This window comes from Streptomyces sp. NPDC002446 (assembly GCF_053595675.1).
This window is the reverse complement of the sequence record NZ_JBSFYC010000050.1, coordinates 1-57,459: the sequence shown is the minus strand read 5'-3', so window position 1 is coordinate 57,459 and position 57,459 is coordinate 1. Positions and strand designations below refer to the sequence as shown.

Below are 57,459 nucleotides of genomic sequence, written 5' to 3'. Positions count from 1 at the left end.
CGACTTCCCGGTCAGCTACGGCACCCCGGTCCTGGCCGCCACCGACGGCAGCGTTCGCACGCAGTGGAACTCCGCCTACGGGAACATGGCGATCGTGACGGCGTCCGACGGCACGGAGACGTGGTACTGCCATCTGAGCAGCACCAGGATTCGCTCCGGGACGGTCAAGGCCGGTGACACGATTGCCTATTCGGGCAACTCGGGGAACTCCACCGGTCCGCATCTGCACTTCGAGGTGCGCCCCGGCGGCGAATCGGCCATAGACCCGCTGCCCTGGCTGCGCAGCCACGGGCTCGACCCGAACTGAGCCCGCCTGGGGGCTGAGCCCGCCCGGGGGTTCGATCCCGGGATTTCGAAGTGCGTCCGACGGGATCCCCCTGGGCTTGGATGGGGCTACCGCGTCCCCGGCGTCCCGGCGTTCCAATCTCCTGCTGCAGCGTTTCAATCTCCCGCTGCGCTGGTCGCTCCGCCCCCGCCCCCGCGCCATCGGTCCGGCTGCCCCTGCGCCCCGCCGCTGCCTCCTCCTTATACTCCGGCAACGATTACGGAGTGTAATTGATTCCCGTTGATTGTTGCACTCTGTGATGGGAGGTGGCAAGGGCGAGTGGCTGACTGGGGCTAGAGCTTTTCTACGGGGGCGTAGCGCAGGAGGAGGCGCTTGGGCTTTTCGCTGCCGAAGTCGATGGTGGCCTCGGCGTTGTCGCCGCTGCCCTTGACGCCGACGACCGTGCCGAGGCCGAAGCTGTCGTGGGTGACGCGGTCGCCGACGGCCAGGGAGACCACCTCGCGGTCCTTGGCGCGTCGGGTGGCGAAGCCGCTCGGGCCCTTGGCGCGGGCCGAGGAGAGCGTGGCGCCGACGCCCCCGCCGAAGCCGCCACCGCTGCCGCTGCCGCTGCCGCTCCGCGAGGAGAGGCCGCCCATGGACGCCGACGGTGTCGCGGGACCGGTGCGCCGCCACTGGACGTGGTCGTCCGGGATCTCCTCCAGGAAGCGCGAGGGCGGGTTGTACGACGGCTGGCCCCAGGCGCTGCGCATCGTCGAGCGGGTGACGTAGAGCCGCTCGCGGGCGCGGGTGATGCCGACGTAGGCCAGCCGGCGTTCCTCCTCCAGCTCCTTGGTCTGGCCCAGTGCGCGCATGTGCGGGAAGACGCCGTCCTCCATGCCGGTCAGGAACACGACGGGGAATTCCAGGCCCTTGGCGGTGTGCAGCGTCATGAGGGTGATCACGCCGCTGCCCTCCTCGTCCTCGTCGGGGATCTGGTCGGAGTCGGCGACCAGCGCGACCTGTTCGAGGAAGTCGGAGAGGGTGCCTCCCGTGGCCGTTCCCGGGCCTGCTTCCGGGGCCGTTCCCGGGGCCGTTTCCGGTGCCGCGGCGGCCTCGCCGCGGTCCTGCTCGAATTCCAGGGCCACGGCGGCGAGTTCCTGGAGGTTCTCGATCCGGGTCTCGTCCTGGGGGTCGGTGGAGGCCTGGAGTTCGGCGAGGTAGCCCGTGCGCTCCAGGACGGCTTCGAGGATCGTGGCGGGTCCGGCGCCGGACTCGACGATCGTGCGCAGCTCCTCCATCAGGACGTTGAAGCGCTTGACGGCGTTGGCGGAGCGGGCCGCCATGCCGTACGCCTCATCGACCCGGCGCAGCGCCTGCGGGAAGGTGATCTTCTCGCGTGCCGACAGGGCGTCGATCATCGCCTCGGCGCGCTCGCCGATGCCGCGCTTGGGGACGTTCAGGATGCGGCGCAGCGGGACGGTGTCTTCGGGGTTGGCGAGCACCCGCAGGTAGGCGAGGATGTCGCGGACCTCTTTGCGCTCGTAGAAGCGCACGCCGCCGACGACCTTGTAGGGCAGTCCGACCCGGATGAAGATCTCTTCGAAGACACGGGACTGGGCGTTGGTGCGGTAGAAGACGGCGACGTCGCCGGCCTTGGCGTCGCCGGCGTCGGTCAGGCGGTCGATCTCGTCGGAGACGAACTGCGCCTCGTCGTGCTCGGTGTCGGCGACATAGCCGGTGATCTTGGGGCCGGCGCCGGCGTCCGTCCAGAGGTTCTTGGGGCGGCGGTTCTCGTTGCGCTCGATGACGGCGTTGGCGGCGGACAGGATCGTCTGGCTGGAGCGGTAGTTCTGCTCCAGGAGGATCGTCGTGGCGTCCGGGTAGTCCTCCTCGAACTGGAGGATGTTGCGGATCGTGGCGCCGCGGAAGGCGTAGATGGACTGGTCGGCGTCGCCGACGACGCACAGCTCGGCGGCAGGGATGTCGGCGGTTCCCTGGCCGACCAGTTCGCGTACGAGGGTGTACTGGGCGTGGTTGGTGTCCTGGTACTCGTCGACGAGGACGTGGCGGAAGCGGCGGCGGTAGTGCTCGGCGACGTCGGGGAAGGCCTGGAGCAGGTTGACCGTCGTCATGATGATGTCGTCGAAGTCCAGGGCGTTGGCCTCGCGCAGCCGTGCCTGGTACATCGCGTACGCCTCGGCCAGCGTCTTCTCGAAGCCGTCGGCTGCCGTCCCGGCGAAGGTCTCCTCGTCGATGAGCTCGTTCTTGAGGTTGGAGATCTTCGCGCTGAAGGACTTGGGCGGGAAGCGCTTGGGGTCCAGGTCGAGGTCGCGGCAGACCAGGGCCATCAGGCGCTTGGAGTCGGCAGCGTCGTAGATCGAGAAGGAGGAGGTGAAGCCGAGCCTCTTGGATTCGCGGCGCAGGATGCGCACGCAGGCGCTGTGGAAGGTCGAGACCCACATGGCGTTGGCGCGCGGGCCGACCAGTTCCTCGACGCGCTCCTTCATCTCACCGGCGGCCTTGTTGGTGAACGTGATCGCGAGGATCTGGCCGGGGTGGACGTGGCGCTCGGCGAGGAGATGGGCGATGCGGTGGGTGAGCACCCTGGTCTTGCCGGAGCCGGCGCCGGCGACGATCAGCAGCGGGCTGCCCGCATGCACCACGGCGGCTTTCTGCTCGTCGTTGAGCCCTTCCAGCAGCGCCGCGGGGTCGATGGCCGGGCGGGCGGCGCCGTCGCGGTAGTACGCCTCCCTGTGCACGGGCGCGTCGAACTTCCCGTCGAAGAGGTCGGCGGGGATCTCCTCCGGGGCGGGCTCGTGCTCGTCCTCGGGGGGCGGCGGGGGTTCCTCCTCGCCCTTGTGGCCGAGGTCCGCCAGGAAGCTGTCGTCAAAGAGGCTGCTCATCGCCCACCGAGTCTAGGCCGCCGCACTGACAACGCGCCGGGGAGTGGGTGATTGCCCGTCTCGGGGGGAGCGGGGACTGCCTCGCAGGGCGGCGGGCGGGGGCGGGAACGGCCCTCTCTGGTCCTCTCCGGTCCGGAGAGGGCCGGTCCGGTTCCGCTCTGGCCCTCTCCGCTCCGGTCCACTCCGGCCCGCTCGTCCACTCCGGCCCCACCCCGTTCGGCGCGCCTACCCGAAACAGACATCTGCCGCAACACTCCCCGCGCCGCATTCAGGTCACGAAAAGGTTTCGGGCATATCGAACATCAGCCTTCACAGAAGCCACACGAGTTGGCTAACGTCCTCGCTCAGGCAGCCCGCAACCCCGCGGTCGACAGCGTCCGCACGGGCAGCCCGCGCCGAGTCCGGCCCTGCCGCCAGGCACCCGGAGCCGGGGACCCACCAGCACCACCGGGGTGAATCGATCCTGCGCCCGTCACCGACGGACGCGCGGACCGTAGGGCAAGCCTTCCGTCTGCGACACCGCCCGAACCCGACAGCTAACCCGGTAGGCGGTCCACGGAAGGAGTTGCCGGCCTTGGCGTCCCATCGCAAGCCGCGCACCAGCGTTCTCATCTCGCCCGGGAGCCGGCGTACGGCGGCCGGGCTCACCACCGCCGCACTCGCCTCGGTCACCCTGCTCTCGCAGTCCGCCGACGCGGCCCCCAGAGCGCCCAGGCCCACCATCGAAGAGGTCAAGCAGAAGGTCGACGGCCTCTACCGCCAGGCCGAGGTGGCCACCCAGAAGTACAACGCCGCCAAGGAGCGCGCCGACCGCCAGAGCGCCACCGTCAACGATCTGCTCGACGCCGCCGCCAAGCGCGCGCAGAAGATGAACGACTCCCGGCGCGAACTGGGCACCTTCGCCTCGGCGCAGTACCGCACGGGCGGTATGAACCCGACGGCGCAGCTGATGCTCGCCGAGGATCCGCAGCAGTTCTTCGACCGCAGCCACCTGATGGAGCGGCTGACCAGTCGGCAGAAGCAGGCGGTCACCGACTATCAGGAGCAGGCGGCGGCAGCGGCGCACCAGCGGGCCGAGGCGAGCCGCAGTCTGGAGCGGCTGCAGAAGTCGCAGGCCTCCCTGAAGGAGTCGAAGGCGTCGGTCCAGGGGAAGCTGGCCGAGGCCCGGCAGCTGCTGTCGCGGCTGACCGCCCAGGAGAAGGCGCGGCTGGCGGAGCTGGAGCGCCGGCGGGAGGCGGAGGCCCAGCGCAAGGCCGAGGAGGAGGCGCGCAAGCAGCGGGAGCGGGAGCGTCAGCGGCAGGAGGACGGTGGCGGCTCGGCCGGTGGTGAGACCGGCGGCGAGACCGGTGGTGGCACCAGCGACGGCGGCTCCACCGGGGACTCGTACGCCGCGAAGGCCGAGAAGGCCCTTGCGTTCGCCCGCGCGCAGATGGGAAAGCCGTACGTCTGGGGCGCGACGGGCCCCAACTCCTATGACTGCTCGGGGCTGACGCAGGCGGCGTGGAAGGCGGCGGGGGTCGAGCTGCCGCGGACGACCTGGGACCAGGTCAAGGTCGGCGAGCGGGTGGCGACCAAGGATCTGCAGCCCGGTGACCTGGTGTTCTTCTACGACGACATCAGCCATGTCGGCATGTACATAGGCGGCGGCAAGATGATCCACGCTCCGAAGCCGGGTGCCAACGTCCGGGAGGAGTCGATCTACTACATGCCGATCTACGGGAGCGTCCGCCCGGCCTGAGCCCCCCCCACGGGCCCACCCCCCACACGCCACCGCGCGGCCACCGGTTCCGGTTCTCCGGAGCACGGTGACCGCGCGGTGTGCCGTCGTGGTGCGCGGCGTGTGCCTGGTGGGGCGCACGGTGTGCCGTCGTGGTGCGCGGCGTGTGCCTCGTGGGGCGCACGGTGTGCCGTCGTGGTGCGCGCCGTCGTCAGGTCCAGAGCACGGCGATGAAGATGTTGGCGACGGTGAGCGCGCCGACCGCGCCGAACAGCGGCTTGTCGACCGTCTCGTCGTCCCGCTTGACGTAGACCAGCGCCAGGATCACCACCAGCAGGGCCATCTTGATGCCGATCTTGATGTTGTTGACCGGGTCGTCCTGGGCCTGGTTGAGGCCGACCAGCACGATGCCGGTGACGAGCATCGTCAGCGCGCCGTGCAGCATGGCCGGCACGAAGCGGGCGGTGCCCGCGCTCATCGCCTTCATCTGGGTCAGGAAGCCGCCCAGCAGGGAGGCGATGCCGATGATGTGCAGGCCGACGAAGACATTGATTACTACGTCCATAGTGCTGGATCGTAGCCGCCGTATAGCACGGCCTTTGCGGCAGGGCGTCCACAATCGCCGCTTCGGTCACGGCAGACCCGTCCCGGCGTGCAGGCGGCGGCGCGGTGGTCAGCGGCGCACCGGCCGCGGTCGGATGCGAACAATGCCGGCCAAGCGGACTCACCCCCGTGACGTCCAGGTTTAGCGTCCTCCTCCAGGCGGCCGACAGCCCGCCGACGCCCGGCCTGGCCGGGTGTTCTGTCGGCCGCCCCGCCGGGAGGTACGGCGGCGGCCGGCTCGCTGGGAGCGGACCGCCGCCGGGCCCGCGGCCCGAAGGGAAGGAAGTGACGGCCACCGTGGCCTCGCACCGCAAGCCCAGGCAGCATCCGCTCGCCTTGCTCACCGGCGGCGGCTCGCGCAGTGCGCGCACCGCCCGTACGGCGGCCACCCTCGCCCTCGCGGGCGCCGCCACCGCCACCGCCTTCGAGGGCACCGGCCAGGCGGCACCCCCGCCCACCCCCGCCCAGGTCAAGGACCGGGTCGACGCGCTGTACCAGGAGGCAGAGGTGGCCACACAGAACTACAACGGCGCCAGGGAAGCCGCCGACACCGCACGCGAGGAGCTGAGCAGACTGCAGGACGAGGCCGCCCGCCGGGCCCAGGAGCTGAACGCCGCCCGCGCCGAGCTGGGGACCCTGGCGGCGTCCCAGTACCGCGCCGGCGGCGTGGACCCGGCGGTGGGGCTGCTGCTCTCCGCGGATCCGCAGCGCTATCTGGACGGCGCCGCGGTGCTGGAGCGTGCGGGCAGCCACCAGGCGAGTGCGGTGGCCGGTTACGCGCGCCGGCTCGGCAGCGTACGGCAGGTCCGGCAGCGGGCCGAGGACACCGCGGAGCGGCTGGCGTCCACCGAGTCCCGGCTGAGGAAGCACCGGGTGACCATCGTCCGCAAGCTGGACGCCGCCGAGCAGCTGCTGGACCGGCTGACGGTGGAGCAGCGGCGCCTGGTGGCGGGCGGGAGCGGCTCCGGCGGCGGCCGCGCGGACCGGGGGGCGGGCCGTGGTGACGGTCTCCTCGGCGGGATCCCCGCCGGCTCCGGAGCGGCCGCTGCCGCGGCGGCGTCGGCGCTGGCCCCCAACTCCCGTGCCGCCCAGGCGGTGTCGTTCGCCTACTCCGCCCTCGGCAAGCCGTACGTGTGGGGCGCGACCGGCCCGTCCGCCTACGACTGCTCGGGCCTGACGCAGGCGGCGTGGAAGTCCGGCGGTGTCGTGCTGCCCCGCACCACCTACACGCAGATCAACTCGGGGCCCCGTATCGACAGATCCCAGCTCGCCCCCGGCGACCTGGTGTTCTTCTACACCGGCATCAGCCATGTGGGCCTCTACATCGGCGACGGCAAGATGATCCACGCCCCCCATCCGGGCGCGCCGGTGCGCATCGCTCCGATCGACCAGATGCCCTTCGTGGGGGCTACGCGGCCGGCGTAGAGCCTCGGGCGTAGGGCCTCGGCGTCGGGCTTCGGCGTAGGGCCTCGGTGTCGGGCCTCGGCGTCGGGCCTCGGTGTCCGGCCTCGGTGTCCGGCCTCCCCCGCCGGGCGGTCAGGCCGTCATGGCTTCAGCTGCGTCCCCAGCCAGCGGAAGATCTCCGGGACCTGCTGGAGCCAGACCGCGGTGGTGTGGCCGCCCGCGTTCGCCGCGATCTGCCGTACGGTCACGGTGGTCGGCTGCTTCGCCAGCTGGCGCAGGCCGAGGCCCGCCTGGTAGCCGTCGCCCGCGGCGCCGGAGACGTACAGGGCGGTGCGGGGCGGCTTGCCGGCGGCGTTGGCGGACTTCAGGATGTGCAGCGGATTCGACGCGATGCGCAGCTGGGGGTCCTTGCCGGCGAGGGAGTCCCGCTCGAGGGCCGGGTCGTTGTAGCCGGACATGGCGACCGCGGCGCGGTAGCGGTCCGGGTGGGACAGGGCGAGCTTGGCGGCGCAGTGGGCGCCCGCCGAGTAGCCGGCCAGGGCCCAGGAGTCGGGCTTGTCGCCGGCCCGGAAGTTGTCGATGACCATCTTGCGTACGTCGACGGTCAGCCAGCTGTCGGCGTTGACCTTGCCGGGGATGTTGACGCAGCCGGTGTCGGCGCCGGTGAGGATGTTGGTGCGCGGCGCCACCAGGATGAACGGCTTGACCTCGCCGCGCTGCATCAGCGGCCTGAGCTGCTCGGCCACGTGCAGGGACCCGAACCAGGCCTTGGACGAGCCGGGGTAGCCGGGCAGCAGCTCGACCACCGGGAACGTGGTGTTCTTGTAGGCGGGGTCGTTGTACTGCGGCGGCAGCCATACGTACACCTCGCCCATCACGCCCGAGATGCGGCCCTGGAGGTCGGTCATCTGGACGCCGGTGCCCATCCGGGGGTCGCCCGCCGGGCGGAACTTCTGGATCTGCTTAGGCTCGTTCTTGATCTGCCGGCCGCCCATGCCGTCGGGGCCGAGGTCCTTGGCGGCCGCGACATGGCTGTCGGTGCCGAGCAGATCGCCCCAGGTGTCGTAGAGGTTGTTGGCGTTGTTGACCAGGACGAAGACCAGGGTGATGGCCGTGACCTGGGCGAACAGCAGCATCAGGAGCCGGGCGAGGCCGCGCACCAGGCGCGGCCCGGCTATCCGGCTCCACAGGGCGAGCGGCAGCACCACGGCGACGATCAGCAGCGCGACCGAGGTGAGGAAGAAGGGCGTGCCCGTCAGGCTCATCGGGATCTCGCTTCCAGGACAACTACGCGAAGGACGTGGGGGTGGTTCCGGCCCCGCCTCCGGCAGTGAGCCTCTCCGCGCCCTTAGATGGCGATCCGCGTGGTCCTGGTTGCCCGGCTTCGGTCCTTCTTTGCCCCTTCCCGCCCGTACTCGTCCTTTTCCCGCCCGTACTCGTCCTTCGCCGTCACACCGTCGTCCGTCGCCGGGCGGCGGTAGGCGGCTCCCGGGCCTTTCCGGCCCTGACCCATCGGACCGGCCCTGGTCCGGCCGCAGGTCGGGACGTCAGACCAGGCGGCGGGCCGCGGCCCAGCGCGTCAGCTCGTGGCGGTTGGACAGCTGGAGTTTCCTCAGGACCGCCGAGACATGGGATTCGACCGTCTTGACGGAGATGAAGAGCTGCTTGCCGACCTCCTTGTACGCGTAGCCGCGGGCGATCAGCCGCAGGACCTCGCGCTCGCGCTGGGTGAGGCGGTCCAGGTCCTCGTCGATCGGCGGGGCGTCGGAGTTGGCGAAGGCGTCCAGGACGAAGCCGGCCAGCCGCGGGGAGAACACCGCGTCGCCGTCGGCGACCCGGAAGATCGCGTTGACCAGGTCCGTACCGGTGATCGTCTTGGTGACATAGCCGCGGGCGCCGCCGCGGATGACGCCGATGACGTCCTCGGCGGCGTCGGAGACGGAGAGCGCGAGGAAGCGGACCGGGCGCTCGGCGTCGGCCATCATTTCGGCGCTGCGGCGCAGCACCTCGACGCCGCCGCCACCGGGGAGGTGGACGTCCAGGAGGACGACCTCGGGGCGGGTGGCGGTGATGACCGTGACCGCCTGGTCGACGTCGGCGGCCTCGCCGACCACCTCGACGCCGGTGCTCTCGGTCTGGCCGATCTCGGCCTGGACGCCCGTACGGAACATCCGGTGGTCGTCGACCAGCACGACCCGTACGGTCCGGCCGCCGGCCGCCGCGTCGTCTGTTCCGTCCTGCTGTGCGTCCTCGCTGCTCATGTCCTTTGCCCGTCCTTCGCTGTCTGCCCGGTCTTCGGTGTGTGCCTGGCCTTCGGTGTCTGCCAGGCCTTCCATGTCTGCCCGGTCATCATTCCGTTCCCCGGCCGGGGCTGCCGCCGGCTGCGGCCTCCCGGGCCCCGTCATAGGTCACGCTCCGTCTCGGCGCGCTCCATCTCCAGCTCGACGACCGTGCCGCCCTCGGGGGCGGAGCGCAGCCGGGCCGTGCCGCCGTTGCGTTCCATCCGGCCGATGATGGACTCGCGTACGCCCATGCGGTCGGCGGGGACCGCGTCCAGGTCGAACCCGGGGCCGCGGTCGCGCACCGAGACGAAGACCGTACGGCCCTCGACCTCGGCGAACACCTGCACCGCGCCGCCGTCGCCACCGTACTTGGCGGCGTTGACCATCGCCTCGCGTGCGGCCTGCAGCTGGGCGTCCAGCGGCTCGTCCAGGGGGCAGTCGCCGACGACCACGACCTCGATGGGGACGCCGTGGTCGTCCTCCACTTCGGCGGCGGCCTTGCGGACCGCCTCGGCGAGGGTGGCCGGCTCCTCGTCCTCCTCCTTGCCGCGGCCCTCGGGCTTGTAGAGCCAGGCGCGCAGCTCGCGCTCCTGGGCGCGGGCCAGGCGCGCCACCTCTCTGGGGTCGTCGGCGTTGCGCTGGATCAGGGTGAGGGTGTGCAGCACGGAGTCGTGGACATGGGCGGCCACCTCGGCGCGTTCCTGGGCGCGGATACGCATCAGCCGCTCCTCGGAGAGGTCCTGCATCATCCGTACGAGGTAGGGGCCGGCGAGCAGCGCTATGCCGACGACGACGGCGAGCGCGGCCTGCAGGACCGAGCCCAGCAGCCGCACCGAGCCCTGCAGCACGACGATGCCGGTGACGCCGACGCAGACCAGCAGCACTCCGGCCGCGCCGCGCAGCACGGGCAGCAGGGCTTTGCGGCGGCCGAGCTCCAGCCACTGGGCGCGGCGGGAGTTGTCCGCCTGGCGCCACACCAGGGCGACGCCGGCGCCGATCAGCAGCACCGGCCACAGATAGCCGTCGGCCTGGCCCAGCTGGAATCTGGAGGCGATGACGGCGGCGCCGATCAGCAGCGCGATCAGCGCGAAGACCTGGCCCTTGTCAGGCTTGTGCCGCAGCAGCCGCCGCTTGTCGTCGCCCGGGGCGTGCGGGCGGTGTTCCACGCCGCCGACGCCGAGCGGGACGAAGAACCAGAACGCGGCATAGAGCAGGGCGCCCATGCCGTCGGCCATGAAGAGGGCCACGAAGACGACACGCACCCAGGAGACGGGCAGCCCGAGATGGCCTGCGAGTCCGCGCGCGACGCCGCCGAGCAGCCGCCCGTCGGCGCTGCGGTAGAGCTTGCGCACGGGCGGGTCGTCGGGGTCAGGCACCGGGGCGTAGGCCGTGTCGGGGCGGGGTGGCGCGGTGGTCATGCTTCTGATGGTCACACGCCGCGGGAGCCCGGACATCAGGGTCAACCCTGATCGAACCCTGGCTCACGGCGGATTCCTCAAACCGCACATTCCCTACCGGTGACTGACACTACTTGTGGCTGAAGCCATCGCACACCGCATTGAATACCGGCTTGTACTGCGGCCACAGGGCATCGGGCGCGGACAGATAAATCGCGTACTCGTTGTCGCCCTCGCGCCCGAATCCCAGATCCGTGGCACGGTACATGCGGGCCGACCCCTGAAACAGGTACTCCCAGATGGCCGCCGGCTGACCCCGGTAAGTGCTGCCCTGCAACCGCAGCCGCGAGTAGCTGTGGCCTTCCCTGGCCTGCTGCGTCTTCACCTGCTGCTCGACCTGCTCAAAGTGCCGGACCGGGTCCGCGCTCGCAAAGCTCAGCACGCTGATCTTCAGGTTGACCTTCCGGGTGGGGTCGATGTAGTTGACCTCGTTGAGCTGCGGCTTGTAGAGACGTGTCCACCCGTCGGGAACCGGAAAGGAAATGCCGAACTCCTTTTCCGTGACCCGGTGATATCCGTCCGGAGTGGGCGGCAGTTTGGTCGGGCTCGGCTTCGGCTTCGGCTTTGCGGCGGGCGGCTTGGCCTTCGCATCTCCCGGTCCCTGGTTCGTCGAAGGACCGAGATATCCGGCCGTGTACAGCACGCCGCCGGCGATGGCCATGGCGGCGAGGGCGCCCGCGACACCCCATACGACGGCACGGCGGCGGCCCCCGGAAGCGGGCCGGGGAACGGCCTCGGTTGGGGATTCGGGTACGGGCTCCGTCCCTTGGCCCGTCGTGGGCTCGGGGGACGAGGACCACGGCGCCTGACGGGTGGACAGCCCCGTCCCGTCGCCTGCGGTCGGCTCTCCGCCGCCCGCCCCACCACCGGAGTACAGCGGCGCACCGTGCCCCAGCACGGCCGTCTCCACATCCGCTTCCGCCGCCCGCAGCGCCCGCTCGACGACCTCGGCCGTCGGCCGGTCAGCCGGCTCCTTGGCGAGCAGCGCCTCGATCAGCGGGGTCAGCGGCCCGGCGTTGCGCGGCGGCTCGAACGGGTCCATGGCGATGGCGTACGCCGTCTCGACGGCGGTGTTCTTCCGGAACGGGGGGCGTCCCTCGACCGCCTGATAGAGCGTCGCGCCCAGCGCCCACAGGTCGGAGGCGGGGCCCGGGGTGCCGCCCTTGACGCGCTCGGGCGCCAAGTAGTCGATGGAGCCGACCAGCTCGCCGGTCTTGGTGAGGGTCGAGGTGCCGGTGGCGACGGCGATGCCGAAGTCGGTGAGCACGACCCGGCCGTCCTCACCGAGCAGCACATTGCCCGGTTTGACGTCGCGGTGCAGCACACCGGCGGAGTGTGCGGCACGCAGCGCCGCGATCATGCCGCGGCCGATCCGCGCGGCCTCGCGCGGGGTGACGGAACTGCCGGAGCGGGCCGCGTCCTTGATGGCGTCGCCGAGTGTGGTGGAGGGGACGTACTCCATGACGATGCAGGGCAGGCCGGCGTCGTCGACGACGTCGTGCACGCCCACCACGTTGGGGTGGTTGATGCGGGCCGCGGCCTGCGCCTCCCGGGTGGTGCGTTCGTGGCGGGTCGCCAGTTCGTCCGGCTCCAGCTGCGGCGAGACGTGCAGGCGTTTGACCGCGACCTGACGCCCGAGGAGTTCGTCCCGGGCCCGCCAGACGGTGCCCATACCGCCTTGGCCTATCCGTTCGACCAGGCGATATCGCCCGGCGACCAGTCGCCCCTCGTCCACCGACGCCGCCTCCGCCACCGCACGCCCCTCCGGAAACCCGTACGTATCCAGGGCGCAACGATAGTCTCCGGCGTCGGCGAACAGGCCTCCGGCCACCGCGCGTCCCGGCCTGTGTTCCGGTCGCGGGGGCGGCCTGGTGGCATATGCGAACCCGCGAGGGATTTTGGAGCCCCCTGAGGCATGCCGGGGTCACGGGTCGCGGATCTCAGGGATCCGCCAGGGTTTCCACGGATGCCGCAGCCGCGGCGATCTTGTCACCATGGGTTCATGAACGAAGCAGCCCCCGGCGAGGAGCCGGCGACCTCCGGCCCTGCCGGTCCCCCTTCCGCGCATGCCCCGCTGCGCCGCAGCCGACGGCACAAGGTCGTCGGCGGGGTGTGCGGCGGGCTGGGCCGGCAGTGGGATCTCGACCCGGTCATCTTCCGGGTCGTGCTCGCCGTGCTCGCCGTCGGCGGCCTCGGCCTGATCGCCTACGGCTTCGCCTGGCTGCTGATCCCCGTGGAGGGCGAGGACGAGAACGAGGGCCGCAGGCTGCTCTCCGGCCGTGTCGACGGCCAGGCGCTGACGGCCCTGCTGTTCGCGCTGGTCGGCTGCGGACTGTTTCTGACGACCCTCGCCAAGGGCAGCATGATGTCCTTCGCCGTCATGCTGACGCTGGCGGTGGCCGGCTCCGCGTACTGGTCACAGCGGCGCAGACAGGCGCAGGCGCAGGGCCCGGAGTCGATGGACGCCGCCACGGCCCAAGCGGTGGCCGACGCCCCGCCGGAGACCACGGCGCCGCCCGCGCCGGCCGGTCCCTCGTGGTGGCGGGCCCCGCACTCCAGGGACACGGGCGGCCCGGCCTATCTGTGGGGCCCCGAGAACACCCCGCTCCCCCTCGACGTCAACTACCAAGGCGGACATGGCGCGGGCGCGGGCAGCGCACCGCGGCGGGAGGCCGCCTGGCCGGCCGCGGGCCGCCCGCCCGGTCCGGGCGTGCCGCCGCACGGCGCCCACCCCGTCGGCGTCGCGCGCAGAACGCGCCGCGACGGCCGGCCGATCGGCGGCTGGACGTTCCTTGCCGCAGTGCTCGCGGGCGGCGCCACGAGCGCCGCCGTCTTCCGGCACCACGCCCTGGCGCCGTCCCTCCAGGCGGGGCTGGCGGCCGCGCTGGTCGTCTTCGGTCTGGGCCTCGTCCTCAGCGCCTGGTTCGGACGCACGGGCGGCGGCACGGTCTTCATGGTGGTGACGACGGCCGTACTGCTGGCGGGCGCGACGGCGCTGCCCGACAACATCACCACCGACTGGCAGAACCGCACCTGGGCCCCCACCACCCTCGCCGGCGTCCGGCCGCACTACGAACTGGGCTCGGGCCAGGGGGAGTTGGACCTCAGCGAGCTGCCCCTCAAGGACGGCCGTACGGTCCGCACCGGCGCGGAGGTGGGCGCCGGCCGCCTTGAGGTGACGCTGCCGCAGGGCGTCACGGCCCGGCTGCATATCTCGCTCGGCCTCGGCGACATCCAGTTGCCCGGCGACGCGCCGGATGACGTGGACCTCTCCGCGGGCGACCAGCGCACGGTCACCCTGCCCGCCGACGGTCTCAAGAAGGGCGAGAAGCCGCGCGGCTCGCTCGACCTCGATCTCGACGTCGGCGCCGGCCAGGTGGACGTCCGGCGCGCCGCGCCCGCCGCCCCCACTCCCCAGGGAGCCGCCCGATGAAGCGCCACCCCTTCGAACCGGCCCGCCTGGTCTGCGGCTTCACCGCCCTCGCCCTGGGCATCGGCTACGGCCTCGACGCCCTCGGCATCTGGTACGCCCCCGGCCTCGGGCTCTTCCTCGCCCTGCCCGCCGGGCTGCTCCTCGCTGGCGCCACCGCCACGGTCTGGGCGAGGACCCGCCGCCATCGCACCCGCGACACCGACGAGCCGCCCGCACCGCAGCACCCCTGAGCCTGGCCCGCCCGGGGGCCGCCCGCCCATGAGGCAGCCGAACGGGCAGGGCGGCCCATCGGACAGGCCCTGGCCGACGGGGACGGGCCGACGGGCACGGGCCGCCCCCGCCGTCCATGACCCGTCGGACAGGCCCCGTCGGACAGGGCGGCCCATCGGGCAGGCCTAGCCGAACAGCTGCGCCCCATGGCGTTTGCGGCGGTTGTCCCAGGCCGCGTCCAGGGAGAACCTCGGGGTGCCGGCCAGCAGGAGGGGGAGCCAGGCCATCAGGTAGGCGAGGTCGTTGCCGTAGTAGTACGGCGCGGTCGCCCAGCTCACGGTGAGCCAGAGCGTCAGCGAGATCAGTGCGCCGCCGAACGCCGCCAGCCGCCCCAGCAGCCCGAGGAGGGTGCCAAGTCCCACGGCCAGCTCACCGGCCGCGATGGCGTAGCCGAAGCCGACGGGGCTCTTCTGCGCGAGGTCCACGAGTTGCGGCAGCGCCGCCGTGTCGTGGACCTGGCGCAGCATCTCGCCGAGCGAGCCGGTGCCGCCGGCCGCCAGGAACGCCGGGTCCGTGAGCTTGTCCAGGCCCGCGTAGAGGAACGTGGCACCCAGGAAGACACGCAGCGGGAGCAGCGCATGACGCGCCAGCTGCGCGCGCAGCCCGGCGCCGGATCCGTCGGCGCCCGCCCCTGCCCAGTCGGCACTCATCGTGCGATTCGCGTGAACCATGACGTCCGCCTCTCCGTTGCCACCGGGAGCAGACGATTGTGCCCGCGCCCGCGCCTCAGGGGGAGATACGTACGCGCGTGTGCGAGAGGTTCAACGGACCGATGCACTTCGGGCAGGTGACGCACACAGAATCCCCACGCACGGCACCGGCGCCGACGGCGCACCGCGCCGGCAGTACCACCGCATCCCGCACGAGAAGGCCCCCCGGCACACCCCGGCCGCACCACCCCACCCCGCCCAAAGGGGCCGGGCCCCCGTACACGCCCCCGTCAGTCCACGACATCCAGCGGATAACCGTTCGTCTCCACTCCCGCCGCCGTGATCACCCGGACCTGCACCCGGCCCGGCTCCACGTCGACCGGCACCGGAACGGTCAGCACCCCGTCCGTCGGGTTGGCGAAGCCGCCGGGCACCGGCACCAGCGGCACCGGGACATGGACGCCACCGATGCGTACGACGGTGCGGGCGAGCCGGTCGGGTGTCGTGGCGCCCGGCGGGACGAAGCCGACGCCGCGGATCTCGATGTCGTCGCCGGTGCGGACCGGCGCGGCGAGGTCGCCGAGCTCGCGGGCGCGGACGACCGAGAGGATCACCGGGCGGCCGCCCGCCACCAGCTTCCCCATGAGGTACGTCGCCCCGGAGAGGGCCACCAGGGCCACCATGGCCCAGGGCAGCTGCGGCAGTTGTCCGGGCCGGGCCGCCAGCCGGACCAGCGCGAACGCCACCACAGCGGCGTTGACCAGGACGTACTGCACGTCCAGGAAGCTGCCCCGCCCGGCGTCGTCGGCCAGCAGGTCGGCCGCGCGCGGCCGCTGCGCGGGGACCTTCTGCAGCCGCCCGGTGCGCACCCGCGCGGCGACCACTCCGTGCGCCAGTACGGCCACCGAGCAGCCGAGGGCGAGCACCGCCAGCAGGCCGCCGGAGCGCTCCAGTTCCACGCCGTGGAGCAGACGGCGCCGCTCGTGCGGCGCGGTGGCCGCCGCCAGCTGTACGGCCGCCATCAGGACGGCGTACAGCGCCGCGGCCGCCCAGCCCGCGGCGACCGTCCGCGAGGTGGACAGCCGTCCGTCCTCGCCGATCAGCGGTGCCAGCGCCCCGCCGTGCGCGCGGTGCCGCTGGGCCGCCAGGGTCAGCACCAGCGCCAGGGCGACGGCCGCGGCCAGCGCCGCCGTACGGCCCGTCGTCCAGCTGCCGCCGATGGCGGTCAGCGCCTGCCCGAGCAGCAGGGCCACCACCGTGCTCCACACGGCCAGCAGGGTGCGCCACCGCACGGCGGCCAGCCAGGTGACCCCTTCGGCGGCGCCGCACCGGGCCACGTCGCGGGCCGAGAGGGTCAGTTCGTCGGAGACCCACTGGCGGGCCGCGCCGGCGGAGCGGGCGAGCCCGGACGGCACGCCGCGGCCGGCGGCGAAGTCCTCGCGCAGCGCGACAAACGCGGCGACCGCCCGCTGGTGCCCCGTACGGGCGCCGTGCGGGCACCGTCCGCATCGGCACTCGCCGCCGTCGGCGCGCGCCGCGCCGCCCTCCGGCTCGCCCGTTCCGGCCATCCTGCCCGCCGCCTCAACCGACACGTCCGTTACCGCCCCGCCACCGCTTGCCATCAACTTGCCGTATGTGAAGGGGAATTGTGCCCCATACAGCCGGGCCGGACATCAAACCTCCAGCTGGCGGCGGGTGGCGGGGCGCATCGGCGCGTTGACGCCCGCGGCCGCACCCGTACACCTGACCGCCGGCCGACCACGCAAACCCGGCGATTCCCCCGTTCGGGCGAACCGGGGCACGGCGAAGGCTGAGCCGCCCGCGCCCTGCGCAAGCTCTCGCCGTGTGCCAAATACACGGATCTCACGCACCGCACCGGCGAGTCGCAGAGCACGGGGGAGAGGGATTGCGCGAACGACAGGCACGGCGCCGGGGGCGGGCCGGCCTCGGCGGCACGGCCCGCCTCCGGACGGGGTTCCCGGCCGCCCCCGCCCCCCTCGCCCTTCTCGCCCTCCTCGCCTTCCTCCTGCTGGCCGGGCTCACCGGCCTGTCCGCGCTCTTCGCCACCGCGCCACCGGCGACCGCCCAGGGCCGGCACCACCGGCCGCCCGCCGGTGACAACTGCGCCTTCGCCGGGACCACTCCGCCCGTGGACGTACCGACCGGCTTTCCCATGCCGAGCGGCTGGCACTTCCCGTGCACCGCGACAAAGCGCCCGCCCGCCCCCTCGCCCGCACCGACGCACCGTCACCGGCCGCCGAAACCCCCGCCGCCACCGCCCGCGCCGCCACCACGGCCCGCGCCGCCCCCTCCCCCGCCACCGCCGCCTCCGCCTCCGCCGCCCGCTCCCCGCGCCCGCCCCACGCCACCCCCGCCGCCTCCGCCGCCTCCGCCCAAGCTCCTGCACGAACCGGCACCGTCCGCGCCGGCCCTGCCCCGCAGCTATGCGCGGGCGTCCCGTCCACCCCGCGAGGGGCGCTCCATGGTGACCACGACCTTGCTGATCACCGCTCCGGCCGTGCTGGCCGCGGCCGCCCTCCGTCCCCGTTCGAGCTCCTCGTCCGGTTCCGCCGGGCGCCGTTCCTCGTAGGAGGTCCCCATGTCGCAATGGCTGGTGCTGGGCATCGCCATGGCCGCGGTCTGCGGCGTCGTACTGCTGATCACCGTCCTCAGGGGGCGCCGGATCAGCGAGGACGACGACCCGACCGAAACGCCCGATGTGATCGAGTATCTGACGATGATGGTGGGGGTGGTGTACGCGATCGTTCTGGGTCTTGCCATCGCCGGTGTCTGGGAGGCCAGGAGCGCGGCCGAGGACACCGTACGGACCGAGGCGCAGGCGCTGCACGAGGTCAGCGTGCGGGCGCGGGCCTACCCCGCGCCGGTGCGGGACCGGATCCGCTCGGACGTCGACGCGTACGTCTCCCACGTCGTGCACAAGGAGTGGCAGGTCATGTCCGAACAGGGCGAGCTGACCGGGCGCGGCGACGATCTGCTGGCGAAGGTGCGGGCGGACGTCACCGACTACCACCCGGCCAACGACTTCGAGGGGCAGTCCTACCAGCCGCTCGTCGATCAGGTCGCGGTGGCGGACGGGGCGCGCTCCGCCCGTGCGGACGCGGCCGATTCGACGCTGCCGGGGGTGGTGTGGTTCGGGCTGCTGATCGGCGGCGCCATCTCCATCGGGGTGGTGTTCACCCTGCAGATCCGGCGCTCGGCGCGGGAGTTGCTGATGGCGGCGCTGTTCAGCGCGCTGATCGCCTTCCTGCTGTTCCTGGTCTGGGACTTCGACTCGCCGTTCAGCCGGGGCATCACCGCGAGCTCGGACCCGTTCATGGACCTGTTCCCCCGTCTGTGACCGCTTCTCGCACCGCGGCCGGCGCTCGCAGGGCACCGGCCGCGGTGCGGCCCGGCCGTCCGCTAGCCGAAGAGGTCGGGCTCGCTCCGCTAGCCGAAAAGGTCCGGCTCGCTCCGCACGATCTGCTCGTAGAGCGGCTGGTAGTTGATCCAGGCCACCAGGTCGTTGCCCAGCTGCTCGCGGGTGTGGACGGCGTTGCGGTGGTCGATCAGGACCGGTTTGCCGGCGGCCTTCGCGGTCAGCTGGACCTGGCACGACCGTTCCATCGTGAGGAACCACCAGGCCGCCGCGTCCACCGAGTCGCCGACCGTCAGCAGCCCGTGGTTGCGCAGGATGACGGCCTTGTGCGGCCCGAGGGCGGTGGCGATCCGGCGGCCCTCCTCCTCGTCGACGACCACGCCCGTGTAGTCGTCGTAGAGCGCGTGGTCCTCGTAGAAGGCACAGACGTCCTGGGTGATCGGGTCCAGCAGCTCGCCGAGGGCGGACAGCGCCCTGCCGTACGTGGAGTGGCTGTGGGCAGCGGCGACGACGTCGGGGCGGGCCTGGTGGACCTGTGAATGGATCGCGAACGCGGCCTGGTTGACGTGGTAGCGGCCCTCGACGACCTTGCCCTGCGCGTTGACCAGGATCAGATCGCCGATCGTGATCAGTGTGAACGACATCCCGAAGGGGTTGACCCAGAAGTAGTCGGGGAACTCCGGGTCGCGCGCGGTGATATGGCCCGCGACGCCCTCCTCGAAGCCGAAGCGCCCGAAGAGCCGCAGCGCCACCACGAGGCGCTCCTTGCGGTGGCGCCGTTCGTCCTCGACGGTCCGGTGCGCCGGCGGCATCGCGAAGTGCAGCTGGTCGGTGGGTATGGGCGTGGGTTCGGGCATCGCGGCTCTCCTCCTGGCACGTGCGGCACGTGGTGCGCGAGGCGGAAGCTACCCTCCACTACCGCAGGTAACCAGGGCCGCGGCAGGCCCGGTTGGGCCGCGGCGGCATCATGAGGACACCATGTGACGGCTCCGTGACGGCTCTCCGTGCGAGGACGGCACCGAGGACTCCGCGTGCGGGCTCCGCGTGCGGGCTTTGCGTCACGGCACCGCGTACGGCAGCAGGAAGCAGCAGGCAGCAGCACCGGGAACGGCAACGTCAACGGCACCAGAGGAGAACACCATGCGGTCGATATCGGTCAGCCGGGACATCGGCGCCACACCCCAGCAGATCTTCGCCGTCCTGCGGGACCCGGCACGCCATGCCGGACTGGACGGCTCGGGCATGCTGCGCGGCCGCCCCGAAGGCCCCTCGCCGCTGGGTCCCGGTGACCGGTTCAGCATGGGCATGGCGCAGGGGCGGATCGCCTACCGCTCGGTGAACGCCGTGGTGGAGTACGAGAAGGACCGGCTGATCGCCTGGGAGACCTGGGGCGAACTCCGCGGCCGCCGCCTGGTCGGCGGGCAGCGCTGGCGCTACGAGCTGACGCCCGTGACGGACGCGGCGGACCCGGCGTCCGGTCCCACCACCCGGGTCACCCACACCTACGACTGGTCCCGCGCCCGCCTCCCCCGCCTCGTCATCGAACTCCCCGGCTACCCCAGGCGGATGGGCCCGGCGATGGCCACGACGCTGCAGCGGCTGGCGGCGGCCGTACGGGACTGAAGCGGCGGGCGTACGGGGGGCTGCCGAGCCGGGGCCACGCCCGGCCGAGCCGCCGGACGGGCCTTTCAGGTCCCCGGGCCCCTCAGGCCTCCCAGGTCCGTCAGGCCTCCCGGCCTCTCAGCCCTCCCGCCCGTACCCGCTCAGCGCCTCCACTCCGCGCAGCAGCGCCGAATGGTCGAGCGCGCCGTCGCCGCGGGCCACTGCGGAGGCGATGAGCTGGGCCGCCACGGCGCCCACCGGCAGGGCCGCGCCGACGGTCCGGGCCGCGTCGGTGACGATGCCCATGTCCTTGTGGTGGAGCTCCAGCTTGAAGCCGGGGGTGAAGTCGCGGGCGAGGAGGCTGTCCTTCTTGCGGGCCAGGACCGTGGACCCGGCCAGGCCGCCGCCCAGGACCTCCAGGGCGGCCCGCAGATCGACGCCGGACTTCTCCAGGAAGACCACGGCCTCGGCGAGGGCCTGCAGATTCACGGCGACGATCAGCTGGTTGGCGGCCTTGACCGTCTGGCCCGCGCCGTGCGGTCCGCAGTGCACCACGGTCGCGCCGACCGCGTCGAAGACCGGCCGTGCGGCGTCGAAGTCCGCCCGCTCACCACCGACCATGATCGACAGCACGCCCTCGACGGCGCCCGCCTCACCGCCCGACACGGGGGCGTCCAGCACCCGGATGCCCTTGTCCGCGGCGGCCTTGGCCAGGTCGACGGAGGTCTGCGGGGTGATCGAGGAGTGATCGATGAGGAGGGTGCCCGCGCGGGCGTTGGCCAGGATGCCGTCGGGGCCGTACGCGACCGCTTCGACCTGCGCGGACGCCGGGACCATGGTGATCACGACATCGGCGTCGCGGACCGCCCCGGCGATCGTGTCCGCTTCCGTGCCGCCCGCCGCGACCAGCGCGTCCGCCCGCCCGGAGCTGCGGTTCCAGCCGATGACGCTGTGCCCGGCCTTGGCGAGGTTCACGGCCATGGGGCTGCCCATGATGCCGAGGCCGATGAAGGCGATGGTGGCCATAGGGGCGCCCCACTTCTTCTTTCGCTTAACGAAATCACGATGTCGCTATACGAAAGTCATGATGTGGGGCGCGGTCACCGACGTCAACGTCAGAGTTCGTCGATGGCGGTCAGGTCGATGTCGATGTCGAAGGGGGCGGAGAGCTTGAGCCGGTTGTGATGAACCCCGACGGAGCTGTAGAGGCGCGCATCCCTGTCGAGCTCGAAGGCATGGACGACCGGCCGCTCGTCCGGACCCGCCATCTCGACGCGCCAGAAGTACGGGATCCCCGCATTGGCGTACTTGTGCGGCTTGGTGTCCAGGTCCCGGGCCTCGGACTCCGGTGAGACCACCTCGACGGCGAGCATCACGTCCCTGACCTGGTAGTAGGTCTGATGCTGGTTGCGCACCGATGTGGCACGCACGACCAGCACGTCCGGTTCCGGGCCGTTGCGCTTGTCGATCACCACCGTCATCTCCCGCCGAACCCTCAGCTCGGGCGGCACGGTGCGGCGCAGGCCATTCACCAGCAAGTCGACCACGGTGCTGTGGAAATTCCGCTGCGGACTCACAAAAACCAGACTCCCGTCGATCAACTCCGTGTGCGGCGGGAGGTCGGGCAGCGTCAGCAGGTCGTCCACGGTGTAACCGTCCTGCGGCGGCACCGGCCAGTGGTGCGCGATCTCAGCGGTCATAAGTCCTCCCATGGACGGGATTCTGGGCCGTATCGACAGCGTACCGAGCGGGAACGACAACGCCGCCGCCCAAACGAATGAGCGACGGCGCTGTGTTTGACGCTAGGGGGAGATCACTCCCACTCGATCGTCCCCGGCGGCTTGCTGGTGACGTCCAGCACCACCCGGTTCACGTCGGCGACCTCGTTGGTGATGCGCGTGGAGATCTTCGCCAGGACCTCGTACGGCATACGGGTCCAGTCGGCGGTCATCGCGTCCTCGGAGGAGACCGGGCGCAGCACGATCGGGTGGCCGTAAGTGCGGCCGTCGCCCTGGACGCCGACCGAGCGGACGTCGGCGAGGAGCACGACCGGGCACTGCCAGATCTCGCGGTCCAGGCCGGCCGCGGTCAGCTCCTCGCGGGCGATGGCGTCGGCCTCGCGCAGCAGGTCGAGACGCTCGCGGGTGACCTCGCCGACGATGCGGATGCCGAGGCCGGGGCCCGGGAACGGCTGGCGGTGGACGATCTCGTCGGGCAGGCCGAGCTCCGCGCCGACCATCCGGACCTCGTCCTTGAACAGCTTGCGCAGCGGCTCGATGAGTTCGAACTCGAGGTCCTCGGGGAGGCCGCCCACGTTGTGGTGGGACTTGATGTTCGCGGTGCCCGTGCCGCCGCCGGACTCGACGACGTCCGGGTAGAGCGTGCCCTGCACCAGGAACCTGACCGGCTGGTCGTTCGGGGCCTCGGCGACGATCTCGGCCTCGGCCTGCTCGAAGACCCGGATGAACTCCCGGCCGATGATCTTCCGCTTCTCCTCGGGGTCCGAGACCCCGGCGAGGGCGGCCAGGAAGCGCTCCTGGGCGTCGACGACCTTCAGGTCGACACCGGTGGCCGCCACGAAGTCCTTCTCGACCTGCTCGGTCTCGCCCTTGCGCATCAGGCCGTGGTCGACGTACACGCAGGTCAGCTGCGAGCCGATGGCCTTCTGCACGAGGGCTGCGGCGACCGCGGAGTCCACGCCGCCGGACAGGCCGCAGATCGCGCGCTTGGTGCCGACCTGGGCGCGGATCGCCTCGACCTGCTCCTCGATGACGTTGCCGGTGGTCCAGGACGGCTGGATGCCGGCGCCGCGGTAGAGGAAGTGCTCCAGGACCTGCTGGCCGTATGTGGAGTGCATCACCTCGGGGTGGTGCTGCACGCCGTAGAGCTTCTTCTCGTCGTTCTCGAAGGCCGCGACGGGGACGACGTCGGTCGACGCGGTGACGGTGAAGCCCTCGGGGGCGGCGCTGCACGCGTCGCCGTGGGACATCCACACCGACTGCTCGGCGGGGGTGCCCTCGAAGAGCGTGGAGCCGGGCTTGGTGACGGTCAGCGGGGTACGGCCGTACTCACGGGCACCGGTGTTGTCGACGGTGCCGCCGAGGGTGGTGGCCATGAGCTGGAAGCCGTAGCACATGCCGAAGACCGGGACACCGGCCTCGAAGAGGGAGCGGTCGAGGGAGGGGGCGTCCTCGGCGTAGACCGAGGACGGGCCGCCGGAGAGGATGATCGCCGCGGGGTTCTTGGCGAGCATCTCGGCCACCGGCATGGTGGACGGCACGATCTCGCTGTAGACCCGGGCCTCACGGACGCGGCGGGCGATGAGCTGGGCGTACTGTGCGCCGAAGTCGACTACGAGGACGACGTCCGGGGCAGCGGCAGGGGGCGCTGATGGCACTTCGGCGGCCTTCCGGCGGTGTGGAGCAAGGGTTGGACTTTCGATTCTAACGGGCTCATACTGAGCGCCATGTCCAAGCAGCTGACCTTCGTCTTTACCTATGGCACCGGCCCGTCCGGCTGCCATGGTCGTGCTGCTTGATCCACTGACGAGCAAACTTCCCAGGCGCCCCGGACCGGCACAGGTCCGGGGCGTCTGCGTCTGCCAGGACCGTCTGCCGGCTCCGGGGCCGCACACCCCAGGAGATACGGACATGAGCACCGACACCGCCGCCACCGCCCCCTCCGCCGTCCCCGAGACCGGCGCGCGCACCCCCGAGGCGGCCGGGATCATCACCGGCGCCCGCCGCCGGATCGACGATCTCGACGGCCGGATCATCGGCCTCGTCCAGGAGCGGATGGCCGTCTCGGCCGTCATCCAGCGCGAGCGCATCGCCTCGGGCGGGCGGCGGGTGAACCTCTCCCGCGAGATGGAGATCCTCGCCCACTACCGCGACCAGCTCGGCAAGCCGGGCACGGCGCTGGCGATGACCCTGCTGGAGCTGTCCCGGGGCCAGATCTGAGACAGCGGGCGCGGCCCGGGCGCACCCGGTCCGAGTGGCTGGATTTGGTCGGTGTTGGGTCGGTTGTGCCGTACGGGCCGGGTACGGGCGGGGCGCCGGGTATGGGCAGGGCGCACGGCAAGGGAGCGCGCGCCCGGCGCAGCTGCCGGATCTGAGTTCGGTTGCCGACTCACCCGTACGGCGCGTGACCGGCCGCCGCGGGGCTTCGTTGTTCCCGGTGCCACGCCAGCCAGGCGCGGCCTGCAGGACTACGCGTAGACGCCGCCCCACGGGCGGAAGACCGGAGCGATGAGACACCGGCCGCTTGCCGCGGTCCGCGTCGTGGGACCTCGCTCCGGTGCCGTGGCCGGTCAGCAGGGGACAGCAGCCCGGTCACATCCGATGGGGTGGTCGGTCCTGGGGACGCCCGGGACCGACCGCATCCGGTCGAAACGGTTGCGCCAGGTGAGGCGCATCCAGGACGATGCTTGACGAACGACCTACCGCTCCCGGTAAGGAAGGACCTTGGCGCCGCCATTGGTCCGACCACCGAGGGCGCGCACCATCGAGCACCACCCATGAGCCAGCGGCGCTACCCCCCCCCCAGCGCCGCCCGTCGGTGCCGGCGCTGCCCTGACGCCGGCACCGAAAGCCAAGGGCCCCGTGGCCGTCCGCACCCCCCTCGCGGACGGTATCCGGGGCCCTTCGCTATGGAGGGGCGCAAGGGGGGCGCACATCCGTCGCTCCTGATCGGGCTGTGCATCGGCTGTGGTTGCGCCGTGCGGCAGCTGTGCGGCAGCTGCGAGGTGTGTGACCGGCGTCACGGCGAGATTTCCCTGCCGTTGAACAACCTTTTTCAGCCATGGCCGGTCATGTACGTGCAATCGCACGGCCACACCGCGCCCCACCGCGACGGCCCGCTACCAACGTGTGCCCCTCAAGGGCACTTTGGACCCCGAGAGGTCTTCTCGATGAAGCTTCGCCGTGCCTTGACGGCTGCCGCCACGACGGCCGTCATAGCCCCCGCCGCCCTGCTGGCGGCACCTGCCGCGTTCGCGACCGGCACCGACACCGACACCAGCGTGAGCGCCGAGCCGACGCCGGGCACCCCGGAGTCGGACCAGACGGACGACACCGCCACGCAGCCGGAGACCCCGGCCGCCGGCGAGGAGACCACGCCGGCCGAGGACACCGAGCCCGGCGACGGCACCGAGCCCGGCCAGGAGACCGGCACCGGTGACGAGGTCGAGCCGTCCGCCCCGGCGAGCCCGAGCGGCGACGCCGAGCCCAGCGACTCCCCCAAGCCGTCCACCTCGGCCAAGCCCACCGCCAAGCCGACCCAGAAGCCGGACGACGAGCCGACCTGCGCCTCGCAGTCGGACGAGATGGCGATCAGCACCGAGCTGCGCGGCCTGCCCAGCAAGGTCGTGGCCGGCTCCGGCTGGAAGAACTTCACCTTCCGCGCCACCAACACGTCCGACAAGGCGATGAAGTCGGTCGACGCGTACGTCGCGCTGGCCGGTATCAGCAACGACGACTTCGACGACGTCTCCGGGCTGCTGACGGTGCAGTGGTACGACGAGGACGCCCGCTCCTGGGAGTCCATCACCGACGAGGACGGCTACTTCGCCTCCGTCGACGGTCTGGAGCCGGGTGAGTACGCCGACGCCAAGCTGCGTCTGAAGGTCGACGCCAAGACGCCGGGCAGCTACGGCTTCGCGTTCACCATCGGCGCGTACCACAACCAGGACGACGTCTGCGGCTTCTCGGACGTCGCGCAGTACGACTTCGACATCCTGGTCGCGGGCAGCAAGCCGGGCAGCGTGCCGCCGGCCAAGAGCAAGCCGGGCAAGGTCAAGGGCAACAAGGCCGCCCCGCAGGGTGAGCTGAAGCAGATCCCGGTCACCGGCAAGCTCGCCGAGACCGGTTCCTCCTCGGCGCTGCCGACCATCGCCATGGTCGGCGGGGTCGCCATGGTCGTGGGCGCGGGCGCGATCTTCGTCGTCCGCCGCCGCAAGACGGCCGGCGCCGCCGCGTAACGTGTGGCAGGCGAGGGGCCGCACCCGGCGTGCCGGGTGCGGCCCCTCGTGCGCGCGCTAGGTGCGGGACTTCCTGGGGGGAACGGCCGGGACGGGCACGAACGGCAGCTTCAGCGCGCCGAAGGCCCCGGCCGGGACGGCGGGGCGCACCGGCTCGACCGGCGCCAGCCGCCGGTAGGCCTCGCCCGGCGCGGGCCGCGGGTCCGGCTCGCCCTTGTTGGGCCACAGCGACATCGCGCGCTCGGCCTGCGCGGTGATGGTCAGCGACGGATTGACGCCGAGGTTGGCGGAGACCGCGGCGCCGTCGACGACCGAGATGCCCGGATGGCCGTAGAGGCGGTGGTAGGGGTCGATGACGCCGGTGCCGGCCGAGTCGCCGATGGGGCAGCCGCCGAGGAAGTGCGCGGTGAGCGGGGTGCCCACCAGCTCCCCGATGTTGGAGCCCGCGAAGCCGTTGATCTCCTCGGCCAGCAGCGTCGCCGCCCGGGTGGCCTCGGGGATCTGGTTCGGGTTCGGGGCCCCGTGGCCCTGGCGGGCGGTGAGCAGGCCCTTGCCGGGGCCCTTCGGCTTGCGGTACGTCGTCAGGGAGTTGTCGAGGGACTGCATCACCAGACCGATGATGGTCCGCTCCGACCAGCGGCGGTTGGACAGGGAGCGCACCGCGAGGAGCGGGTGGCGGGCCAGGTTGCCCAGCCAGGCAGCGACCCGTCCGGCGGGGCGGTAGGGGACCTGAAGGACCGTCAGGCTGCCCATGGAGTTGGAGCCCTTGCCGTAGCGGACCGGCTCGATGTGGGTGTTCTCGTCGGGGTGGATCGACGAGGTGATCGCCACGCCCCTGGTGAAGTCGGCCTTCGCCCCGCCGTGCCGCCTGCGGTAGCGGCGGTTGTCGGTCTGCGCGCCCACCAGCGCCTCGGAGTTGGTGCGGGTGAGGGCGCCGAGCCGGCCGGAGAGGTACGGGAGCAGCCCGCTGTCCTTCATGCGGTGCAGCAGGGTCTGGGTGCCGTATGTGCCGGCCGCGAGGACGACCCGGCGGGCCGTGAACGTGCGGCCCGCGCCCTTCTTCTTGTTGTCCGTCGGCAGGGTCTTGACGGCGAAGCCGCCGCGGGAGTCCTCGGTGAGCGCGACGACCGAGGTCATCGGGTGGATGACGGCCCCGGCGCGCTCGGCGAGGTGGAGGTAGTTCTCGTTGAGGGTGTTCTTCGCGCCGTGGCGGCAGCCCGTCATGCACTCGCCGCACTCGGTGCACGCCCTGCGGGAGGGGCCCGCGCCGCCGAAGTAGGGGTCGGCGACCTCGCCTCCGGGCTCGGTCCTCGCCCCGCCGTCGGCATCGTCGCCGTCGCCGAAGAACACCCCGACCGGCGCCATGTGGAAGGAGTCGCCGACGCCCATCGCCTCGGCGGTCGCCTTGAGATGGACGTCGGACGGCGTCATCGTCGGGTTGAGCCGCACTCCCAGCATCCGCCGGGCCTGGTCGTAGTACGGCTTCAGCTCCGCCTGCCAGTCGGTGATGTCCTTCCACTGCGGGTCGTCGAAGAACGGCTTCGGCGGCACGTAGAGGGTGTTGGCGTAGTTGAGCGAACCGCCGCCGACCCCGGCGCCGGCCAGGACCATCACCTTGCCCAGGAGGTGGATGCGCTGGATGCCGTAGAGGCCGAGCGCCGGGGCCCACAGGTAGTTCTTCAGGTCCCAGGAGTTCTTGGGGAGCGTCTCGCGGGTGAAGCGGCGCCCGGCCTCCAGGACGCCGACGCGGTAGCCCTTCTCGGTCAGCCGCAGGGCCGAGACGGAACCGCCGAAGCCGGAGCCGACCACGAGCACGTCGTAGTCGTAGCCGTCGGACGCCGGGTCCTGGTGGTGGGCGGAGTTCTCCTGGGGCACTGGCTCTCCCTGCTGGTCGCTGGGGTACCTCCCGCTCGGGAGGAGCCGGGAGCGGGGGGAGGGTGGCTGGGCCGCCGCGGGCCGTTCACCTCAGCCGCAGCGCCTTCATCGCGCGCAGGCTGCTGGTCATGAACCGGGCGTACTTCTCATCGGTCATCCCGAAGGACGGCGCGAGCGGCATCAGCCGCTGGTGGGCGACGGTCTGCGCCTCGGTGTACTTGAGGATGCCCTCGGCGCCGTGCCGGCGGCCCAGGCCCGAGTCGCCCATACCGCCCATCGGCGACTGCACGCTGCCGTAGCCGGCGGCGTAGGACTCGTTGACGTTGACCGTGCCGGTGCGCAGCCGGGCGGCGATCGCGCGGCCGCGCCGGCCGTCCCTGGTCCAGACGCTGGAATTGAGGCCGTACGGCGTGGCGTTGGCCAGCGCCACCGCCTCGTCCTCGTCGCTGAAGCGGTAGACGGAGACGACCGGGCCGAAGGTCTCCTCGCCGCAGACGGCCATCGGGGCCTCGACGCCGTCCAGGATGGTGGGCTCGTGGAAGTACGGGCCGATGTCCGGGCGGGGCCTGCCGCCCGCGACGACCCTGGCGCCCTTGGCGACGGCCTCCTCGACATGGCGGGTGACGGTCTCCAGCTGGCGCTCGCCGACCAGCGAGCCCATGTCGGCGCCGTACGCGAGGGAGTTGCCCAGCCGCATCGCCTTCGTACGGGCCGCGAAGCGCTCCAGGAAGTCGTCGGCGACGGACTCGTGGACGTACAGCCGCTCGATGGAGATGCACAGCTGGCCGGCGGAGGAGAAGCAGCCGCGGACGGCGCCGGCGGCGGCCTTGTCCACGTCGGCGTCGCGCAGCACCAGCATGGCGTTCTTGCCGCCGAGTTCGAGGGAGACGCCGACCAGGCGGGCGGCGGCGCCCTGGGCGACCTCGCGGCCGGTGCGGGTGGAGCCGGTGAAGGAGACGTAGTCGGCGTGCGCGACGACGGCGGGGCCGACGACCGGGCCCTCGCCGATCACGACCTGCCAGACGTCCTCCGGCAGCCCGGCCTCGATGAGCTGCTCGCGGGCCCACAGGGCGGTCAGCGCGGTCTCCGTGTCGGGCTTCATCACGACGGCGTTGCCCGCGGCGAAGGCCGGCAGGGCGTCGCCCACGGACAGCTCGAAGGGGTAGTTCCAGGGGGCTATCTGCCCGACGACGCCGCGGGGCTGGCGGAGTTCGGTGACCTTGGTGAGGGTCGGTACGACACCGGTGTGGCCCTTGGGGCGGAGGTAGGCGGGGCCGCGGCGGCCGTAGTGGCGGGCGGCGACGGCGACCGCCTGCAGCTCCTCGTGGGCGTGCAGCCGGGCCTTGCCGGTCTCCAGCTGGATCAGGTCGAGCACCTCGGCCTGGCGGCGCAGCACCAGGTCGTGGAAGCGCAGCAGGACCGCGGCGCGCTGCTTGAGGGGGACCTTGGCCCAGCGCTTCTGGGCGGCGCGGGCGCGCTCGAAGGCGGTGGCGACGTCCTCGGGGGTGGACTGCGGCAGGTCGGCCAGCTTGTCACCGGTGAACGGGGTGTGGTTGGCGGTGCGTCCGCTGCCCACCACGCCGCGGGTCAGCCGTGCGGCGACCTCGGGGGTGACCACCTCCGCGGCGGTGCGGACGCCCGCCGGGGCGGGCGCGACCGGGTTGCCGCCCTCGGGGGCCTTGGCAAGGGCGGAGCTGGGGGCGCCGCCCGCTCGGGCGGAGCCGGGAGCGGGGGAGGTTCCGGTGTCCTGCGAGTCCGTCATGTCGGCGAGGGTATTCCTCCCCGGACGCTTTGTGTACCCGGCAGTAATAGGTTTTCGCACGGCACGCACCATCGCGCCAGTGTCCGCTGGCCGCAAGGGCTCTGGTCTGGGACGACCGCGAGTGCCGGCGCCCCGCCGGACGCTGCGGCCGCCGCCCCGTCCGGCGTTACGCCCCGGTCAGCTGGAACGCGTCGATCGCGGTGTCGAAGTGCCGTTTGGCCTCCGTGCGCGAGGCGACCGGCGAGGAGATCCAGACGTCGATCATCTTCCCGCCCTCGTCCCAGCTGAGGTCGTAGGTGTACCGCGAGCCGCCGTCCTGGGTGCTGCCGTCCCAGACGAACTCCCACAGCCCGGCCTGCAGTCCGTTGTGGGTGGTCTCGGTGACCTGTCCCTCGCGGTAGCCGCGGTAGTTGGCGGGGCCCCGCGCGTCGGCCGTGCGCATCGCGCCGATCGGCCCCTGCGGCACCGGCTGCTGCAGCTGGACGCCGATCCGGAACCGCTTGCCCTGGGAGTAGTAGTAGACCCGGTCGTTCTCGTAGGAGCGGGTGAAGCCCTCCGGTACGGCGAGGGCGAAGCCGACCGGGTCGCGGACCAGGCTGTATCCGGCCGGGATCCGTTCGGTGCTGCCCGGGGAGGGGGCGGAGGTGACCGGGACGGTGGGGGCCGGGGTGCCGGGTCTCTTCGTGGGGCCGTCGTGCGAGGCCTGCTGGGAGTGGCCGGGGCGGCCGCTCTTGTCCTTGGTGCCGTCGGTGCCGTCCTGGTTCATCAGCAGGGCCGTGACGCCGGCGCCGGCGCCGCCGATCACCACCACCGCGAGCGCGGTCAGCAGCACGGTGCGGGTGCGGCCGGTGTGCGGGCGGGCGGCGGCGGCCAGCGCCCGCTCGTCGAGCGCGTCGCGGAGCGGCAGGCCCGGGGCCCGGCCGCCGCTGCGGCCGGCGGGCGGGTCGGCGGCGGGACCGGCGGGCGCGCGACCGGGGCCGGGGCCGGGGCCGGGCGACGGGAGCGGCGGTGTGCCGGGGGCCGCGAGGTCCTCGGCGGGCGGGTGTTCGCCGCGCAGACCGCCGCCGGGGCCGTCGGACGCGGGGGCGTGCGGTGGCGGGCCGGGCGGTCGTCCCGGGCCGCCCGCCGCGGCCCCGGCGGCGGGCCCCGCGGCCCCGGCGGCGCGAAGGGGGCCGAACCCGCCGTGCCCGCCCGCCCCGCGCTCGGGGGCGCGGCCCGACTGCAGATAGCCGCGCAGCAGCTGCTCCGTCTCGCTCACGCCCAGCCGCCGCTCGGGATCGCGCTCCAGCAGGCCGCCGACGACGGCGTCCAACGGGCGGGCGGATTCGGGGAGTTCGATCTCGTCGTACACGACGGCGTGCAGCACACCGCCCAGCGAGTCGCGGTGGAAGGGCGATTCACCGCTGAGCGCGGCGCACAGCAGCACCCCCAGGGACCACAGGTCGGCCTCCGGGCCGGCGCTGCGCCCGGCCATTCGCTCCGGCGCGGTGTACTCGGGCGAGCCGACGAAGCCGCCCGCGTCGGTCAGCGTCGTGACGCCGGGGACCTGGGCGATGCCGAAGTCGGTGAGCACGACCCGGCCGCTGCCCGACTCCATCAGGACGTTGGCGGGCTTGATGTCGCGGTGCAGCACCCCGCGGGTGTGGGCGGCGCGCAGCGCGCCGAGCAGCGCCACGGCGATCCTGGCCGCCTCGCGCGGTGCGACCGGTCCCCCGCTGTGCAGCCGGTCGGCCAGCGACGGGCCCTCCACCAGCTCCATCACGATCCAGGGCCGGCCGTCCTGCTCGACGACGTCATGGACGACGATCACATTGGGGTGCTTGATCTGGGCGACGGTCCGCGCCTCGCGCATCGCCCGCTCGCGCTGCACCCGCGACTCGGGCCCGGCCATCTCGTCCAAGTGCAGCTCTTTGACGGCGACTTGGCGTCCCAGCAGTTCGTCGGTGGCCCGCCAGACCGTACCCATGCCACCGCGGCCCAGCCGTATTCCCAGGCGGTACCGGCCACCGATCAGTCGGCCCTCGCCCCCGAAGATCCCCATGGCTCCATCTTGCCGCACCGGCGCCCGCGCAACGGGGGCGGCACCCCACGGAGCGGCCGCGACACCGCTGACCTGGAACGCTGTGGCCCACCGCCCCGCACAGGCCGCCGCGGCACGAGGACGGCCGCCGCGACAGGGGCTCCCCGCGGCCGCGGGATAAGGGCGCACAAGGCCCGCCATACGGCCCAAGAGGCCGTGTTCCGGGCGGAGATGGCCACCCCATGCACCCTGACCGCGCCGGGTGTGCTGAACACACGATTCGTCCCGCACGACACACGGGGTGGAACCTCCACCGGCTCTCCGGCCGTCCTTGACACAGTGAGGCAGCCGTACGGGACGAGCCGGTGCGGCGGCTGCGACAGGCGGAGCGGGGGTCGGTCATGGTGATGCAGGACGGCGGAACGGTGGACGTCCGGCCGGGCACCGACCCCGGGCGGGCCGCCGCCGAGCACAGCGGCGCCTACCTCACGACCGCACTGTGCCTGGCGCTGTACGCCGGCACGCTGATCGCCTGGACCGTCTACGGCATCGCCCAGGGGGACGGCAGCGTCTGGGACTTCCTGGAAGGGCTGTTCAACCCGGGCGCCTCCCCCGCCTCCCAGGCGCTCGGCCCGTACGAATGGTCCTTCACCGCCGTCTTCCTGGTGACCGCGGGGCTGGCGCTGGCGCAGCGGCGGGTGGCGCGCTCCGCCGCGCTGCTGTCGGCCGCGCTGCTGCTCGCCGTCTCCCTCCGGGAGGGCGTGGGCCTGTTCGACGGCGCCTACCGCGACCAGTACGGCAACGACCCGCTGGGCGGCTGGACGCTGGCCACCCGCGGTCTGGGGCTGGTGGTGGCGCTGGTCGTGCTGGCGGTGATGGTGCCGGCCGGGGACGGGCGGCCGAGCGGGTGCCGCACCGCCGGGGAGGCGTCCTGGCGCCGCTCCTCGCGTATCTGCGGTGTCCTCTTCGTGCTGATGGGCCTGGCCCGGCTCGGCTGGACCGTACAGGGGCTGACGGGCAGCGGGACGGATGTGGCGCACTTTCTGCGCGGCGTGGTCGACGGCTCCCTGCTGGGCACGCTCGACCTGGCGGCGTCGACCGAGTTCACCACCATCGGCTCGGTGCTCACGCTGCTGGTCCTGGGCGTGCTGGCCTTCCGGGGGCGGCACGAGGTCCGGGGCGCGCTGCTGGTGTTCGCGGCGGTCGAGCTGTATCTGACGGTGCGGACCGTGGTCTGGCTGGCCGTGACCGACTTCTTCAACCGGTCCTTCGAGACGGCCGAGGGCGCGCTGTCCATGGTGACGACGGCCTATGCGCTGTCGGCGATGACGTCGGTGGTCCTGCTGGCGACCGGCCGCGGCTTCGGGGCGTACGGCGGGATGCGGGCCGAGGGGCTGCGTACGGTGCGCACGGGGCGTTCCTGAGGCCGTCCGAGGGCTGCCTGGCCGGTTCGCCGGCGGTGCGGGGGAGATCCCCCTCCGAACCGCCCCCGCACGCCAACAGCGGCCGCCGCGTGTGGGGGTCGCGACGGCCGCCGATGTGAACTGCAACGCGTTCTGGGCTTGTGGCCTCTTCAGTGGTGCAGCATGTGGACCACTCTGCCCGTGGGGGGCTCCCCGTGGCATCCTCCCGAGGTCGCGGGATCACCCCCGCCGCTCGGCGGGGGTGTGGGTCCCTCGCAGGGCGGGCCCGGGCGACAGGGGTACGGAGTCGCGCAGCGCCGGGCGGTTCCGGGGGGCTCGGATGGGTGCGAAGGAGAAAGGGGCGGCCGGTGATCCGTGTCGCTGTGGTGGACGACGAGCGGCTGGTCAGGTCCGGGCTGCGGATGATCCTGGGGACCGCCCCGGACATCGAGATGGTCGCGGACTGCGGTGGCGCCGAGGCCGTGGAGACCGTGCTGCGCTGTGCGGCCGAGGTCGTACTGCTCGACATCCGGATGCCGGATGTGGACGGGCTGACCGTACTGCGCGGGCTGCGCGCCGCCCCGGATCCGCCGGCCGTGGCGATGCTGACCACCTTCGACGCCCAGGAGTACCTGACCGCGGCGCTGCGCGAGGGCGCCGCCGGCTTCCTGCTCAAGGACTCCGATCCGGAGCAACTGGTGCGGGCCGTACGGACGCTGGCGGCGGGCGGCAGCGTGCTGGACCCCGGGGTGACGCGGGCGGTGATCGGCGGCTATCTGACCGCCGAGGACCAGGCCGCCGCGGCACGGGCGGTCAGCGGGCTGACGCCGCGGGAGTCGCAGGTGCTCGCCCTGCTCGGCGAGGGACTGGGCAACGCCCAGATAGCCGACCGGATGGGGCTGGCCCCCAGCACGGTCAAGGACCATGTGCGCGCCCTGCTGGGCAAATTGGGCGGTATCAACCGGATCCAGGCGGCGATCGTCGCCGACCGCGCGGGCCTGGTGACCGGCGCTCCGCGGGGGGCGTGGTGACGGCGGGCGGCGGGCGGGTGCCCGCCCGGAGGACGGCGGCCCGGCGGGCGCCGGCGCGGGGGGCGTGGCGGCGGCGGCTTCGCCGGATCGCTCCGGTGGTGGTGCCGGTGCTGCTGGCGATCGCCGACGCGGTGCTGGTCAACGGCGTGGAAATGGCCCTGGAGCTGGGGGTGTCGGTGGTCGCCGCGGCGGTCCTGCTGCTGCGCCACCGCTTCCCGCTGCCGGTCTTCCTGATGACCCTGCCCGGCCTGTACATCGGCTACATCTGGTTCGCGCCGATGATCGCGCTCTACACGCTGTCCGCCCGGCGGCCCGGCCGGGCGCGGCTGGGGATCTGCGCGGTGCTGCTGATCGCCGCGCACTTCTTCCCGTACCCCCTCTCCGACTTCGAGGTCACCGCGTACCGCGAGAACACCCTGGTGCTGATCGACGCCTGCGTCACCTCGGCGACACCGATCGCGCTGGGCCTGCTGGTGCGCACCCGCCGGGAGCTCGCCTCCCGCGTCGAGGACCTCACCCGCAGCCTGCGCCGCGAGGACCGGCTGCTCGCGGACCGGGTCAAGACCACCGAACGGGCCCGGCTGGCCCGGGAGATGCACGATGTGGTGGCCCACCAGGTCAGCCTGATCAGCCTGCAGGCCGGGGCGGTGCAGGTCAGTACGCAGGACGAGGCGGCGCGCACGGGGGCCAGGACGATCCGGGAGCTGTCCGTACGGACGCTGGAGGAGCTGCGGCACATGGTCGGGGTGCTGCGGGCGGACGGCGGCGACGCGGCCGAGGCGCAGGGTCTGGCGCCCCAGCCCGATCTGGAGGAGCTGCCGCGGCTGATCGAGATGAGCGCGCTGGATGTGACGTACGAGGGCGGTGTGGTGGCCGGTGCGAGCGGCGCCAAGACGGTGGAGCGGGCCGCGTTCCGTACCGTCCAGGAGGCACTCACCAACGTCCGCAAGCATGCGCCGGGGGCGCGGGTGCGGGTGCGGGTCGATCCCGTGGCGGCGGTCCGCGGGGAGGAGACGGGCGCTTCCGGCGCGGCGGACGGGGCGGACGGGGCGGACGGGGCGAGCGGGCCGGACGGGGCGAGCGGGGCATCTGCGGGCCGTACGGCTGCGGGGCTGCGGGTGGAGATCCGCAACGGGCCGCCGGACGCGACGGCGACGGCCCCCTCGCTTCCCGGGGGCGGCCATGGCCTGGTGGGGCTGCGCGAGCGCGCGCAGAGCCTCGGCGGGACGCTGGTGGCGCGCCCCACTTCGGACGGTGGCTTCGTCGTACGGGCGGAATTCCCGTACGGATCTGGGTGAATCAGGCGAAAGCGGGCGGCGTGGCGGCCGGGGGCGCGTCCCGGTCGCGTCAGGCGGAGAGCGGTGCGGCGGCCTCGTCGACGGCGGTGTGCAGGTCCGGGTAGACCTCGAAGAGCCGGCGGACGCCGAGCGCGGCGAGCACGCGGTTGACGTGCGAGCCGTCGACGGCGCCCTGCGCGGGCAGGATCAGCCGCAGCCGCCCCTGGCAGGAGCGCATCAGCCGGCGGGCGGCGATCAGCACGCCGACGCCGCTGGAGTCGCAGAACCGGACCTCGGAGAGATCGAGCACCAGCGATCTCCGGCCCTCCGCCACCGCATCGTGCACATGCTGGCGCACCGCAGGCGACGTGACCAGGTCCATCTCTCCGGAGACCTGGAGTACGGCCCAAGGGCCCTGTGCGTCCTCTGCCACCTTCAACGACACGCGCTCGAAGCCTTTCGCTCGCTTTCGGACCGGATGTGCCCGGTTGCAGCCGGAACTCATCCTTCCCCGGCTCGACTGCCCGGCCCTGATGCCCTGAAACACTGGCGAATCCTTGGCGCATCCGTGACGCAACAGGCCGTTCCCGCCCCAGGCTATGCCCCCCAGGCAGCGGCGTTTCGCCCGCACCCGGTCACACACGGATAACAGATCGCCTCATACGAACGTGAACGGTCCGCAACGAGCGGCCTCAGGCCCCTTTCCGCCAACAGCACACCGGGCAGCGGCCGTCAGGCCAATACCACCCGCGTCCCCCTCAGGGCTCGGTTTGCCGCAAATGAGCATCCCTTGTCGGACGCTCGCATTACATTCGATGGCACGGCGGATTCTGTGATCGTGCCCACAGAACTGGGCATGAGGTGTGCAGGAGTGACAGCTGAGGTGTGAGCCCGCCGGCGACGGGCAGGGATGGGGTTCCGATGGCACACGACGCGCCACCGCGGTGGGACAGGCGGATGCAGCAGCGGCTCGCCCGCGGCGAGGCGGCCGCGCTCGGTGAGCTCTACGACCGCTTCGCCTCGCTCGTGCACAGCCTCGCCTACCGCGTCCTGGACGACGAGGACGCCGCCGACCGCATCACCCGCGAGGTCTTCGGCTACATCTGGGAACACCCGGACTCCTACGACCCCAAGCAGGGCCCGCTGCGCTCCTGGGTCGCCGGCATCACCCGCCATCAGGCCGTCCAGCGGCTGCGCCAGACCGAGGCCGCCTCGGCGCGCGACTGCGGCGAGGACGCCCCCGCGCCGGCCGAGATAGAGCAGAAGATCCGCGAGGCCTCCACGGCGGCGCGCGCCGACTACATCGTCACGTCCATGCCCGCGCCCCTGCGGGCCGCCCTGGAGCTGGCGTACTTCCAGCGCCGCGACTACCGCCAGACCGCCGCCGACCTCGGTGTCACCGAGGACGAGGCCCGCCGCCGGCTGCGCCTCGGCCTGCAGCTGCTGTCCACCGCCCACAACCCCCAGGTCCTGCCGCCCGCCCACCGCACCACCTACGCGTCGAGCACCGTACGCGCCACCCCCGCGGCGCCCCGCCTGCCGCAGCCGCACGCCCGGCACACCGCCCCCGGCTCCTCCGCCCCGCCCGGTCCGGGCCACGGACGGGCACTGTGAACGGCCCCGACGAGTGGGACGGCCGCGAGCGGCCCACCGGCCCCGGTGAACGGCCGCGGATACCGTCACCGCGCCCCGCCGCCGAGGACCACGGCCCGCTCCCGGACCCGCCTCCCGCCCCCGCCGGCGATCCGGCGGGCGATCCGGGCCCGGTCGCCATCCCGCACCAAGACGCCCCGCGCGCGGACACCCCGCGCGAACCGGAAGCCGAGCCCGTGACCGACGCCGCCACCGCACCCGCCCCGCTCCCCGCCCCCGCGCCCGCACCGCCGCACCGGGTCCTCAAGTCGCTGCTGGGCGCCTGGGCGCTGTCGGCCTGCTCCGCCGAGGAGACGGCCGCCGTGGAGGCGCATCTGACCGACTGCGCCTCCTGCGCGGACGAGGCGCTGCGGCTGCGCGACGCCGTCGGACTGCTGCACCCCGCCGACAGCCTCGACCTGGACCCGCTGCTGCGCTCCCGCGTGCTGGAGGGCTGCCTGGGCCGCCGGCCGGCCCGCATCCCGGTACCGGAGTGGGCGGCTCCCTATGACGCGGAGACCGCCAAACTGGACGCGCTGCTGCGCGACATGGGCGAGGCGGAGTGGCGCGCCCCGGTGCGGCTGCGCTGGTTCGAGGGCGAGCGCCCGGTCGAGCGGGAGACCACCGTCGCCGGTGTCATGGGGCATCTGCTGGCGGTGGACGGCCTGGTCGCGACGGCCCTCGGACTGCCCGACCCGCTCGGCACGGCGGCGCCGCCGGGCACCCCGAACCCCCTCATCCGTACGGAGACGTTCTGGCGGGCGGCCGACGAGGAGCTGAGCCCGCTGGCCGTCCACGCGCCGTGGCGCGACCAGAGCTACTCGCTGATCAAACAGGTGTCGTTCGCCGGCGGCAAGGTCGCCGAACTCTCCGTACCGTACGGCGACTTCCGGCTGGCGCTGCGCGATGCGTTCCTCGACCGCGCCTTCGAGTGCTGGGTGCACGCCGGGGACATCGCGGAGGCGGTGGACTACCCCTACGAGGCGCCGGCCGCCGGGCATCTGCACCGCATGGTCGACCTCGCCGCCCGGCTGCTGCCCAGCGCACTGGCCGACCGCCGCCGGGCCGGGCTCGCGGCGCCGCCGCAGCGGCTGGTCGAGGCCGGCGCCCCGGGCCGTACGCTCCATCTGGAGGTCGAGGGCAACGGCGGCGGCCACTGGTACATAGCGCTGGACTCACCGGCCGCCCTCGGCACACCGGATCACACCGTCGCGCATATCGCGCTGGACAGCGCCGAGTTCTGCCAGCTGGCCGCGGGCCACATCTCCCCCGAGGAGGCCGCCGCGGGCCAGCACGGCGAACGCGACGCGATCCGCGACGTGCTCTTCGCGACCGCGTCACTGTCCCGCCTGTAGACGCTGTCCGGCCGGTAGGCGCGCGCCAGTAGGGGGCGTTCGAACACTTCCCGTAGGGGGTCCGAGCGCCCCCTCGGGGCCACAACGTGAGGGGTGCGGAGGGTATTCCGCGGCGGTGGGGTGACGCGGCGGTGGGGGGCCGCGGCGGCGGGAGGACGCGGTGGTGGGGGACGCGGTGGTGGGAGGCCGCGGTCAGGCGAAGACGACCGTCCGGCTGCCGTTGAGCAGCACGCGGCGCTCGCTGTGCCACTTCACGGCCCGTGCCAGCGCCTGGCACTCGACGTCCCGGCCGATCGCCACGAGCTGGTCCGGCGTGACCTCATGGCCGACGCGCTCGACCTCCTGCTCGATGATCGGGCCCTCGTCGAGGTCCGCGGTGACGTAGTGCGCGGTGGCGCCGATGAGCTTCACACCACGGGCGTGCGCCTGGTGGTAGGGCTTGGCGCCCTTGAAGCTCGGCAGGAAGGAGTGGTGGATGTTGATGATCCGGCCGGACAGCGCCTTGCACAGGTCGTCGGAGAGCACCTGCATGTAGCGGGCGAGGACCACCAGCTCGACCTCCTCCGCCGCCACCAGCTCCAGCAGCTGCGCCTCGGCCTCGGCCTTGGTGTCGCGGGTGACCGGAATGTGGTGGAAGGGGATGTCGTACGAGCCGGCCAGCTCGGCGAAGTCCGTGTGGTTGGAGACCACGGCCGCGATCTCGATCGGCAGCGCGCCGATCCGCGAGCGGAAGAGCAGGTCGTTGAGGCAGTGCCCGAACTTGGACACCATCAGGATGACGCGCATCTTCTCGTCGGCCCGGTGGATCTGCCAGTCCATGCCGAAGGAGTCGCCCACCGCCGCGAAGCTGGCCCGCAGCTTGTCCACGCTCACCGACGCGTCCGCGCTGAAGTGGACCCGCATGAAGAACAGTCCGGTGTCGTGGTCGCCGAACTGCTGGCTGTCCTCGATGTTGCAGCCGGTGATGAAGAGGTAGCTGGACACGGCGTGCACGATGCCCTGCTTGTCCGGGCAGGACAGCGTGAGGACGTACTGATCGTTCTGGCCGTTCCGGTCGTGCTGGCCGGACTGGGTGGGCTGCGACTCGCTCATGACCTCATAGGGTCGCACACCCGCGGGGCGGCTCAGGCCGGGGCGTCCGCCTGGCCGGTCATGATGGCCAGGACCTCCAGCGAGCGGGGCGCGGCATCGGGGTCCTCGCCGTCCGCCGACGCCAGCCGCACATGGGCCTCGCGGGCCGCCCGTACGGCCTCCGGCCAGCCCTGGTGCGCCATGTACGCGGCGACCGGGGCGTCCGCGCCGACCTGGTGCATGATCCGCAGCACCCGCAGCACGGCGGCATCGACCAGCTGGGCTTCCTGGGCGTCGCGGAAGATCGTGCCGACGTACTTGTCCGCGGACCAGTTGTCCAGCCAGGTGTCCTCGACGAGCCGGTAGACGGCGTCGGTGACGTCCCCGTACCCGGGCACGCCGGCCAGCCAGGTCTCGTGGTGGAACGCGGGGTCGGAGAGCATGTGCAGCGCGGAGCGCACATTGCTGCGCCAGCGCCACCACGGCATGTCATTGAGTGGCATGCCGCCCATGGTGGTCGAGCGGCGGCCGCGACGGGAAGACTTCTCCGAACCTTGCACAGTATTCGATCGTACGTTCTTCGTCGATGATCTCCAGCAGGCCCCCGGAGTTCACCTCTGCGTCACCATCCGTTACCCGTTCGTCACTCGCACGTTCCGGCCAGGACGGAAGGCTGCGGTGCCATGACCGGACGGCGACGCCCCTCCCCCCGCCCTTTTGCTCATGCTCCCTCGGTCGCGATCGCTTCGGTGGTGGCATGTACGGCGGTCATCGCGTCGCTGCTCTCCGGCTGCGGCTCCCTCCCCGGGTCGGGGGATTCCGGGGAGAAGGAGCCGCTCACGGTGATGACCTGGGCTCCCCAGGACACCAAGGCGACCAATATGCCGGGAATGCCGGCCATGGCGCAGGCCTACGCCCGCTGGGTCAACTCCCGCGGCGGCATCAGGGGACACCATCTGCGGGTGCTGACCTGCAACGAGCGCAACGACTCGGTGGCCGCCGCGCAGTGCGCCCAACGGGCGGTGAGCCGGGGCGCGGTCGCCGTCGTCGGTTCCTACAGCCAGTTCGGCCGCCAGTTCATGTCGCCCCTGGAGGTCAAGGGGATCCCGTTCATCGGCGGATACGGCGCCTCCGACGAGGAGTTCGAGAGCCCGCTGTCCTACCCCGTCAACGGCGGCCAGGCCTCCCTGCTCGCCGGGAACGGCCGCCAGCTGGCGGGCGACTGCACACGCGTGGCGCTGGTCCGCCCCGACACCATCCAGGGCGACCAGATGCCCTCCCTGCTCAACTCCGGCCTGCAGAGCGGCAGTCGCCGGCCCGCCAAGGACGTCAAGGCTCCCGAGGACGGCACCGACTACTCGCGGGAGGTGACCCGCGCCCTGGAGGAGGTGGGCGCCGACCCGGCCGTCTACGGAAAGGCGGAAGCCGGCGGCAAGGCGCCCGGTGCCTGTGTGGCCGCCGCGCTCGGCGACCACACGGACGCGTTCTTCGACTCGTTCCGGCGCCTCCAGGAGGACAGCCCCAAGGTGCGGGTCGCCTCCGTGCTCGGCAGCGTCGGCCAGTCGCTGCTGAACCGTACGGGCGGCACGGCCGGGCCGCTGGAGGGCGCCGACATCACCGGCTGGTACCCGGTCGCCGACGACCCGCGCTGGAAGCCGATGCGCAAGGTCATCACCGACTTCGCCTTCGGCGACAACCGCATCGACCCGGCCGACCAGGGCGTCCAGACGACCTGGATCGCCTACACCGTGCTGCGCGACCTGATCGAGCAGCTCGACGACCAGGGCGTCGAGGACATCACCGCGCGCGAACTGCAGACCGCGCTGGACCGTGGCGACCGCGCCGTCGACACCGGCGGGCTGACTCCGAAGCTGCGCTGGCGCGACGACGACATGCTCGCCGTCCAGGACTTCCCGCGCATCGTCAACGGAATGGTGACGTACCAGGTCGTACGGAACGGCGAACTGGTCGCCGACCGGGACGGCTTCGTGAACGTCACCAAGACGCTGGAGAGGCGCCAGACGGACGGCTGAGCGGGCAGACGGACCGCGCCGGGGCGCCCGGCGGCGCCCCGGCTGCCGCTCAGAGCTGCTCGGGGCGGCGCTCCGTCAGGCCGTACTTGCGGGCCAGCGGGTTCCAGATCTGCGCGGCCTGCTTCTTGGCCGCGGTCGCCTGGCCGCTGGCGGCGTTGCCCTGGGCCGTCTGCCTGGTGGCGCGGGCCTTGCCCTTGTGGCAGCCCTTCTTGCCGCCGACCTGGCCCGCCCAGGCCGCGTAGTGGTTGTCCGCGGAGGCCGAGGACTGCCAGGCCTTGGTCAGCGCCGCGGTCAGCTGCGCATGGCCGGGGATCTTGTCGACGGGCAGCTGCTGCAGCCGCTTGACGAGGTCGTTCCGCTGCCCCGCCGCGGCCCGCAGGTCCTTGGCCGCGCCGCCGAGGTTGTCGCAGGACTTGATGCTGTTGACCGCGTTGATCACCGAGGAGCGGCTGTTGTTGCTGTCGCCCAGCAGCGCGTCCAGCCCCTTGGCCTGGACCTCGGCGGGGTCGGTGGTCGGCTTCGGCTCGTCCTTGTCCTTGGCCGCCTCGGTCGTGCTCTTCCCCGCGCCCGGCTGCTTCACCGGATCGTCGCCGCCGCCGCTCAGCGCCCAGCCGACGCCGAGGCCGGCACCGGCGAGGACCACGACGACGATGCCGATGATCGCGGCCGGGGCGAGCCGGCGGCGCCGGCCACCGCCGTCGTCATAGGAGGCGGCCTGCTGGTCGTATCCGCCACCGGGCGGGAACTGCTGCCCGTGGCCCTGCCCTCCGTACGGGGGCCGGCCCGGGTCCTCGAAGCGGGGCAGCTGGGCGGTGGAGTCCGGGGCGCCCGTCTGCTGGACGCCCGGCCCGTCGCGGAACAGGCCCTCGAACTCGGCGGGCGTGGGGCGCTCGCCGGGCGCACCCGGGCGGACGCCGTACGGCGCGCCCGGAGGCGGGGCCGGCACACCGCCGCCCACCGGGGGAATGAGCTGGGTGGCCTCGGAGTCGCCCGCGGCACCCGGGGCGCCCGCGGGGGGCATCGGCTGGGGCTGCGGCATCGGCTGGGCCTGGCCCTGGGGGCCGCCCTGCGCCGGCTTGATCGCGCGCAGCATGGTGGTGGACTCGTCGGGCGTCTCGGGGCGCGTGGCGGCCGCGGGCGGCAGCGGCGCGGCACCGGGTGCGCCGGACGGGGCACCGACGGGGGGTATCAGCGCGGTGGCCTCGGCGTCGCCCGCCGCGGGCGGCAGCGGCGCACCGGTCTGCGGGGTCGCCCGCACCAGCTCCCCGGACGGGCCCGGCAGGGCCTGCGGGTCCTGGGGGCCGCCCTGCTGGCCGTACGGCTGCTGGGGCGCCTGCTGGCCGTACGGCTGCTGTGGCGGCTGCTGCTGGCCGGGCGCCTGCGGTGCGGGCTGCTGGCCGGGCGCCGGGTACGGCTGGCCGCCGTACGACGGCGCGGCGGGCGGCAGCGGCGCGGGCTGCTGCGGCATCTGCTGGGGCGCCTGCTGCGGCATCGACGGCGGCAGGGACGGTGTCGGCGACTGCCCCTGGGGCGGCGCCGGGAAGCCCTGGCCCCCCTGGGGCTGCGCCTGCGGCGGCAGGGGGGCCTGGGCGGCCTGCGCCGGGGGCTGGGCGTGGCCCGGCTGCTGGCCGTAGCCCTGCCCCGCGGGCTGCTGGCCGTAGCCCTGCCCCTGGGCGGGCTGCTGCCCGTACGCCTCAGGGCCGGGGGCGGCCTGCTGGCCGGGGCCCCAGGGCTGACCCCAGGGCTGACCGGCCGGCGGTGCGGCCTGCTGGTCGGGCACCCACGGGTCACCGCCGCTGGCGGGCAGCACAATGCCCTCTCGCGCGGGACCGGCCGCAGAATCCTGCGGGTCGTGACCCTGTCCGCTCTGCGTCACCGTGACTCCTACCAACGTGCAGACCTACGGAATCGTCGGCTGCACGCTACCGGTTCGCAGCAACGTTCGACCACGTCCCCTGGTCACCGTGGCGGTCCGCCCCGTGCCCTGAGGCGGTTCTCACACCGCCGCGGCCCGGTGTCAGGCGGCCGCGGCCCGGAGTTCCAGGCGTGCGCTGAACTCCCTGACGACCGGTTCGTCCCGATACGGCTCCAAACGCAGCTGAAAGTCCTCCAGATACTCCGAGCCGCGGTCCGAACGCAGCGTGCTCAGCAGCTCCACCGCCTGGGTGCCCGTATGGCAGGCCTGCTCCACCTCGCGCTGCTGCACCTGGGCGCCGGCCAGCAGCAGCATCCCGATGGCGCGGCGCCGCGCCCGGCCCTCGGGGTGCCCGTTCAGCGCCTCCAGCGCGCGCTGGCCGGCGTGCCCGGGCTGCCCCAGGTCCCGGTGGCAGTGGGCCAGTTCATCGGCCAGATACGCCTGGTCGAAGTGCGCGATCCAGACGGGGTCGTCACCCGCGTCGGCGGCCGCCTGGGCACGCTCCATCGCGGCGACCGCCCGGCCGGCGACGACCTGGAAGGCCCGGCCGTCGCCCATCAGGGCGTGCCCGCGCGCCTCCGCCGCGCAGAACATCGCCTCGGTGCGCGGGGTGACGTGCCCGCGGGCGCCTTCCTGTGCGGCGCGCGCCAGTTGGGAGATCTCCCGCGGGTTGCCCAGCGAGGCGGCCAGATGGCTCATGCTCGCGGCGAGCACATAGCCGCCGTAGCCGCGGTCGCCGGCCGCCTGGGCCAGCCGCAGCGCCTGGATGTAGTAGCGCTGCGCGAGACCGGGCTGGCCGGTGTCGACGGCCATGTAGCCGCCCAGCTCGGTCAACCGCGCGACGGCGGCGAAGAGTTCGCGCCCCACGGACTCCCGGTACGAGCCGGCGAGCAGCCCGGAGACGACGCTGTTGAGGTAGTGCACGACGACCGGCCGGACGTGCCCGGCGCCGAAGCGGTGGTCGAGTTCGCCGAGCGCCGTGGTCATGGCGCGGACCGCCTCGACGTCCGAAACCCCGACCCGGGCGCCGGCGTTCCGGGCGACCTGGGTGTCCGCGCCGGTGATCAGCCAGTCGCGGCTGGGCTCGACCAGCGCCGAGGCCGCGACCGTGGAACCGCTGAGGAAGTCGCGCCGCCCGACGTCGCTGCGCCACAGCTCACACACCTGCTCGATGGCCCCGAGGACGGTCGGCGAGAACTGCAGCCCCACCCCTGACGCGAGGTTCTTGCCGTCGGCCATGCCGATTTCGTCGATGGTGACCGTGCGCCCCAGCTTGCGGCCCAGTGCCTCCGCGATGACGGCCGGGGCGCGGCCGCGCGGCTGCTGCCCGCGCAGCCAACGGGCCACGGACGTCTTGTCGTAGCGCAGGTCGAGCCCGTGCTCCGCACCGCACATGTTGACGCGGCGCGCGAGCCCCGCGTTGGAGCAGGCGGCTTCCTGGATCAGCGCCTGCAGCCGCTCATTGGGCTGCCGCGCGACGAGTGGCCTGGCGGCCATGCTTGTACCCCCTGGTTACTGCTGCGCGTTCGCCGTCGAACGCCGTTCCCCGAGATCGATGCCCCGCGCATATCCCGGATATCCGAGAGATCCTTGATATGAGCGATGGGGCGGGATCGGAGTGATACACGCTTTGCAGCGGATGCCGCTTCGTGAGCGGTTTGTGCAACCTTCCGGGCATCCCGTGCGAGGCACTGTTCACGAGAGCTGGTCACGAAAGCCGGTCAGGAGACCGGCCCACGGGACACACGACAGGTTCACGACACATGGTCACGAGACGGGTTTCACGGATGGGGAACGGCGGGGCGGCGCTCGTGCACTGAGGAGCGGCACCGCCGTGCAGGGCCTCCCCCTGATGCACCGCGGACTGCCGCCGGGCGGCCTCTCCGCCCGTCACGCAGGTGGCTACCCGCTCGCCGGGCCCCCTCCGCACACGCGCCCCCACCGGTGCTTCCATGCGCCCCACGAGCGAGAACGATGCGCCGGGCAGGTCATCCATTCAGCCGTAACCCTTGGTCATACGGAGAGTTGTCATCTGCGTGGAAGAGACCATCGGAGTCACAGGAGCCTCGCAGATCCCCAAGCAGCGCGGCGAGCAGCTGCTCGAAACTGCGGTGCGTTACGCGGAAGAACGGCATTGGGACGTGTTCCCCGGCGCATGGCTGGAGCACGACGGCGAGACGCCGCGCTGCTCGTGCGACGCCGACGACTGCGCTGCGCCGGGCGCGCACCCGACCGCCCCCGGCTGGGCCGGGCTGGCCAGTGGCAGCGCGACGGCCGTCCGCCGTATGTGGAGCAAGCAGCCGCGGGCCTCGATTCTGCTGCCGACGGGCCGGGCGTTCGAGGCGCTCGACGTGCCCGAGACCGCGGGCTGCCTGGCGCTGGCCCGTATGGAGCGGATGGGTCTGACGCTCGGCCCGGTCACCCGCACCCCGGACCGCCGGATGCTCTTCCTCGTCCTGCCCGGCGCTTCGGTGAAGGTCCCCGCTCTCGTACGGGGCATCGGCTGGGCGCCCGCCGGCCTCGATCTGATCTGCCGCGGCGAGGGCGAGTACATCGCCGCCCCGCCGACCCGGGTGGGCTCGCACGGCTCGGTGCAGTGGGCGCGCCGCCCCACCGCCACCAACCGCTGGCTGCCGGACGCGGAGGAGCTGATCAGCCCGCTCGCGTACGCCTGTGCGCAGGACGCGGCGGCGGCCCGGGCACGCTGACCCGGGCCCGCCCGTGCCGCCGCCACCGGCCGCCCCGCCACGCCCCGCTGTCGGTACCTGCTCGTATCGTGGGATGCCGGACGGGGGTCAGGACGGCCCCTGCGGGGACGTCGGAGGGCAGGACCGGTGGCCAACGAGCCGGAACACAACGATGAGCGGGCCGTGCCAACGCCGCCTCAGCAGGACGCGGCCGGCGCTTTGGGCGGGCCGGCCGTGGCCCCCGCCGGCGCCGCGGCCGGTCCGCCCGCGGTACGCATCCAGGGCCTGTGGAAGAAGTTCGGCGAGCAGATCGCCGTCAACGGCATCGACCTGACGCTGCCCGCGGGCCGCTTCATCGGTCTGGTCGGCCCCAACGGCGCGGGCAAGACCACCACCCTCTCCATGGTGACGGGCCTGCTGCGGCCGGACTCCGGGCTGGTCGAGATCGGCGGGCACGACGTCTGGCGGGACCCGGTCGCCGTCAAGTCCCGGATCGGTGTGCTGCCCGAGGGGCTGCGGCTCTTCGAGCGCCTGTCGGGGCGCGAACTGCTCGCCTACATAGGCCGGTTGCGCGGCCTGCCGGGCGACGAGGTCGACAAGCGGGCCGGCCAGCTGCTGGACGTCCTGGACCTGGCCGGCTCCCAGCACAAGCTGGTGGTGGACTACTCGACCGGTATGCGCAAGAAGATCGGGCTGGCCGCGGCGCTGCTGCACAACCCGGAGATCCTCTTCCTCGACGAGCCCTTCGAGGGCGTCGACCCGGTGTCGGCGCAGACCATCCGCGGCGTGCTGGAGCGCTACACCGCCTCCGGGGCGACGGTGATCTTCTCCAGCCATGTGATGGAGCTGGTCGAGTCGCTGTGCGACTGGGTCGCGGTGATCGCCGCCGGGCGGATCCGCGCGGACGGGCCGCTCGCTGAGGTCCGCGGCACGGCGCCCTCACTGCAGGACGCCTTCCTCGAACTGGTCGGCGCGAACGACCGCGCCGCGGGGCAGAGCCTGGACTGGCTGGGCGGTGGCGGCGCCCGATGAGCACCGAATCCGCCGCGGCGGCCCCGCGTCCGGCCGCCGCACCGTCCCCGACCGCCGTCTTCGTACGGCTCAAGCTCTCGCTGCTGCGCAACGGGCTGCGCCAGTCGACCGGGCGCACCCTGGCGTACGTCGCCTCCGTCCTGGCCGGTCTGCTGTTCGCCGCGGGCGCCGTGCTGGGGCTGATCGCGCTGCGCGGCAACGCCCATGTCGGCGCGCTGGTCGTGCTGCTCACCGGCATCCTCACCCTGGGCTGGGCGGTGATGCCGCTGTTCTTCCCCGCCTCCGACGAGACGCTCGACCCGACCCGGCTGGTCATGCTGCCGCTGCGGCCGCGGCCGCTGATCGTCTCGCTGCTGGTGGCCTCGCTCGTCGGCATCGGCCCGGCCGTCACCTTCGCCCTGGTGGCCGGCTCGGTGATCGCCGTTGCCCAGGGGGCGCTCGCCACGGCCGTCGGCGTCCTGGCCGTCGTCCTGGTGGTGCTGGTGTGCGTGTCGCTGGCGCGCGCGGTCGCCACCGCCTCGGTGCGGCTGCTGACCAGCCGGCGCGGACGCGATCTCGCCGTGCTGAGCGGCCTGTTCATCGCGGTCGGTGCGCAGGGCGTCAACATCGCCGCCCAGAAGCTGGGCCGCCCGGACGGCCTGTCCGTACTGGAACCGCTGGGGAACGTGCTGCGCTGGGTGCCGCCGGCCTCGGCGATCAGCGCGGTCGAGGACGCCGGCCGGGGCGCGTACGGGCGGGCGCTGGCCGGGATGGCGCTGACGGCGCTGGCGCTGGTCCTGCTGCTGTGGTGGTGGCAGCGCACCCTGACCACCCTGATGACCTCGCCGGACTCCTCCACCCTCCAGGCCGTCGAGAAGGACAGCGCGCGCCGGTCCGGCACCGGGGAGCGGGGGCTCGCGCGGCTGCTGCCGGGCGGGCGTACGGGCACGGTCATGCTCCGTACGCTGCGCTACGCCTGGCGCGACCCGAAGTCGAAGATGTCCTGGGCGACCTCGATCGGCGTCGGTCTGCTGGTGCCGGTCGTCTCGGCCGTGCAGGGCAGCGGCAGCATCTACACCGCCTTCTCGGCGGCCGCGCTGCTCGGACTGCAGATGTACAACCAGTTCGGGCAGGACACCTCGGCGTTCTGGATGGTCGCCTCGACGATCGCCACGCCTCGGGACGCCTATCAGGAGCTGCGGGCCCGTGCGCTGACGCTGGCGATGGTGGCCGTCCCGTACGTCACGCTGGTCGTCGTCGGCACCGCGGCGCTCATCGGGCCGTGGTCGGACTTCCTGGAGGTGTACGGGCTCTCGCTGGCCGTGCTGGGTGCGCTGCTGGCCACCGGCGCGGTCTCCTCGGCGGTCTTCCCGTACTCGATCCCCTCGGAGAGCAACAAGAACGTCGCCCCCGGCCAGGGCGCCATCGCCTGGTTCAGCCTCTTCGGCGGGGTACTGGCGGGCGCGGTGCTGTGCGCACCGCTGCTGGCACTGACCATCTGGCTGCATGTCGCGGGTCTGCACGCGATGCTGTGGGTACTGCTGCCGGCCGGTGTGGTCTACGGCGCGGGGATCGCCGAGCTGGGCCTGCGGGTGGCGGCGCCCCGCGTGGCCCGTCGGCTGCCGGAGATTCTGGTGGCGGTCAGCAAGGGGTGAGCCCCGGGCCGAGGCCTTCCGGACTCCTGCGCAAAGGCTGCCGGGACGCCGCGCCGACGGGCCGGTGCGGCCGCGCCGAGAGGTTGTCCACAGGCTGCGACGGCCGGTGTGCGAAGGCGGTAGCGTCGTCGTGACGACGTGGACGACAGGGGGTGGGGGCGGTGCTGCGCGCCGGAATCGCGGTGGGGACGGGCTGGTTGGCGGTGCTGCTGTGCGCCGGCACCGCGCAGGCGGCACCGGCCGGCCCCGTGCCGCCGGACTCCGCCCCCCACCGCGTCGAGGCGTCCGCGCGGGAGCAAGCGTTTCCCGCGGCCACCGCCGGCCCCGGCAGCCCGGGCCGCACACCTGACAAGTGGTCCGGCGCGGACAGGGAGTTCAGCGAGGTCGCCGCGCGCACGGCCGACCCGGCGGCCGCGCAGGGCTCGCCGTTCGTGCGGATCCTGTCCCGGGCCGTCGGGCCGGTGCTGCTGCTGGCCGCGGTGGTTCTGCTGCTGCGGCGCCGGGCGCGGCTGCGTGATCTGCCGACGCCGTACGCGCTGCCGCGTTCGGTCTTCGCCGCCGCGCGGCAGGCCGACGAGGCGGGGCTGCGCGGCCTCGCGCACGAGGAGGTCGTCCGGCTGGGCGAGGAGGCGCGCGCCGCGCGGGGCCGCCCGGCGGGCGCCGAACGGGCGTTGGACGCCTGTGCCGCGGCCCACGCGGTTCTGGGCCGGGCGCGCGGAACCGCCGATCTGGCGGGGGTGTTCGCGCTGATCGCCGAGGGCCGCGCGGCGCTCTCCACAGCCCCGGCCCCGCTGCCGCTGTGCTTCTTCCACCCGCTGCACGGGCCGGGGGCCCGCCGCATACCCTGGCGGCCCCCGGGCAGCCGTGAGCAGCTGCGGGTGGCCGCCTGCGAGCGCTGCCTGCGCGCCGTACGCGCCCGGCGCGCCCCGGAAGTCCTCACCGACCGCCGGGACGACCGCCCGGTCCCTTACTTCGAGGTGCCCGCCGGGGAGAGCCTCTGGGCGGCCACCGGCTACGGCTCCCTGCTCGGCGGGGACGGCGACTCCCTCGCCGGGCGCGTCCAGCGCTGACCGCTGCGTTTGGCCGGTTTTCCACCTTGCGGGCTTTCCCGCCATGGGGGATACGCGTCGCTGCGCCTGCGGCGGGCGGTTGTGTGTTAGGCGGTGACGGCGTACCGCCCGCCGCGTGGAGGTGCCTCCCCTGTCCTTGAGGCAGCGGGTGTCCTGGAGGCAGCGGGGGAACGACGGCGGCGGGCCCCACGGCGGGAGAGCCGGCCGAGAGCCGGCCGTATGAGGGCCCGTCACCTGCCGCGGAGGGTCAGGTCCGCATCGTCGCCGCATGCAGGAACGGCTCGATCTCGTCGCACCATGCGTCCGGCTGTTCCCAGGGGAGCAGATGGCCTGCGTCGGGGATCTCGGCGTAGGCGCCCCGGGGCAGGACGCGGACCATCTCCTGGGCTTCGGCGCGGCCCAGTTCGGCGTCGAGGCCGCGGACGACGAGGGCCGGGCACGACACCTGGGCGAGCTCTTCCCAATGGGCGTCATGGACCCAGGTCTCGCGGGCGGTGAGCATCTGCCGGCGGGAGAAGACCGGGCGCCAGCCGTCGGCGCGCTCGGCCATCACCTCGGCGAAGAACTCACCACGGGCCGGCCGGGGCCGCTCCAGGGTCGGGTCGTCCTCGCCGAACCACTTGCGGACGTCCGCGAGGGTGGCGAACGGCACCGGCCAGGAACGGAACCACTCGGTCCATTCGCGCTGCGAGGCCGCGCCCAGCGCGGACGCCCGCATATCGCAGATGACCAGCGCACTGACCAAGTCGGGGCGCCGGGCCGCTAACTGCCATGCCGTCAGGGCCCCCATGGCATGCCCGACCAGGGCGACCGGGGCGAGGCCGAGCTGCTCGACGGCCGCGATGGCGTCGTCGACGTACGCCTCGCGGTCGTAGGGCCCCTCGGCGGGCTTCTCACTGCGGCCGTGGCCGCGCTGGTCCAGGGCGACCGGGCGGTGACGGGCGCTCAGCCGGCGGGCGGTGCCGGCCCAGTGCGAGGCGCGCCCCATCAGACCATGGAGCAGCAGCACGCCCGGACGCTGCTCGCTCCCCTCCAGGCCGCCGCCGATCTTGGGCGGGTCGGTGAATTCCCAGGCGGCGAGTCGCACGCCGCCGGCCCCTGTCACATCGATGCGCCGCACCATGTGCCCTGGCACCCCCAATCGTCCCTTGAGCAGCTCCACACTATCGAACCCCTATTCGAACGTGCCGTTCCGGCGCGCAACACCCCTCGTTCGAGTGACCTCGCTCAAGGATTGCCCGCGCTCGCCACGGGGAGACATCTGCCGGGAGGCGGGCCCTACCGGGAAGGGGGCCCGTGGGGGAAGACCCTGAGAGCTCGGGGCTCCGGGTCTTGGGTGGGGGACATGGGGAGGCAGGGCCCCGGCTGCTCGCAGCGCCGGGGCCCTGACCGTCTCCAGACTCAGCGGACGCATCCGTGCCCCCTCCCTGGCAAGGACAGGCCGACGCATGGCCATGCGTCAGCCTGACACGGGACCGGCCGTATCGCACGGATTCGCACAAGTCCGTTCAACGCACAAGGACGTGCCGAGCCCGCTCAGCGGCGCGTCGGCGCAGCTCAGCGGGCTCACGAGGGGCACCCGGAAAGAGTGCGAAAAGGAAAGAAACTGCTTTCAGCGGCTTCCGCAAGCCGCCGTCGGCAACCCGCGTGCGGTACGCCGCCCTCAGCGGGGCACCGTCCGCGAGCCGCCGTCAGCACGCCGTCCGCCGACCGTATATGGCGGACCGTCAGCGCTTGGCGACGAAGACATGCGCGGCGATCTCGGAGTCGAGCTCGGCGGCCTCGCCGCTGCTGCCGACCAGCACACCGGCCGGCGACTCCGTCACGCTCACCACCGCGCCCGGCTGCACACCGGCCCGCCGGAGGGTGTACATCAGCTGGGCGTCCGCCTGGATCGGCTCACCGATCCGGCGCACCACGGCCGTCTTGCCGTCGGCACCGGCGTCCAGATCCATCAGGCTCACCATGCCCGCGTCCAGGAACGGATCGGCCTCGGCCTTCTCGCCCAGCTCCTCCAGGCCCGGGATGGGGTTGCCGTACGGCGACTCGGTCGGATGCCGCAGCAGCTCCACGACGCGGCGCTCGACCGCCTCGCTCATCACATGCTCCCAGCGGCACGCCTCGGCGTGCACCTGCTCCCATTCGAGCCCGATGACGTCGACGAGCAGGCACTCGGCGAGGCGGTGCTTGCGCATCACCCGGGTCGCCAGCTGCCGGCCCTCCTCTGTCAGCTCCAGATGCCGGTCGCCCGCGACCGTCAGCAGCCCGTCTCGCTCCATGCGCGCCACCGTCTGGCTCACCGTCGGGCCGCTCTGTTCGAGCCGCTCCGCGATGCGGGCGCGCATGGGGACCACACCTTCCTCTTCCAGTTCGAGGATGGTGCGGAGATACATCTCCGTGGTGTCGATCAGTCCGGACATGCGTGCCCCTCGATGTGTGGTGCGGTGGCCCTGGACTCAATTCTGACGCATCCCACTGACAACCGTGCCTCCTCGTCCGCGGACCGGACCACTCTCGGCCGTATTGACAGGGCGCTGGTCCAGACCGCAACGTGATCCGCGCCACTGATCAGATGCGACGAGATCCGACGTGATCCGACGAGAGGGGCCCGCGGCGATGGCTGACAGCGACCGGAGCGACCAGCTGGCCGGAGAGTACTTCGACGCCGCGATCGGGCTGCTGCAACGGGTCCGCGACACGGAGAGCGACCGGATCACCGCGGCCGGCCGGCTGATCGCGGACAGCGTCGCGGCGGGCGGCCGGGTCTTCTCCTTCGGCGCCGGGCACTCCTCGCTCCCCGCCCAGGACACGGTCTACCGCGCGGGCGGTCTGGCCGTCATGAATCTGCTGTCCGTGCCGGGAGTGGTCGGGGTGGACGTACGGCCCGCGACGCTCGGCAGCGCGCTGGAGAGGGTCGACGGGCTGGCCGCGGCGGTCCTGGACACCAGCCCGCTCCAACCGGGCGACGTGCTGGTGGTCATCTCGCTGTCGGGGCGCAACGCGCTGCCCGTGGAGATGGCGATGAACGCACAGGCCCTGGGCATCAAGGTGATCGGCGTGACGTCGGTGGCGTACGCGGACGCCACCACGTCGCGGCACGCCTCGGGCGGCTTCCTCAAGGACCACTGCGACCTCGTCCTGGACAGCCGGATCCCGGTCGGCGACGCGGAGCTGACGCTGCCGGGCATCGACGCGCCGTTCGCCCCCGCCTCCACGGTGGTCACCAGCGCGATCATGCAGGCCGTGGTGGCGACCGCCGCCGGCACCCTCGCCGAACGGGGCATCGACCCGCCGCTGCTGCGCTCGGGGAACGTCGACGGCGGGCACGACTGGAACGCCCGGGTGATGACCGAGTACGCGGACCGGATCTTCTACCGGCACTGAGCACGGTGCGGGCACCGGCGCGCGCCGCCCCCGGAACGCGGCCCCCTCAGGCCGACGCCGCGCCCGCCAGGTCCAGGGCCGCGGCGATACGGGCCGCGACCTCCTCCGCGTAGTCCGCGTCCGCGCGGTCGAAGGGGCGGCGCGCGGGCGAGCGCAGAAAGGTCAGCACGCCCAGCGTGCGGCCGCGGCTGCGCAGCACCGCGCACAGGCCGTGCACGGTGCCGTCCGGCCAGTTACGGGCGGCCGCCCAGCCCTCGGCCGGGGCCAAGCCGGCGCTGCTGCGCACCGAGCCGCGCCGCTCGTACGCCTGGAACGCCGGATGGCCCCGCACATACGGCACGGGGATGCCGGTCACCGCGGACGCCTTCGAGGGGCCGGGCGCACCGGCCGGGGAGGACAGCCTGCGCACCAGGGCGCAGCCCGCGCCCGCCCCCGCGCAGCCGCCGTCCGCATCGCCCGCGTCGCGGGCCTCGTAGGTGTCGTCCCCGGCGACCGCCCCGTACGGCGCCGGAGCGGGTGTGGTGGCGAGGTCGACCAGGCCGTGGTCGGCGAAGCCCGCCAGCGCGAAGTCGAGGTGGACCGCGGCGGCCTCGGCCGGGTCCGGGCACTCCGCGGCGGCCCGCCCGGCGCGGTGGAGCTGATGGGCGCGGAAGCGCAGCAGGGAGTTCTCCTGTTCGGCACGCTTGGCCTCCGTGACGTCCTGGAAGAGCCAGGCGACTCCCAGCGGCACCGGCTCCTCCGCCAGCGGCGAGGCCAGCCGGACGAAGCCGCTGCGCCAGCACCGGCGCGGCAGCTCGCCGTCCTCGCAGCGCAGCGTCACCCACAGCTCGGCGGCGGCCGGCGGCGCGCCCTCGGCGAGGACGTGCTGCAGGGCGCCCTCCAGCTCCTCGACGCCCTGCGCCAGCAGCTCGCCCAGCGGCCGCCCCAGCATGGCCGTGCGCCCCACGCCCAGCGTGCGGGCGGCGTGCGCGTTGACGACGGCGGGCCGCAGATCGGCGTCGACCAGCACCACCCCCCACGACGCGTCCTCGAAGAGCGCCTCGCTCAGCGCGATGGACCGCTCCAGGTCGATCTGGGTGTGCACCTCGCTGAAGGCGCAGTACACGCCCGCGACCTGGCCTGCGGGGCCGCGGACGGCGGAGGACTGGGTGCGGACCAGGACGCGGTGGCCGTCCTTGGTCAGCAGGGCGAACTCATGGACCTGGCGGCCCGGGGAGCGCATCGCGGCCGTGAGCGCCGCGCCGATGCCGTCGGCGTCCTCCTTGCGGACGGCCCAGCCGGTCAGGCCCGTACGGCCGACGGCCTCCCGGGCGGTCCAGCCCAGGATGCGCTCGGCCTCGTGGTTCCAGTGGGTGACCGTGCCGTCCGCGGCGAAGGCGACCAGAGCCGCGTCCATGCCGTCCAGGAGCGCGGCGAGCAGTCCGGAGTCCTCGGTGTCGTCGGCGGCGCAGCGCGCCGCGGCCGAGGAGCCGGAGAGACCGGAAGAAGCCGACGATGCAGTCACTGGCACCCCTCACGAACACGGCCGCACGTGCTCCACCTGGGAACATTCAACTGGAACGTGACCTGGCCCACACCCGATTCGAGGAAATCGTTGCTTCCGGAAAAAATCCGTTGTGCGGCGCCGGACGGCTTCCTAATGTGTGGGGCACACGAGAAGGGAGGTGGTTCGGCAGATGATTTCGCACCGGACGCGTGAGGTGGCTGCGGGCTAGCGGCCCGTCGCTTCACCGAAGTGCAGCGCCGGACCAGCGCATACTGCAGATGCGCAGCCGGCCAATCCCCAGCAGTCACCCGACCCGCGGGCTGCCGGTTCGTCCGACCGGCCCTTCGCGCCACCGAGCGCGGAGGAACAGGCCCGCGGGTCGTCTGCGTGTGTACGGCGCCCCCGCCGCGCCCGGGTCAGGGCGCCAGGCGCTCCACCTTCCAGGTCACGCCGCCGGCCTCGCTCCCGGTCTCGCGGACGTACCGCAGCCGGTCGTGCAGCCGGTTCAGCCGGCCCTGCCAGAACTCGACGGTCTCGGCGGCGATCCGGTAGCCGCCCCAGTGCGGCGGCGCGGGCACCTGCTCGCCCTCGGGGTAGCGGGCCGCCAATTCCTCGTAGGCGCGCTCCAGTTCCTCGCGCGAGCCGACCGGCGCCGACTGGTCGCTGGCCCAGGCGCCCAGCTGGGAGCCGTGCGGACGGGTACGGAAGTAGGCGGCGGTCTCGTCCCGGCCGATGCGCTCCGCGGTGCCGGTCACCACGACCTGGCGGGAGAGCGGATGCCAGGGGAACACCAGGGAGATATGGGGGTTCTCGGCCAGCTCGCGGCCTTTGCGGCTGTGGTAGTTGGTGAAGAACACAAAGCCGCGGTCGTCGAACGCCTTGAGGAGCACGGTGCGTGAGCTCGGCCGGCCGGCGGCGTCCGCCGTCGAGACGACCATGGCGTTCGGCTCGTGCAGACCGGCCACGGTCGCGTCCTTGAACCAGCGCGCGAACTGGTCGTAGGGGCTGGCGGCGAGGTCGGACTCGGAGAGTCCCTCGGCGCGGTAGTGCGCACGCATGGTGGAGGGATCGGGGGTCTCGGAGTGAGGCGCGTCGGCTGGGTGCACGGCCTCATCTTGCAGCATCGCCGCGGGCCCGGTCAGCCGGGAGGGGCGGAAGTCTGCCCCCCGTCGACCAGCCGTAACCCTCCCGTCGGCAAATCGACCGGTGTGCCGGATGTCACGCTTCCCCGCAGGTGAGGGACCCGCCAAAATCATGGTCCGGCCCACTGTGGCCTCCGGACAGGGGGCGGCTATCGTGTTCCGTCCGGCCCGAGGGGACGCGTCGCGCGCCCCGCCACACGGCCTGTCAGCACCAGCACCACACGCCTGCGCCCGCCCGCGGCCCGACCCACTGCGGACAGGACCCTCGCGTGACCCATGCCCTGGCGGGGCATCACCGGGGTGACCGGCACGGACCGCGAGCTGCCCGCGCAGCCGCGTAGCCGCGTCGGCGCCGCACACCAGACCCGACCGCACGGCAGCCGGTCATGGACCGTCCGCCGTCCCCATCTTGAGGAGCCGCCTGATGTCCGACTTCGTACCCGGACTCGAGGGAATCGTCGCGTTCGAGACGGAGATCGCCGAACCCGACAAGGAGGGCGGCGCGCTCCGCTACCGCGGGGTCGACATCGAAGACCTCGTCGGGCAGGTGTCTTTCGGGAACGTCTGGGGACTGCTGGTCGACGGGGCGTTCAACCCCGGTCTGCCGCCCGCCGAGCCGTTCCCGATCCCGGTGCACTCCGGCGACATCCGGGTCGATGTGCAGTCGGCGCTCGCCATGCTCGCGCCCGTGTGGGGCCTGAAACCGCTGCTGGACATCGACGAGGCGACCGCCCGCGACAACCTCGCCCGCGCGGCGGTCATGGCGCTGTCGTACGTCGCCCAGTCGGCGCGCGGGCAGGGCCTGCCGATGGTGCCGCAGAAGGAGATCGACAAGGCGGAGACCGTCGTGGAGCGCTTCATGAAGCGCTGGCGCGGCGAGCCCGACCCCAAGCACGTCAAGGCCGTCGACGCCTACTGGACCTCGGCCGCCGAACACGGCATGAACGCCTCCACGTTCACGGCGCGGGTGATCGCCTCGACGGGTGCGGATGTGGCGGCCGCGCTGTCCGGTGCCGTCGGCGCCATGTCCGGACCGCTGCACGGCGGCGCGCCCTCCCGCGTCCTCGGCATGATCGAGGAGATCGAGCGGACCGGCGACGCGCGCGCGTATGTGAAGCAGGCGCTGGACAAGGGCGAGCGGCTGATGGGCTTCGGCCACCGCGTCTACCGCGCCGAGGACCCGCGGGCGCGGGTGCTGCGGCGCACCGCCAGGGAGCTGGCCGCCCCGCGCTTCGAGGTCGCCGAGGCGCTGGAGAAGGCCGCGCTGGAGGAGCTGCACAACCGCCGCCCGGACCGGGTGCTGGCCACCAACGTCGAGTTCTGGGCGGCCATCGTCCTGGACTTCGCCGAGGTCCCGGCGCACATGTTCACCTCCATGTTCACCTGTGCCCGTACGGCGGGGTGGAGTGCGCACATCTTGGAGCAGAAGCGGACGGGCCGACTGGTCAGGCCGTCGGCCCGGTATGTGGGGCCGGGGGCTCGGAGCCCCCGGGAGATCGCGGGTTACGGGGACATCGCGCGCTGAGCCTTCGCTGTGCTTTGCCGCGGCCGACGTTTTCGGCTTCACGCCGTGGGGGTTGTTCGCCGTTGCGCCTGCGGCGGGCTGATTGCCGCTGCGCGGGGCTGTTCGGCTGCCGGTGACGGTCCTCCGGGGCAGGGTGTCCGGACTGCTTCGCTTTACGTCCGGACACCCTGCCCCGCCGGCCCGCCC

At 72.9% G+C, this 57,459-nt stretch carries 44 protein-coding genes, 2 pseudogenes and 1 riboswitch; of the genes and pseudogenes, 21 read left to right on the top strand and 25 right to left on the bottom strand.

Annotation, left to right across the window (positions count from 1 at the left end):
* Window positions 1-307, top strand: a 307-nt coding sequence (locus ACWD6P_RS25410) for a M23 family metallopeptidase (RefSeq protein ID WP_451446474.1), incomplete at its 5' end; no start/stop codon positions are given.
* 311 nt (window positions 308-618) lie between these two features.
* On the opposite strand, the gene pcrA is transcribed toward ACWD6P_RS25410, so the two are convergent.
* Entirely contained in the window at window positions 619-3,168 is a 2,550-nt protein-coding gene (pcrA, locus tag ACWD6P_RS25405) for a DNA helicase PcrA (protein WP_451446473.1), read from the bottom strand.
* Between the two features lie 383 nt (window positions 3,169-3,551).
* A riboswitch (cyclic di-AMP (ydaO/yuaA leader) is annotated at window positions 3,552-3,735 on the top strand.
* Window positions 3,736-3,742: 7 nt separating this feature from the next.
* On the opposite strand from pcrA, the gene ACWD6P_RS25400 reads away from it, so the two are divergent.
* Entirely contained in the window at window positions 3,743-4,906 is a 1,164-nt protein-coding gene (locus tag ACWD6P_RS25400) for an NlpC/P60 family protein (RefSeq protein ID WP_451446472.1), read from the top strand.
* A 190-nt stretch (window positions 4,907-5,096) separates the two neighbouring features.
* Here ACWD6P_RS25400 and ACWD6P_RS25395 read toward each other — a convergent pair whose 3' ends face one another.
* Window positions 5,097-5,450, bottom strand: coding sequence for a hypothetical protein (locus tag ACWD6P_RS25395; protein WP_451446471.1), 354 nt, complete (start codon window positions 5,448-5,450; stop codon window positions 5,097-5,099).
* Window positions 5,451-5,773: 323 nt separating this feature from the next.
* Here ACWD6P_RS25395 and ACWD6P_RS25390 point away from each other — a divergent pair, with 323 nt between their 5' ends.
* Window positions 5,774-6,913, top strand: coding sequence for an NlpC/P60 family protein (locus ACWD6P_RS25390; protein WP_451446470.1), 1,140 nt, complete (start codon window positions 5,774-5,776; stop codon window positions 6,911-6,913).
* 119 nt (window positions 6,914-7,032) lie between these two features.
* Here ACWD6P_RS25390 and ACWD6P_RS25385 read toward each other — a convergent pair whose 3' ends face one another.
* The 4 genes from ACWD6P_RS25385 to ACWD6P_RS25370 form a co-directional block, all read right to left on the bottom strand.
* On the bottom strand, window positions 7,033-8,157 hold the full coding sequence (locus ACWD6P_RS25385) for an alpha/beta hydrolase (protein ID WP_451446469.1): 1,125 nt from the start codon (window positions 8,155-8,157) through the stop codon (window positions 7,033-7,035).
* Between the two features lie 282 nt (window positions 8,158-8,439).
* Window positions 8,440-9,153 carry a LuxR C-terminal-related transcriptional regulator gene (locus ACWD6P_RS25380; RefSeq protein ID WP_451446468.1) on the bottom strand — a complete coding sequence of 238 codons (714 nt, stop codon included), beginning with the start codon at window positions 9,151-9,153 and terminating at the stop codon, window positions 8,440-8,442.
* 140 nt (window positions 9,154-9,293) lie between these two features.
* Window positions 9,294-10,592: a PspC domain-containing protein gene (locus ACWD6P_RS25375; protein ID WP_451446467.1), complete on the bottom strand. Its 1,299-nt coding sequence runs from the start codon at window positions 10,590-10,592 to the stop codon at window positions 9,294-9,296.
* 109 nt (window positions 10,593-10,701) lie between these two features.
* Window positions 10,702-12,303, bottom strand: coding sequence for a serine/threonine-protein kinase (locus tag ACWD6P_RS25370; RefSeq protein ID WP_451446476.1), 1,602 nt, complete (start codon window positions 12,301-12,303; stop codon window positions 10,702-10,704).
* Between the two features lie 330 nt (window positions 12,304-12,633).
* Here ACWD6P_RS25370 and ACWD6P_RS25365 point away from each other — a divergent pair, with 330 nt between their 5' ends.
* Together ACWD6P_RS25365 and ACWD6P_RS25360 are read left to right on the top strand one after the other, a co-directional pair.
* Window positions 12,634-14,064 carry a PspC domain-containing protein gene (locus ACWD6P_RS25365; protein ID WP_451446466.1) on the top strand — a complete coding sequence of 477 codons (1,431 nt, stop codon included), beginning with the start codon at window positions 12,634-12,636 and terminating at the stop codon, window positions 14,062-14,064.
* Window positions 14,061-14,294, top strand: a complete 234-nt coding sequence (locus tag ACWD6P_RS25360) for a hypothetical protein (RefSeq protein WP_451446465.1) — start codon at window positions 14,061-14,063, stop codon at window positions 14,292-14,294. Before ACWD6P_RS25365 ends, ACWD6P_RS25360 begins: the two co-directional genes overlap by 4 nt.
* 165 nt (window positions 14,295-14,459) lie before the next feature.
* On the opposite strand, the gene ACWD6P_RS25355 is transcribed toward ACWD6P_RS25360, so the two are convergent.
* The 3 genes from ACWD6P_RS25355 to ACWD6P_RS25345 all read right to left on the bottom strand — a co-directional run bounded on the left by ACWD6P_RS25355 (window position 14,460) and on the right by ACWD6P_RS25345 (window position 17,585).
* Window positions 14,460-15,005 (bottom strand): DoxX family membrane protein, encoded by a 546-nt coding sequence (locus ACWD6P_RS25355; RefSeq protein ID WP_451446464.1) that lies wholly within the window; start codon window positions 15,003-15,005, stop codon window positions 14,460-14,462.
* Between the two features lie 269 nt (window positions 15,006-15,274).
* On the bottom strand, window positions 15,275-16,552 hold the full coding sequence (locus tag ACWD6P_RS25350) for a hypothetical protein (protein ID WP_451446463.1): 1,278 nt from the start codon (window positions 16,550-16,552) through the stop codon (window positions 15,275-15,277).
* A gap of 874 nt (window positions 16,553-17,426) precedes the next feature.
* Window positions 17,427-17,585, bottom strand: coding sequence for a hypothetical protein (locus tag ACWD6P_RS25345; protein WP_451446462.1), 159 nt, complete (start codon window positions 17,583-17,585; stop codon window positions 17,427-17,429).
* On the opposite strand from ACWD6P_RS25345, the gene ACWD6P_RS25340 reads away from it, so the two are divergent.
* Entirely contained in the window at window positions 17,584-18,342 is a 759-nt protein-coding gene (locus tag ACWD6P_RS25340) for a bestrophin-like domain (protein ID WP_451446461.1), read from the top strand. The two genes, ACWD6P_RS25345 and ACWD6P_RS25340, sit on opposite strands and share 2 nt — an antisense overlap.
* An 89-nt stretch (window positions 18,343-18,431) precedes the next feature.
* Here ACWD6P_RS25340 and ACWD6P_RS25335 read toward each other — a convergent pair.
* Window positions 18,432-19,220: pseudogene (locus ACWD6P_RS25335) on the bottom strand (class II aldolase/adducin family protein); the annotation flags it as partial.
* 280 nt (window positions 19,221-19,500) lie between these two features.
* Between ACWD6P_RS25335 and ACWD6P_RS25330 the strand changes: the two are divergent.
* Complete coding sequence (locus ACWD6P_RS25330; protein WP_451446460.1) at window positions 19,501-19,983, top strand: SRPBCC family protein; 483 nt, start codon at window positions 19,501-19,503, stop codon at window positions 19,981-19,983.
* A gap of 117 nt (window positions 19,984-20,100) precedes the next feature.
* Here the strand turns inward: ACWD6P_RS25330 and ACWD6P_RS25325 are convergent, their stop codons facing one another.
* The 3 genes from ACWD6P_RS25325 to guaA all read right to left on the bottom strand — a co-directional run bounded on the left by ACWD6P_RS25325 (window position 20,101) and on the right by guaA (window position 23,359).
* The gene (locus ACWD6P_RS25325) at window positions 20,101-20,988 is read right to left on the bottom strand and encodes a 2-hydroxy-3-oxopropionate reductase (protein WP_451446459.1); all 888 of its coding nucleotides are present in this window, start codon (window positions 20,986-20,988) and stop codon (window positions 20,101-20,103) included.
* Between the two features lie 89 nt (window positions 20,989-21,077).
* Entirely contained in the window at window positions 21,078-21,662 is a 585-nt protein-coding gene (locus tag ACWD6P_RS25320; protein ID WP_451446458.1) for a Uma2 family endonuclease, read from the bottom strand.
* 113 nt (window positions 21,663-21,775) lie between these two features.
* The gene (guaA, locus tag ACWD6P_RS25315) at window positions 21,776-23,359 is read right to left on the bottom strand and encodes a glutamine-hydrolyzing GMP synthase (RefSeq protein ID WP_451446457.1); all 1,584 of its coding nucleotides are present in this window, start codon (window positions 23,357-23,359) and stop codon (window positions 21,776-21,778) included.
* A 253-nt stretch (window positions 23,360-23,612) separates the two neighbouring features.
* Here guaA and ACWD6P_RS25310 point away from each other — a divergent pair, with 253 nt between their 5' ends.
* Both ACWD6P_RS25310 and ACWD6P_RS25305 read left to right on the top strand, forming a co-directional pair.
* The gene (locus ACWD6P_RS25310) at window positions 23,613-23,921 is read left to right on the top strand and encodes a chorismate mutase (RefSeq protein ID WP_451446456.1); all 309 of its coding nucleotides are present in this window, start codon (window positions 23,613-23,615) and stop codon (window positions 23,919-23,921) included.
* Window positions 23,922-24,871: 950 nt separating this feature from the next.
* Window positions 24,872-25,939, top strand: coding sequence for an LAETG motif-containing sortase-dependent surface protein (locus ACWD6P_RS25305; RefSeq protein ID WP_451446455.1), 1,068 nt, complete (start codon window positions 24,872-24,874; stop codon window positions 25,937-25,939).
* Between the two features lie 57 nt (window positions 25,940-25,996).
* Here ACWD6P_RS25305 and ACWD6P_RS25300 read toward each other — a convergent pair whose 3' ends face one another.
* The 3 genes from ACWD6P_RS25300 to ACWD6P_RS25290 all read right to left on the bottom strand — a co-directional run bounded on the left by ACWD6P_RS25300 (window position 25,997) and on the right by ACWD6P_RS25290 (window position 31,617).
* On the bottom strand, window positions 25,997-27,814 hold the full coding sequence (locus tag ACWD6P_RS25300) for a GMC oxidoreductase (protein WP_451446454.1): 1,818 nt from the start codon (window positions 27,812-27,814) through the stop codon (window positions 25,997-25,999).
* Window positions 27,815-27,899: 85 nt separating this feature from the next.
* Window positions 27,900-29,576: a succinic semialdehyde dehydrogenase gene (locus tag ACWD6P_RS25295; protein WP_451446453.1), complete on the bottom strand. Its 1,677-nt coding sequence runs from the start codon at window positions 29,574-29,576 to the stop codon at window positions 27,900-27,902.
* Between the two features lie 166 nt (window positions 29,577-29,742).
* Window positions 29,743-31,617: a serine/threonine-protein kinase gene (locus tag ACWD6P_RS25290; protein ID WP_451446452.1), complete on the bottom strand. Its 1,875-nt coding sequence runs from the start codon at window positions 31,615-31,617 to the stop codon at window positions 29,743-29,745.
* A gap of 380 nt (window positions 31,618-31,997) precedes the next feature.
* Here ACWD6P_RS25290 and ACWD6P_RS25285 point away from each other — a divergent pair, with 380 nt between their 5' ends.
* The 3 genes from ACWD6P_RS25285 to ACWD6P_RS25275 all read left to right on the top strand — a co-directional run bounded on the left by ACWD6P_RS25285 (window position 31,998) and on the right by ACWD6P_RS25275 (window position 35,328).
* Complete coding sequence (locus ACWD6P_RS25285; protein ID WP_451446451.1) at window positions 31,998-33,020, top strand: hypothetical protein; 1,023 nt, start codon at window positions 31,998-32,000, stop codon at window positions 33,018-33,020.
* A 347-nt stretch (window positions 33,021-33,367) separates the two neighbouring features.
* Complete coding sequence (locus ACWD6P_RS25280) at window positions 33,368-34,030, top strand: response regulator (RefSeq protein WP_451446450.1); 663 nt, start codon at window positions 33,368-33,370, stop codon at window positions 34,028-34,030.
* A 95-nt stretch (window positions 34,031-34,125) separates the two neighbouring features.
* Window positions 34,126-35,328, top strand: a complete 1,203-nt coding sequence (locus ACWD6P_RS25275; RefSeq protein WP_451446449.1) for a sensor histidine kinase — start codon at window positions 34,126-34,128, stop codon at window positions 35,326-35,328.
* A gap of 49 nt (window positions 35,329-35,377) precedes the next feature.
* Here the strand turns inward: ACWD6P_RS25275 and ACWD6P_RS25270 are convergent, their stop codons facing one another.
* On the bottom strand, window positions 35,378-35,752 hold the full coding sequence (locus ACWD6P_RS25270) for an STAS domain-containing protein (protein WP_384425161.1): 375 nt from the start codon (window positions 35,750-35,752) through the stop codon (window positions 35,378-35,380).
* A 476-nt stretch (window positions 35,753-36,228) separates the two neighbouring features.
* Here ACWD6P_RS25270 and ACWD6P_RS25265 point away from each other — a divergent pair.
* Window positions 36,229-36,768 (top strand): annotated as a pseudogene (locus tag ACWD6P_RS25265) (sigma-70 family RNA polymerase sigma factor); the annotation flags it as partial.
* A 149-nt stretch (window positions 36,769-36,917) separates the two neighbouring features.
* Window positions 36,918-38,294, top strand: coding sequence for a zf-HC2 domain-containing protein (locus ACWD6P_RS25260; protein ID WP_451446448.1), 1,377 nt, complete (start codon window positions 36,918-36,920; stop codon window positions 38,292-38,294).
* Window positions 38,295-38,486: 192 nt separating this feature from the next.
* On the opposite strand, the gene purU is transcribed toward ACWD6P_RS25260, so the two are convergent.
* Window positions 38,487-39,386, bottom strand: a complete 900-nt coding sequence (gene purU, locus ACWD6P_RS25255; RefSeq protein ID WP_451446447.1) for a formyltetrahydrofolate deformylase — start codon at window positions 39,384-39,386, stop codon at window positions 38,487-38,489.
* Window positions 39,387-39,418: 32 nt separating this feature from the next.
* Window positions 39,419-39,877, bottom strand: coding sequence for an SCO4402 family protein (locus ACWD6P_RS25250; protein ID WP_451446446.1), 459 nt, complete (start codon window positions 39,875-39,877; stop codon window positions 39,419-39,421).
* 171 nt (window positions 39,878-40,048) lie between these two features.
* Between ACWD6P_RS25250 and ACWD6P_RS25245 the strand changes: the two genes are divergently transcribed.
* Window positions 40,049-41,398 (top strand): ABC transporter substrate-binding protein, encoded by a 1,350-nt coding sequence (locus tag ACWD6P_RS25245; protein WP_451446445.1) that lies wholly within the window; start codon window positions 40,049-40,051, stop codon window positions 41,396-41,398.
* A gap of 49 nt (window positions 41,399-41,447) precedes the next feature.
* Here ACWD6P_RS25245 and ACWD6P_RS25240 read toward each other — a convergent pair whose 3' ends face one another.
* Entirely contained in the window at window positions 41,448-43,274 is a 1,827-nt protein-coding gene (locus ACWD6P_RS25240) for a hypothetical protein (protein WP_451446444.1), read from the bottom strand.
* A 141-nt stretch (window positions 43,275-43,415) separates the two neighbouring features.
* A complete protein-coding gene (locus tag ACWD6P_RS25235; RefSeq protein ID WP_451446443.1) occupies window positions 43,416-44,810 on the bottom strand; it encodes a transcriptional regulator in 1,395 nt (464 codons plus the stop codon).
* Between the two features lie 539 nt (window positions 44,811-45,349).
* Here ACWD6P_RS25235 and ACWD6P_RS25230 point away from each other — a divergent pair.
* The 4 genes from ACWD6P_RS25230 (at window position 45,350) to ACWD6P_RS25215 (ending at window position 49,736) form a co-directional block, all read left to right on the top strand.
* On the top strand, window positions 45,350-46,021 hold the full coding sequence (locus ACWD6P_RS25230; RefSeq protein ID WP_451446442.1) for a bifunctional DNA primase/polymerase: 672 nt from the start codon (window positions 45,350-45,352) through the stop codon (window positions 46,019-46,021).
* Window positions 46,022-46,147: 126 nt separating this feature from the next.
* Window positions 46,148-47,032: an ABC transporter ATP-binding protein gene (locus ACWD6P_RS25225; RefSeq protein WP_451446441.1), complete on the top strand. Its 885-nt coding sequence runs from the start codon at window positions 46,148-46,150 to the stop codon at window positions 47,030-47,032.
* Entirely contained in the window at window positions 47,029-48,666 is a 1,638-nt protein-coding gene (locus tag ACWD6P_RS25220) for a transporter (RefSeq protein ID WP_451446440.1), read from the top strand. The genes ACWD6P_RS25225 and ACWD6P_RS25220 overlap by 4 nt, the downstream gene beginning before the upstream one ends.
* Before the next feature lie 161 nt (window positions 48,667-48,827).
* Window positions 48,828-49,736, top strand: a complete 909-nt coding sequence (locus ACWD6P_RS25215) for a hypothetical protein (RefSeq protein ID WP_451446439.1) — start codon at window positions 48,828-48,830, stop codon at window positions 49,734-49,736.
* Between the two features lie 247 nt (window positions 49,737-49,983).
* Here the strand turns inward: ACWD6P_RS25215 and ACWD6P_RS25210 are convergent, their stop codons facing one another.
* The gene (locus ACWD6P_RS25210) at window positions 49,984-50,859 is read right to left on the bottom strand and encodes an alpha/beta fold hydrolase (RefSeq protein WP_451446438.1); all 876 of its coding nucleotides are present in this window, start codon (window positions 50,857-50,859) and stop codon (window positions 49,984-49,986) included.
* A 604-nt stretch (window positions 50,860-51,463) separates the two neighbouring features.
* Window positions 51,464-52,156, bottom strand: coding sequence for a metal-dependent transcriptional regulator (locus ACWD6P_RS25205; RefSeq protein WP_451446437.1), 693 nt, complete (start codon window positions 52,154-52,156; stop codon window positions 51,464-51,466).
* Between the two features lie 196 nt (window positions 52,157-52,352).
* Between ACWD6P_RS25205 and ACWD6P_RS25200 the strand changes: the two genes are divergently transcribed.
* Complete coding sequence (locus ACWD6P_RS25200; RefSeq protein ID WP_451446436.1) at window positions 52,353-53,120, top strand: SIS domain-containing protein; 768 nt, start codon at window positions 52,353-52,355, stop codon at window positions 53,118-53,120.
* A gap of 46 nt (window positions 53,121-53,166) precedes the next feature.
* On the opposite strand, the gene ACWD6P_RS25195 is transcribed toward ACWD6P_RS25200, so the two are convergent.
* The gene (locus ACWD6P_RS25195; RefSeq protein ID WP_451446435.1) at window positions 53,167-54,624 is read right to left on the bottom strand and encodes a PAS domain-containing protein; all 1,458 of its coding nucleotides are present in this window, start codon (window positions 54,622-54,624) and stop codon (window positions 53,167-53,169) included.
* 398 nt (window positions 54,625-55,022) lie between these two features.
* Window positions 55,023-55,664, bottom strand: coding sequence for a pyridoxamine 5'-phosphate oxidase (gene pdxH / locus ACWD6P_RS25190; RefSeq protein WP_451446475.1), 642 nt, complete (start codon window positions 55,662-55,664; stop codon window positions 55,023-55,025).
* A gap of 508 nt (window positions 55,665-56,172) precedes the next feature.
* Between pdxH and ACWD6P_RS25185 the strand changes: the two genes are divergently transcribed.
* Window positions 56,173-57,273: a citrate synthase 2 gene (locus ACWD6P_RS25185; RefSeq protein ID WP_451446434.1), complete on the top strand. Its 1,101-nt coding sequence runs from the start codon at window positions 56,173-56,175 to the stop codon at window positions 57,271-57,273.
* The last annotated feature ends 186 nt before the right edge of the window (window positions 57,274-57,459 follow it).

Bases quoted from the DNA above. Each gene is read 5' to 3' on its own strand.
- ACWD6P_RS25330 (WP_451446460.1), top strand. From the start codon at position 19,501: ATGCGGTCGATATCGGTCAGCCGGGACATCGGCGCCACACCCCAGCAG.
- ACWD6P_RS25245 (WP_451446445.1), top strand. From the start codon at position 40,049: ATGACCGGACGGCGACGCCCCTCCCCCCGCCCTTTTGCTCATGCTCCC.
- ACWD6P_RS25345 (WP_451446462.1), bottom strand. From the start codon at position 17,585: ATGGGGACCTCCTACGAGGAACGGCGCCCGGCGGAACCGGACGAGGAG.
- ACWD6P_RS25355 (WP_451446464.1), bottom strand. From the start codon at position 15,005: ATGGTTCACGCGAATCGCACGATGAGTGCCGACTGGGCAGGGGCGGGC.
- ACWD6P_RS25250 (WP_451446446.1), bottom strand. From the start codon at position 39,877: ATGGGCGGCATGCCACTCAATGACATGCCGTGGTGGCGCTGGCGCAGC.
- ACWD6P_RS25310 (WP_451446456.1), top strand. From the start codon at position 23,613: ATGAGCACCGACACCGCCGCCACCGCCCCCTCCGCCGTCCCCGAGACC.
- ACWD6P_RS25290 (WP_451446452.1), bottom strand. From the start codon at position 31,617: ATGGGGATCTTCGGGGGCGAGGGCCGACTGATCGGTGGCCGGTACCGC.
- ACWD6P_RS25380 (WP_451446468.1), bottom strand. From the start codon at position 9,153: ATGAGCAGCGAGGACGCACAGCAGGACGGAACAGACGACGCGGCGGCC.
- pdxH (WP_451446475.1), bottom strand. From the start codon at position 55,664: ATGCGTGCGCACTACCGCGCCGAGGGACTCTCCGAGTCCGACCTCGCC.
- ACWD6P_RS25185 (WP_451446434.1), top strand. From the start codon at position 56,173: ATGTCCGACTTCGTACCCGGACTCGAGGGAATCGTCGCGTTCGAGACG.
- ACWD6P_RS25395 (WP_451446471.1), bottom strand. From the start codon at position 5,450: ATGGACGTAGTAATCAATGTCTTCGTCGGCCTGCACATCATCGGCATC.
- ACWD6P_RS25375 (WP_451446467.1), bottom strand. From the start codon at position 10,592: ATGACCACCGCGCCACCCCGCCCCGACACGGCCTACGCCCCGGTGCCT.
- ACWD6P_RS25205 (WP_451446437.1), bottom strand. From the start codon at position 52,156: ATGTCCGGACTGATCGACACCACGGAGATGTATCTCCGCACCATCCTC.
- ACWD6P_RS25220 (WP_451446440.1), top strand. From the start codon at position 47,029: ATGAGCACCGAATCCGCCGCGGCGGCCCCGCGTCCGGCCGCCGCACCG.
- ACWD6P_RS25200 (WP_451446436.1), top strand. From the start codon at position 52,353: ATGGCTGACAGCGACCGGAGCGACCAGCTGGCCGGAGAGTACTTCGAC.
- ACWD6P_RS25385 (WP_451446469.1), bottom strand. From the start codon at position 8,157: ATGAGCCTGACGGGCACGCCCTTCTTCCTCACCTCGGTCGCGCTGCTG.
- ACWD6P_RS25295 (WP_451446453.1), bottom strand. From the start codon at position 29,576: ATGACGGACTCGCAGGACACCGGAACCTCCCCCGCTCCCGGCTCCGCC.
- ACWD6P_RS25320 (WP_451446458.1), bottom strand. From the start codon at position 21,662: ATGACCGCTGAGATCGCGCACCACTGGCCGGTGCCGCCGCAGGACGGT.
- ACWD6P_RS25305 (WP_451446455.1), top strand. From the start codon at position 24,872: ATGAAGCTTCGCCGTGCCTTGACGGCTGCCGCCACGACGGCCGTCATA.
- ACWD6P_RS25235 (WP_451446443.1), bottom strand. From the start codon at position 44,810: ATGGCCGCCAGGCCACTCGTCGCGCGGCAGCCCAATGAGCGGCTGCAG.
- ACWD6P_RS25370 (WP_451446476.1), bottom strand. From the start codon at position 12,303: ATGGGCACCGTCTGGCGGGCCCGGGACGAACTCCTCGGGCGTCAGGTC.
- ACWD6P_RS25365 (WP_451446466.1), top strand. From the start codon at position 12,634: ATGAACGAAGCAGCCCCCGGCGAGGAGCCGGCGACCTCCGGCCCTGCC.
- pcrA (WP_451446473.1), bottom strand. From the start codon at position 3,168: ATGAGCAGCCTCTTTGACGACAGCTTCCTGGCGGACCTCGGCCACAAG.
- purU (WP_451446447.1), bottom strand. From the start codon at position 39,386: ATGAGCGAGTCGCAGCCCACCCAGTCCGGCCAGCACGACCGGAACGGC.
- ACWD6P_RS25350 (WP_451446463.1), bottom strand. From the start codon at position 16,552: ATGGCCGGAACGGGCGAGCCGGAGGGCGGCGCGGCGCGCGCCGACGGC.
- ACWD6P_RS25360 (WP_451446465.1), top strand. From the start codon at position 14,061: ATGAAGCGCCACCCCTTCGAACCGGCCCGCCTGGTCTGCGGCTTCACC.
- ACWD6P_RS25325 (WP_451446459.1), bottom strand. From the start codon at position 20,988: ATGGCCACCATCGCCTTCATCGGCCTCGGCATCATGGGCAGCCCCATG.
- ACWD6P_RS25340 (WP_451446461.1), top strand. From the start codon at position 17,584: ATGTCGCAATGGCTGGTGCTGGGCATCGCCATGGCCGCGGTCTGCGGC.
- ACWD6P_RS25210 (WP_451446438.1), bottom strand. From the start codon at position 50,859: ATGGTGCGGCGCATCGATGTGACAGGGGCCGGCGGCGTGCGACTCGCC.
- ACWD6P_RS25285 (WP_451446451.1), top strand. From the start codon at position 31,998: ATGGTGATGCAGGACGGCGGAACGGTGGACGTCCGGCCGGGCACCGAC.